Below are 46406 nucleotides of genomic sequence, written 5' to 3' on the forward strand. Positions count from 1 at the left end.
GCCGCCCAGCGGCGGCCCGTCAGGAGGAGCAGGGCGAAGCGGCGGCGATCGCCGAGGCGGACGCCGACCCCATGGCGGACGCCGAACCTCTGGCCGGCGTGGCCGGCGCCCCGGCGGCCAACGCCGGCGGCCGGGTACGCCGACGGGCGGGCGGGCGCCCGCGGCCACCTCGGTCCGCCTCGAGCGAGCGGGGGCGGGCCCGGATCGCCGGCACGCTGACGCGCCTCGGCGCGCGCCCGAACGCTTCGGCCTCCCGCCAGGACTTCGCCGAGGATGGGGACAGGCTGCCGCCGAACCTCATTCCCGACGCGCTCGAGCTGCTGACCGGCGCAGCCGGCCGCCGGCCGGTCCCGCCGCGCTGGACGCCGTTGACCACGCTGCCCGCCGTGACCAGGCCGGCGCGGCCCGCCTCCACCGCCGGGCTCAGGCCCACCGCGCCCACCTCCTCGCCTGTCGCCGGCCAGGACTGGGGTTACGCGGTCAGGGAGGCCGCCCGCTCGGACTCTTCGTCCCCGTACGCCGCATACGCGGAGCCGGTGAGTGCCCGGCCCGGAAACGTCGGGCCGGCGGATGCCGTCGCCGGGGACGCGGGTTCCGAAGATGTCTCATCCGCGCCGGTGGGCGGTGGCTCCCCACCCGTCGGCGGGCCGCTGGCGGACGGCGCGCACGTTGGCGGTCCGCCGGCGGTGGACATGTCGCCCTTGGTGGACACGTCGCCCTCGGCGCAGACCAGGGCGGCCGCCGTGTCGGCCTCGGACCTGACCGCGCCCGTCGAACCGCCCGCGCCCGTCGAACCGCCCGCGCCTGCCGAGCCGGTGGTCCAGGTGCCGCGCGACCCCGTGGCCGAGGCGGCGGGGCAGGTGGTCGTCACCCTGGCCAGCGCGATGCGTTGTGAACCGGACGCCTTCGCCGACTGCGTGGGGCCGCTCACCGACATCCTCAACGAAGGCGGCTGGTCGGCGCCCACGCTCGCCACGCACCTCGTCCACCTGGTGGTCGGCGGGGTGAAGGTCGGCTCCGACAGTCCCGCCGACGGCCTCACCTGGCGGCTCAAGCATCTGCCGAGAACCAGCGTCGAGTGCCCGTGCGGCGCCTGCCGGTCCTGGCGCGCGGTGACACCCGCGCCGCGGGCCACCTCCGACCGGTCGGAACCCGGCGGGGACGGGGCGGCGTCCGCGCTGCCCGACCTGGCCGAGATCGAGCGGGCCGCCGCCGTCGGCGCCGAGCAGGCGGCCCTGCTCGCCCGGGCACGCGCCTCCTGACTCTCCCGGTCGGCTCGTCTGCCGGCCGCCGGCCCGGGCGACATGATGGAGCCATGGGCAACGCCAGCTCAGGTCTCGAACCTGACGAAACCGGCGGTTTCGATGTGGATGTCCTGGTCGTCGGGAGCGGGTTCGGCGGCAGCGTGACCGCGCTGCGCCTGGCCGAGAAGGGCTACCGCGTGACGGTCGTCGAGGCCGGCCGCCGCTACACGGCGCCTCCAAAGGCCTCCGGCGCCACCAGCGAAAGGCATTCTGGTGGCGCCTTCGGCCAGGCGCCGCCAAAGGCCTCCGGCGCCACCAGCGAAGAGCACCCTGACGGTGGCAGCGGCGTTGGCCAGGGGCCCGCGGCTGGTGGCGATGCGCCGGAGAAGCGGCGTTCTCGTGGCGACGTGGTCGCCCCGCTGCCCCGGACCAGCATGGACATCCGGCGCTACCTCTGGCTGCCGCGGCTCGGCTGCCACGGTATCCAGAAGATCACCCTGCTCGGCCGGGTGCTGGTGCTCTCGGGCGCCGCGGTCGGCGGCGGCTCGGTGGTCTACGCGAACACGCTGTACCGCCCGCTGGAGCCGTTCTACGCCGATCCGCAGTGGGCGGGCCTGACCGACTGGCGGGCCGAGCTGGCGCCGTACTACGACCAGGCCGAGCGGATGCTCGGCGTCGTCCGTAACCCGACGACCACCTACGCCGACCAGGTGTTCCAGACGGTCGCCGAGGAGATGGGCGTCGGCGACACCTTCCAGCTGGCCGACGTGGGCGTGTACTTCGGCCCGGACGGGCGGCCGGCACCGGGCGAGCCCGCCGACGACCCGTACTTTGGCGGTGTCGGCCCGCGGCGAGTGGGCTGCCTGCAGTGCGGCGAGTGCATGAGCGGCTGCCGGCACAACGCCAAGAACACCCTCGACCGCAACTACCTGTACCTGGCGGAGCGACTTGGCGTCACGATCGTCGCCGACACCACCGTCAGTTCGGTGACGCCGCTGCCGGGCGGCGGCTACGAGGTGGTCGGCGAGCCGACCGGTGCCTGGCCGACGGTCACGGCCTGGGGCCGGGCGAAGGCTCGGCGGCGGCAGCGCCGCTGGCGAGCCGGGCAGGTGGTGTTCGCGGCCGGCGCGCTCGGCACCCAGCGGCTGCTGCACGCGATGCGCGACGGCGGCCAGCTACCAGGCCTGTCGGACCGCCTCGGTCACCTGACCAGGACGAACTCGGAGGCCATCCTCGGCGCGATGAGGCTGCGGCCGGACGAGCGGATCACGCGTGGTGTCGCGATCACGTCCAGCTTCTACCCGAACCCGTACACCCACGTCGAACCAGTCCGCTACGGCCGCGGGAGCAACGTGCTGGCGCCGCTGGGCGCCCCGATGACCGACGGCGGCGGGCGGCTGCCGCGGTGGGCACGGTTCCTCGGCGCCTGCCTGCGCCGGCCGCACCTGGCCGTCGCGGCCGGGCTGCCGTGGCGGTGGTCGGAGCGGACGATGATCGTTCTGGTGATGCAGTCCCAGGACAACTCGCTGGTCGTGCGCCGCCGCCGCGGCCCGCTGCGGACCAGCTGGCTGACCAGCCGCCAGGGCCACGGCCAGCCGAACCCGACCTGGATCCCCGCGGGCAACGAGGCGACCAGGCGGGTCGCCGCCAGGATCGGCGGCCACCCGGCCGGCTCGATAACCGAGATCGCGAACATCCCGCTGACGGCGCACATCCTGGGCGGAGCGCCCATCGGGGACAGCCCCGAGCGCGGGGTCGTCGACGCTTACCAGCGGGTGTTCGGGCACCCCGGGCTGCACATCGCGGACGGTGCCGCCGTCTGCGCGAACCTGGGGGTGAACCCGTCGCTGACGATCACCGCACAGGCGGAGCGCGCCATGTCGCTGTGGCCGAACAAGGGTGACTCCGACCCACGTCCCCCGCTGGGCGCGCCGTATCGCCAGATCGACCCGGTGGCGCCGCGTCATCCCGTCGTCCCGGCGGACGCCCCCGCCGCCTACCGGATTGGCGACCTGCCGGTGGTCGCGATCCCCAAGGTGCCCCAGAAGCACTGACCCCAGACGTACGGACGTAGTGGCCCCCGGCACCTGGCACACACGACAGAAGCGACCCTCGCGGCGGGAGCCGCGAGGGTCGCTTCCTGTCCAGTCCTCAGAGACTCCAGTTCTTCAGAGACTCCAGGTCCTCAGAAACGACGGGACGTCGACGGATCGCTCAGCGTGTCGACGCCGGGCATCTCCTCCATCCGACCGGAGGTGGCATCGCTCGCCATCCGCTCCGACAGCCGGTCGGTGCCGGGGAACCCGCCGGGAGTCGTCGGCATCGGCCGCTGGCCGGCCTGCTCCTCGCGCGGCATGGCCGGCTGGTTGACGCCCTGCTGCCCCAGGAATCGGCGGGCGGCCACGGCGGCGCCGGCTCCCGCGCCGGCCAGGAGCAGCAGTCCCAACCCACGCCGACGGCGCTGGTGCGACTGGGCCATCCGGCGCTCGGCGCGGACGAGGTGCTGCTCCAGCGCGCGCTGGGCACGGTCGGCCTGCGTCGTCGCCTTGTGCTCCGACCGGCGCGCCCGGCGCGAGTGGCCATGCCGCATGGCCCGTTCGCTCGCCTCATAGGCACGCTGGGTCAGGTCGTCGGCCGCGCCCTGGGCCTTCTCGATCCGCCGCTGCTGCCGCTTGGACACGCCGTGCACCCGGGCCTGCCCCCTGGTGAGCTCCTCCCAGGACAGCCCTTCCGGCAGTGCCCACCGGGGCGGCTCGCCGCCCTGCTCCCGCCAGGAACGGTCGCCGGCGCGCATCCGCTCGCCCTGCGCCACGCGCCGGCCCTGCTCCTCGCGCCGGCCCACGCCCCGCCCGCGCCCGCCGGGCTGCTCCCAGCGCTGCCCGCCATCGGCCGGAAGCCGCTCCCGGAGGCCATCCTGGTCCCACGGCTGGCCACGCGTCGGCATCCGGCGGGGCCGGTCCTCGACGCGCCCTGCCAGCTCCTCGCCGGGCATCATCAGCTCCCGCCGCCGACCCAGCCGGGCCGTCCGGCCCGTCCGGCCGCCGCCGGCCGGCTCGCTCCACGGCCGCTGGCCGGGCGTCTCCCAGGATGGCTGGTCGCGCGGCTCGTCCCAGGACCGCCCGCGCTCGCGCCTCGGCCGCTCGCCGAGCCGGCTTGCCGCCCAGTCCAGGTCGGCGTCGGAATGCTCCGACGCCCGCTCGGACCGCTCCGACATGCGGGTGGAGACGTCCGACATCCGGTGAGCCAGCGTGGTGCTGGCGTCCCGGGTCGCCGAGGCCGCCGACTGCCCGGCACGGGCGGCCATCCCGGCCGCGCCGGTGACCGCCGAGCCAGCCCGGCCCGCGGCGCCGCGGGCGGCCAGCTGGAGACCGGCCGATCGCTGCCCGTCCTCGCCGAAGGCGCCCCGGATCCCCGCCCTGCCGGGGGCACCCGAGCCGGCGCCGCCGAGCAGGTGCGACGCCCCGAGCAGGCCCGCCATGGGGCCGCCGCCCTCGTGGCCGCGGCCGGACCGCTGCTCGACCACGCTGTCGGGGCGCAGGCGGCGCATCAGGCCGCCCCGCTCCTGGCCGCGTGCGTCCCGGCCTCGCCTCGCGTCGCCCGGCGCCGCCTCGGTGACGCGTGAGAGCCGGTTCCGCATACTGCTACCCATCGGTCTCCCTCTCCTGGCGTTGCCTCTTGGCGTGGTGGGGCGACCTGGCTACCGCCCGCTCGCCGCCTGGCCTCCGCCGGTCGGTACCGGGGTTCCTGCCGGATCGGCGAAGCCGATCTGGAGGTCCGGCGCCGGGCGGGCCGGCGTCGTGGCGGGAGCCCGGGCCAGCGATGTCCGCCCCGGGGATGTCCCCTGACCACCGCCAAACATCACTTTCACGCTGCGTAGTGCTGGTAGCACTCTCGCGCCTCGGCCCGCTTCTGTCGCGCCCACCGCCCGGTCGGCCGGCTTCGCCGGACATCGGCGGCCAGGCATGCTGATCCCGACTCGGTCGGCGGCGGGTGCCGGCGCCGGCGCGGGCCGGGTGGCGGGCGGGGAGCGGCGCCCTGTGATCGGGCGCCGCGTCCGAGGTGGGCGAGCGGCACATACGATCGTCCTCGGCGCGGCCAGCTCGGGGCAGCCGTGCCGGGCTGGGCCGGCCGCGGTTCCCTGATCCGGGTCAGCCCGTTCGAGCCCGCGAACAACGCCCGCGGGCGAGCCCCGATGTCGAGCCTTGCGCTCGGCCGCGCCGAGCCGAGCCGACACCAGGGAGTCGCTGCCCCAGGGACAGCACGTCGTGCCTCGCGGGAACGTCGCGTGGCGCGCAGCCGTCTTCCGGTTGGGTATGCGGCCGGTGACGCCAATCCGGCGCGGGCCAGGCGGCCCGCGACATGAAGAGAAGAGAGACACATGGCCGAGGAGCTGTACGCGACGCTGCGGACGACTCAGGGCGACATCGAGATCCGGCTGTTCCCGGATCACGCTCCGAAGACCGTCCGCAACTTCGTCGGTCTCGCCACGGGTGAGCAGGAATGGACCGACCCGAGCACCGGCGAGAAGAAGACCGGCACCCCGCTCTACGACGGCACGATCTTCCACCGCGTCATCCCGAACTTCATGCTTCAGGGCGGCGACCCGCTCGGCAGCGGCCGCGGCGGCCCGGGCTACAAGTTCGCCGACGAGTTCCACCCGGACCTGTCGTTCGACCGGCCGTACCTGCTGGCCATGGCGAACGCCGGCCCCGGCACGAACGGCTCGCAGTTCTTCATCACCGTCGGCCCGACCGACTGGCTGAACCGCAAGCACACCATCTTCGGCGAGGTCACCCGCGGCACCGAGGTCGTCGACGCCATCAGCAAGACCCCGACCGGCCCGCAGGACCGGCCGCGCACCGACGTGGTGATCGAGAAGATCGCCATCGAGCGCCGCCCCGCCTAGCTCGCCGCACGGCCGGGGAGGTGGGCCATGACCACGGCCCACCTCCCCGGGGCAGACCTCGGCTGGGAGCTCGGCGGACGCGGCCGAGGCTCGCCCAGCGGCGCCGGGTGAGGCCTCGCGCGACCGGAGGCCCTGAACTGGACCACACTGGACAGGCCGAGAAGCTCGGACGGACAGGATCGCGGGCCGGCTGGCCCGGAGGGGGTGGCGCTGGTGACGGCGCAGGGCATCGAGCCCGAGCCGGCAGCCGGCTCTGGGCGGGCGGCATCAGGCACCGGCGACGCGGGTCCCGGCCACGGCGCGCCGACCGCGGGCGACGAGCGCTCCCCTTGGGCTCGTCCGACCGGTGCCGGGGAGCCGCCCGCCGAGTCCGCGCCGGCCGCGTCACCCGGGCAGCACGGGCATCCCGGCTGGGGGACGCCGCCCGGGCCGCCGCCCGCTCAGGTGTCCTGGGGCGCGCCGAGGGTTGATGGCGCCGCGCCAGACGGTCCCGCCCAGGGCGGTCCCGGCCAGGGCGCACGGCCGGGCGGTGGGGGTAACGCCGGGCAGGCTCCGGGCTCCGGGCCCTCCGGGCAGCAGACGCGCTGCTATCGCCATCCGGAGCGGGAGGCGTACGTCTTCTGCCAGCGCTGTGGCCGGCCGATCTGCCCCGACTGCATGCGCCCGGCCTCGGTCGGCTTCCACTGCCCGGAGGAGCAGGGCGCCTCGCCGAGGCCGCAGCGGCAGCCCCGCACCGCGCTCGGTGGCCGCGCCCAGGCCTCGTCGGGCCTGGTCACGAAGATCCTCATCGGCCTGTGCCTGGTCGCCTATGTGCTGCAGGGTGTGCCCGGGCTGACGGGCACCAGTCGGATCAACCAGTTCACCATCGACTACTCGCTGATCGGCGTCAAGATCGCCTTGGACGACGAGTACTGGCGACTGGTCACCGCCGCGTTCCTGCACGGCAGCGTCCTGCACATCCTGTTCAACATGTACGCGCTGTTCCTGCTCGGGACGCAGCTCGAGGCGGTCCTGGGCCGGGCGCGGTACCTCGCGCTGTTCTTCGCCTGCGCGATCGGCGGTAACACGCTCAGCTACCTGATGTCCGGCGAGCGGACGTTCTCCTACGGCGCGTCCACGGCGATCTTCGGGTTCTTCGCCGCCTATTACCTGATCGCGCGCCGGCTGCGGCTGAACACGAACCAGATCCTCATCGTGGTCGGCATCAACCTGGTGATCACGTTCACGATCTCTGGCATCGACAAGTGGGGCCACCTCGGCGGCCTCGGCACCGGGTTGCTGCTGGGCCTGCTCTACGCCTATGTGCCGTCGCGCCGCGTGGCCCTGCAGGCTCTGGGCACCGGCGCCGTCGTGGCGGTGCTACTGGTCGCCGCGGTGCTGAACTCCCAGAGCCTGACGTCCATGACCGGCGGCTGATCCTCAGCCGATCGCGACGGAGGCCAGGCGCGGTGAGGCCAGGCGCGGTGAGGTCGTCAGTGCCAGCCGATCGAGGCGTACACGGGAAGCCGGCCGAAGTGCGGGCGGGAACACTCGTCGGGCGCGTGCCACTCCTCGGCCGGGACCAGGCCCGGTTCGATCGGCTCCCAGGTGCTGACGACGTCGACGGCCTGCGCGTGCGGCCGGGGACTGCCGGGCAGTCCGGCCTGGGTGAGGACCCAGCGCAGACCGCGCGCGGAGCCTTCGTCGCAGAGCTGGGAGAAGATCAGCAAGCTGCCCCGGGCCGTCGCCTCCCGGTAGCCGAGCAGCACGGCGCGTAGGTCCTCGTGATCGGCGATGTGCGGCATCCCGGGCACGACCAGCAGGGCGATCGGGCGGGTGACGTCCAGCCGGGCGCGTACGCCCCGGTGCGCCAGCACCTCGGCCGGGCGGGTGGGGTCGGCTCGCACGACGGTGGCCAACTCCGCCGGGACGTTCGACGCGACGCGGGTCATTGTCTGCGAACGCGGCTCCACGTAGACCGTCCGGCTTTCCGGCGCGACGGCGCAGGCGATCTCGTGGACCGGGTCGGCGGCGTACGCGCCGCCGCTGAGGGCGAGGAACTGGCGCACGCCATTGCGGGCGGCGAACCTCACCGCCTGAACGAGGAACTCCTTGGACGCGTGGGCGGCGGCGGGCGCCTCCGGCCACTCCAGCAGGATCCGCAGCGCCCATTGCCGGTCCACCCGGCGGTGGGAGGTGCCGCCGAGCAGCGCGTCGTGGATTCCACCCGGGGTGGGGAGCTCGTTGAGGTCCCCCTCTGGGTGGAACTCGGTGGGGATCGGGACGGTGAGGCCGCCGTCCGGACCGGTCTGCTCGACCGGACGCCGTGGCCCGACGGGCCGCATCGACTCGTCCTGCCCGCCCTGCCAGAACGAGCCGGGCGAACCGATGAGGTTCGAGACCCACGCCGGGCCGGCCGGTCCGAGGGGTTCGGCCGTTCGCGACGGGCTGGCGGACCTGAGCAGGCTGACGGCCGGGAGGCCCGTCGGGCGTGCCGGCTGGGCGCCACGGACGGGGCCGTCGACGAGGCCTCGATCCCGGCCGTTGGAGCGGGCCGGGATCGTCACGGGTATGGGAATGCTGCCGCCGTGCCTTCTGGCGAGCATGGGCCCGGTGGACGTCATGTCATCACCTTTCAGTGTTTGCGCGTCGGTGGCCACCAGCCGGGGCGGCGGACACCGTGGTCGGAACACCCTGTTCGTCGACAGCGGGCGCGCGGGCCACGGGAAGGCCCCTGGACGCGGCCCGATGGCGGGACCGAACACGGGTCGGCGGCATCCGGGGCACGGATCCGAACGTCGCCGGGACAGCGGACGCACAGCCAGTGATGACCACGAGTGGGGCCGGCCGTGACGCCATGCCTGGGCAGGAATGAGTGCGATATAGGCATTCCTGCTACCTCGGCGGGTAGTCGACCCAATGGGTACGGCCGAGCATGCGGTCCCCTCACCGTGCGCGGGGTCAGATTAGCCGCGTGTCTCACCGCCGTGAATGAGGGCTTCCCCCCGATCGCGATGCCGGTTTTCTGCGCGAAGTCGCCCGGAATCGCCCGGGTCGGGAGGGAGCCGGCCGCGGCGACCGACGCATGATTACTATGCGCTCCCATCGTCGATACAATGAGCGATGGCTCGGGGTCGTGAGGTCCCGGTGGGCGGACGGGTCGCCGGGGCCCGTTCCGGACCAGGTAGCGGACGGGCCACGCGAGGCGCAGAGGGTTCTTCCCCGGTGCCACCGCGGGCCCCGGAAGGCGGGGGTCGCGGTGGCACACTCACCGACGCGTCGGCTCGGGGGCAGCCCGTTCCCGCCGATCGCCGAGTACGCGTTCCTGTCGGACTGCGAGACGTCGTGCCTGGTGGCGCCCAGCGGGAACGTCGAGTGGATGTGCGCGCCGCGCCCGGACGCCCCCAGCGTGTTCGGCTCGATCCTGGACCGCTCGGCCGGCGGGTTCCGGTTCGGTCCCGAACGAATCATGATCCCGGCTGGCCGGCGCTACCTGCCCGGCACCAACATCGTGGAGACGACCTGGCAGACGCCGAACGGCTGGTTGATCGTCACCGACTGCCTGGTCGTCGGCCGCTGGCACCGCACCGCGGCCCGGTCCAAGACCCTGCGGCGCACCCCGATGGACTGGGACGCCGAGCACGTGCTGCTGCGCACGGCGCGCTGCGAGCACGGTGAGGTCGACCTGAGCCTCGTCTGCGAGCCGAACTTCGACTACGGCCGCCAGCCCGAGTCCTGGGAGTACGAGGGCGAAGGCTACTCGTCCGGGGTCATCTCCAACGCCCGCACCGGCCTCACGCTGCGGCTGCGCACCGACCTGCGGCTCGGTTTCGACGGTCGCCGTGCCCTGGTGCGCACCACCCTCAAGGAGGGCGACGCGGCGTTCGTGGCGCTCACCTGGCGGGCGCACGAGCCGATGCTGCCCGCGACCTACGCGCAGGCCATGGCGGCTGTCGAGTCGACCACCGAGTTCTGGCGGCAGTGGCTCTCGCGCGGGATGTTCCCCGACCATCCCTGGCGGCGGCACCTGCAGCGCAGCGCGCTCGCCCTCAAGGGCCTGACCTACGCCCCGACCGGCGCGCTGCTCGCCGCCGCGACCACCTCGCTGCCGGAGACCCCCCAGGGCCAGCGCAACTGGGACTACCGGTACAGCTGGATCCGCGACTCGACGTTCGCGCTGTGGGGCCTGTACACGCTCGGGCTGGACTACGAGGCGAACGACTTCTTCTCCTTCATCGCCGACGTCTGCGAGGAGAACGGCGACATCCAGGTGATGTACCGGGTTGGCGGCGAGTCCGACCTGCAGGAACGGGTGCTCGGGCACCTGTCCGGCTATGACGGGGCCATCCCGGTGCGCGTCGGGAACGACGCCTACAAGCAGCGTCAGCACGACGTGTGGGGCACCGTGCTCGACTCGGTCTATTTGCACACCAAGTCGCGGGACTACCTCTCCGAGCGGCTGTGGCCGGTGCTCGTCCGGCTGGTCGAGTCCGCGGCCACCCACTGGCGGGAGCCGGACCGCGGCATCTGGGAGGTGCGCGGCGAACCCAGGCACTTCACCACGTCGAAGGTGATGTGCTGGGTCGCGCTCGACCGGGGCCGCCGGCTCGCGCAGATGCGCGGCGACCTGAAGTCCGCGGCCCGCTGGAAGACCATCGCCGAGGAGATCCACGCCGACGTCTGCGCGCACGGCGTCGACGAACGAGGCGTCTTCACCCAGTACTACGGGTCGAAGTCGCTCGACGCGTCCGCCCTGCTCGTGCCGCTGCTCGGCTTCCTGCCCGCCTCCGACGACCGGGTCAAGGCCACCGTGCTGGCGATCTCCGACGAGCTGACCGTCGACGGGCTCGTGCTGCGCTACCGCACGGACGAGACCGACGACGGCGTGGGCGGCGAGGAGGGCGCCTTCATGATCTGCTCGTTCTGGCTGGTGTCCGCGCTGGTGGAGATCGGCGAGCTGCACCGCGGCCGGCAGCTGTGCGAGCGCCTGCTGTCCATGGCGAGCCCGCTGGACCTGTTCGCCGAGGAGGTCGACCCGGCGACCGGGCGTCACCTGGGCAACTTCCCGCAGGCCTTCACCCACCTGGCGCTGATCACCGCGGTGATGTACGTCATCCGCGCCGAGGACGCCGAGGCCTACGCCCGGCCGTCCCCCTCGACCTAGTTGCCTGGCCCGCTCCGTGCGGGCTGTATTGCCTGGTTCGCTCCGTGCGGGCACGGCGCTCTGTTTCTGGTTCGCTCCGTGCGGGCACGGCGCTCCGGCCCCGTGCTCGCTTCGCTCCCACGGGACCTCCGCGCCGTGTCCTCCTCCGCTCACGTGCGCTGCGGCGACCTCCGCTGCGGCACCCCTACCTCGCTGCGCTCGTAGGGATGCCTCCGCGGAGGCGCGCCTCCGCGCCAGCTCGGTTGCGTGCCGCTGTGCCGTCACCAACCGAAACCACAGCGCTCGTATGGCACCTCGCTGCGCTCGTGGCGGTCTTCGCCACTGTTCAGCCACCTCACGAGCGCAGCGAAGTGGCCTTACGGACGAGCCTGCTCCGGGTGCGTGACGTTCAGCGGTAGGTGACCGTGCGGCGCGGAGGCGCGCCTCCGCGGAGGCCCGGCCACGGAGCGAAGCGAACGTGGTTGGGCCGCAGCGGAGGTCGCCGGAGCGCCCGTGAGCGGAGGAGGACGGCGCGCGGAGGTCCCGTGGGAGCGAAGCGAGTACGGGGCCGGAGCGCGCCGCCCGGACGGAGCGAACCAGAAACACAGCTTCTAGCATGGGGGCGTGGCGAAGGTGGAGGTCGCGGGCGGGCGGGTCGAGGTCGTTCTCAGCCAGAAGGAGCGGCTCGCGGCGCTGCGCGGGGATGTGTCGGCGGCGCTCGACGAGATCGCCGCCGTGCGTGTCTCGCCGCACCCGTTCGGCGAGCTGCGCGGCATCCGCGCCCCTGGGACGGGGGTGCCGGGGGTGATCGCGATCGGTACCTGGCGACACCGCGGCGGCAAGGACTTCGTCGCCATCTATCGCAGACGGCCGGCGGTCGTCGTCGAGCTCGCCGCCGGCAGCGAGTTCGAGCGTTTCATCGTCGGCGTCGAGGACCCGGATGAGACGGTGGCCAGGATCCAGGCCCGTCACATCAGGTAACCAAGTCGATACTTTGTGCTCCGTTGTTCTGGTGGACCTCTATCCACACATGTGGACAACGGTTGTGGATAAATCTCGGCCGTGCAACTTCACCGGCGCCACGACCTGTGGGGTCGTGGCGCCGGACGTTTACCGACTTCGGGCGGATGGCACGGCTAGTGCCACTGAGTGGCCACGCCCAGGCCAATTACCACAAAACCAAATCCAATCAGGATGTTCCAGCCGCCCAACGACTCCATCCCCAGAACGCCACCGTTGGAGAAGTAGTACGTCAGCAGGTAGGCGATCCCGATCAGAAAGAACGCAAGGATCATCCCGCCGAACCAGCGCGGCGACGGCGCCCTGCGCTTCGCGGCGACGGTCGTGCTGGGACGGGCCGAGGTGGACTTCTTCGGCTTGCGACGTCGCGACTCGGGCACGGAAGGTTCTCCTCGTCGGGGGCTACACAAACACTGCGAGAAGGCTACCCTCCCACCCCCGCCGACTGGCTATGTGAGGGCTTGGCCCTTATCGACGTGTTCCAGGTCCGTCCGGTCGGGCGGCCAGTCCGCCGGTGCCGGCGGGCAAGGTGGACGCGGCTGTCCCGACCGTAGGAGGGTGGCGCGTGTGGGATGGACGGGGCGGCGGGCGCGGCGGCCGCGCCCGCCGGGTGCCCGCTCACGGCGCGCGCTGGCGGGGATGCTCGGCGCCGTGCTCGCCGGCCTGGTCGTCGCGCTCGCCGCAGGGAGCAGGGACGAGGCCGGCGACAGGAGCGCGTCCGCGACCAGCGGTCTGAGCGCCTACGGGAGCGGCCTCGCGGCCGTCGCCGCCGCCGACCAGGCTGGCGTGGACCGAGCGCGCGGCCGGCTCACCCAGCTACGCGCGAACGGCCCGGACGCGTCGCCCACCGCCGCCGGCCCGACCGGCGCCGCACCCGCGTCGCCAGCCGGCGCGCTGGAACGCGCGGGCCTGACCGAGGCCCACGGACCCGCGGTGACGGTGACGCTGGACGACACCCCGCGGGAGCGGCGCGCCGGGCCGTGGGACCCCCGGTTCCGGCCGCCGGTCGCGGACGACCTCGTCGTGCACCAGCAGGACGTGCAGGCGGTGGTCAACGCGCTCTGGGCCGGCGGGGCGCGAGCCATGACGATCATGGGGATACGGGTGACCGCGCGCACCGCCGTCCGGTGCGTCGGGAACACGCTGCGGCTGGAGGGTGGCGTCTACGCCCCGCCGTTCGCGATCTCAGCGATCGGCGACCAGGACCGCCTCGTCGCGGCTCTCGAGGACGACCCCGACGTGGTCCTGTATCGCCAGTACGTCGCCGCCTATGACCTCGGCTACCGCATGGAGAGGGTCGGGAACGCCACGTTCCCCGCCGCGGACCTGCCCAGCGCCCACTACGCCACCCCGCTGCCCGGCTAGCCAGGCAGCGGGGTGGCGCGGGCTCAGGCGAAGGCGGCCTCGCGGAGGGTCTCCACCTCGGTGGACAGGGCCGGCGCCAGCCGCAGCGCGGCACCGCCGTCACCGCAGGAGTCCAGCCAGCGGGCGAGCATCAGGTGGCCGCCCTGGGTGAGCACCGACTCGGGGTGGAACTGGACCCCCTCGATCGGCAGCGTCCGGTGCCGCATGGCCATCACCACGCCGCTGTCCGTCCGCGCGGTGACCTCGATCTCCGCGGGCAGCGTGGACTCCTCCACCGCGAGCGAGTGGTAGCGGGTCGCGATGAACGGGTTCGGCAGGTCCGCGAGCACCCCGGCGCCGTCATGGTGGACGACCGAGGTCTTGCCGTGCAGCAGCTCGGGCGCGCGGTCGACGGTCGCGCCGAACGCGACGCCGATCGCCTGGTGCCCCAGGCAGACGCCGAACACGGGCAGGCCGGCCGACGCGGCGGCCGTCACCATCGGGATGGTGACGCCGGCCGCCTCCGGCGTGCCGGGACCGGGGGAGAGCAGCACGCCGTCCACCCCGAGCTCGCCGACGAGCACCGGGTCCACCTCGTCGTTGCGGCGGACCAGGCACTCCGCCTCGAGCTGCCCGAGGTACTGGACGAGGTTGAACACGAACGAGTCGTAGTTGTCGACGACCAGGATGCGCACGTCGCTACCCGTTCCCGCCGGCGCCGGTGGTGGGCGCCCCGGTGCCGCCGTCGGGCGTGGTGGGCGGCGGCGTGGTCGGTGGCTCGCTGGTGGGCGGCTTGGTGGTCGGCTTCACCGTCGGCGAGGCCGTCTCGGTGGGGGCGGTCTGCGCCGCGACGAACAGGGTGATCGTGTCGCCGCGGTTGACGGTCGCGTTCTTCGGGCTCTGGTCGAGGACGGTGCCCGCCGGCTGGTCGGCGAGGGCTCGCTCGGTGATCGTGACCCTGAGGCCGAGCTTCTCCAGCTCCGACTGGGCGGTGCCCGCCTGCTGGCCCGTGTAGTCACCGATGTTGATCTTCGAGCTGACTACGTAGATCGTGATCTTGCTGCCCTGGGGGGCCGCCTGGCCGCCGGGCGGGTCGGTCTTCTCCACCGTGCCCGCCTTGTGGGTGGCCTGGCCGATGAAGTCCTGGACATCGGGTTGGAAGCCCGCCTGCGTCAGGATGTTCACCGCGTCGTTCCTGCCCTTGCCGGTCACGTCCGGGATGTCGACCGAGTCCGTCGGGATCGCGACCGTCAGGGTGATCTTCGCGGTCTTGTCGATCGTGCTGCCCTCGGCCGGGTCGACCTTGGCGACGGGGTTGCTCCCGTCCTTCGGAGCGTCGGCCGTCTTGTTCTGCTCGATCGTGATGTTGGTGAAGCCCAGCTCGTTCAGCCGGGCCTCCACCACCTTCTGCGGCTGGCCCTGCAGGCCCTGTGGGATCGTCGCCTGGCCGGTGCTCGCCGTGTCGCCGTCGTTGCCCTTCTTGTCGCCGAGCAGCGACGTGGCTACCAGCGACACGACGACGAAGGTGAGCACGACCGCGAGCCCGGCGAGGACCCACTTCCACGCGTTGGAGCCGCGGCTGGGCTCCGGCCCGGCCGGACCGCCCCCCGCGCCGTAGCGGCCGGGGCCGCTGGGGGCGCCGGCCCGGTCGAACTCGTCGTCGTAGCGGCCGGGGTAGCCGCCGATCCGCGTGTGCTGGTCGTCGTCGTAGCCGCCGCCGTAGCCCCCGGTCGGGTAGGGACCGGTCTGGTCGTCGTAGCCGGTGTCGCGGTAGCCCGTCTCGCGGTACCCGGTGTCGCGGTACCCGGTGTCGCCGTAGCGGGGGCCGGTGCCGCCGCGGTAGTCGTCGCCGTAGCCGCCCGGGGCCAGCTGGGTGGCCGCCGCGGCGCCGGTCCCGCCGCCGGCCGGCCGCGGCGACGGCAGCTGCGCGAAGACCCGCCGGCCGGACAGCGCGCGCTCGAGGTCGTCACGCATCTCGCCGGCGCTTCCGTACCGGTCGTCCGGCTCCTTCTCCAGCGCCTTGAGCGTCACCGCGTCCGCCGTGGCGGACAGCTGCGGGTTGCGCCGCGACGGCGGGTCGGGCAGCTCCCGGACGTGCTGGTAGGCGACGGCGACCGGGTTGTCGCCGCGGAACGGCGGCTCGCCGGTGAGCAGCTCGTAGAGCAGCACGCCGGTCGAGTAGACGTCGCTGCGCGCGTCGACCTTGGCGCCGCGGGCCTGTTCGGGGGAGAGGTACTGCGCGGTGCCGATGACGGCCTGCGTGGCCGTCATCGTCGACGAGGTCGCGTTGTTGGCCTTGGCGATGCCGAAGTCCATCACCTTGATCGAGCCGTCCGGGCTGAGCATCACGTTCGCCGGCTTGATGTCCCGGTGGATGATGCCCAGACGGTGGCTGTAGTCGAGCGCGGCGCAGATGTCGGAGGTGATCTCCATCGCCCGGCGCTCGGGGAACGGCCCCTCCTGCTGGAGCACCTCGCGCAGCGTGCGTCCCTCGATGAACTCCATCACGATGTACGGCAGATGGACGCCGTTGATGACGTCCTCGCCTGTGTCGTAGGTCGACACGATCGCCGGGTGGTTGAGACCGGCGGCGGACTGCGCCTCCCGCTGGAAGCGCTTGAGGAAGTTCGGGTCGCGCGCGAGGTCCGAGCGCAGCACCTTGACGGCCACGTCCCGGCCCAGCCGGATGTCGCGGCCGCGGTAGACCTCCGCCATGCCGCCGTAGCCGATGCCGGCGCCCAGCTCGTACCGGCCGCCGATCATGCGTGGGTCCGTTCCGTACATCTCCGTCACATCAGACACCAGCGATTCCCTCCCCGACGACGATCCCACCACCACTGGGACCGGTCGTCACCGCCTGTGTGACGGAGGCCGCTGCGTGCGAAGAACCGCCCGAGCCGGCGAGGGAGCGGGTGATGAGCGCGGTGACAGCCACTGTGAGCAACAGCAGCACGATCAGCACCGGCAGGGTCAGCCGGCGCCGGCGCCTGCCCGCCGCGCCGGCCCGGCGGTTGGCCGCCCGGCCGCCCGCTGCCCGGCCGCCCGGCTGCCAGCCGCCCGGCTCGGCGTCCTCGGCGTCGGCCGCGGGATGCGCCGCGGCGAGCCCGGTCTCGGCGAGCTGATCGTCGGCTTCGCCCGGCGGCCAGGAGCCGCCGGCGGTCGGCTGGTAAGCCGTCGGGGACGGCTGGTAGGCGGAGTGTCCTGGCTGCTCCTGCTGGTAGCCGGCCGGCGCGGCGGCGGGCTGGTAGCCGCTGGCGCCCTGCTGATAGCCGGTCCCGCCGCGCTGGTAGCCGCCGCCCGGCTGATAGGCCGTCGCGCCCGGCTGGCCGGCGGCGGCACCCGGCTGATAACCCGTCGCACCTGGCTGGTAACCCGTCGCGCCCGGCTGGTAGGCGGTGGCCCCCGGCTGGGGTGCCCCCGCCGGGCTGGGGGTGCCTCGCCCGGTGCCACCCGCACCGGCGTAGCCGGGCCGTGCGCCAGGGTAGGCCGCTCCCGGGCCTCCGGCGGGGCCGTCGGCGACCCAGGAGGGCGCCCTGTTCCGGCCGCGCGGCGGCGGTCCGGAGGGGGCGGGGTGCCGCGCCGTCAGGTCGGGGCTCACGCCGGCGCCGGAGGCCCAGCGCGGCTCGGAGGCGAACAGCTCGCGGCGGATGCCGGCGGCGCTGCGCGCGAACGCGCCGGCCGACGACGGCCGGCGGGCCGGGTTCTTCGCCATCGCCTGCTCGACCAGCGAGCGCACCTGGTACGGCACGTCCGCCGGCAGCGGCGGCGGGGTGTCCTGCTGGTGCGCCATGACGACGACGATCGGGTTGCGGTCGTCGAACGGCCGGCGCCCGGCCAGGCACTCGTAGGCGACGACGCCCAGCGAGTACACGTCGCTGGCCGGGGTGACCGGGCGCCCGGACGCCTGCTCGGGCGAGACGTAGTACGCCGTGCCCATCATGATCCCGGTCGCGGTCAGCGGGGCCGCGTCGACGGCCCGCGCGATGCCGAAGTCGGTGACCTTGACCACGCCGTCGGGGCGGATCAGCAGGTTGCCCGGCTTGATGTCCCGGTGCACGATGTTGAGCGCGTGCGCGGCCTCCAGCGCGTCCGCCGACTGGCCGAGGACGTCGAGCATCCGCTCGGGCGAGAGCCGTTTCTCCCGGTGCAGCACCGCCGACAGCGGCTCGCCCTCGACGAGCTCCATCACCAGGTAGGCCGTCGGGTGGTCGTCGACCGTCGCCACCTCGCCGTAGTCGTAGACGGAGGCGATGCCCGGATGCGAGAGCCGGGCGGCATGGCGGGCCTCGCCGCGGAAGCGGACGAGGAAGGACTCGTCGCTGGCGTACTCCGGGCGCAGCAGCTTGACCGCGACCGGGCGGCCGAGGGTCTGGTCGACGCCCCGCCACACCTCGCCCATGCCGCCGGTGGCGATCCGGCCGTCGAGGCGGTAGCGGTTGTCGAGAACGGTGTTCGGCGGAACGGCTCCGGCGAACGGCTGGGCTGGCTGGTGGGCGGGCTGACCCGACGGGTTGTTCATCCTCGAACGTCCAATGCGGTCTGCATGACCTTCTGCGCGATCGGGGCAGCGATGGCGCCGCCGGTCCCGACTTCCCCGCCGCCGTCCTCGACGACGACCGCGATGGCGATGGTGGGGTTTTCGGCTGGGGCGAAGCCAACGAACCACGCGTGTGGCGGCTCGTTCGCCCCATGTTCGGCTGTACCGGTCTTGCCTGCGACCGACACGCCGCTGATCTGTGCTTTCCGGCCAGTGCCTGACGTGACCACGGACTGCATCATGGTAGTCAGCTGGTCGGCCACCTGAGAGCTGATGGGCTGGCCGAGTTCCTTCGGTTTGGTTTGGGCAATCCGCTTGAGGTCTGGCCCCTGAAGCTCCTGGACGACATACGGCTTCATCATCCGCCCGTCGTTCGCGATCGCCGCGACCACCTGTGCCATCTGCAGCGGGGTGACCCGCACGTTGAACTGGCCGATCGCGGACTGCGCGGTCTCCGGCTTGTCCAGGGAGTCCGGGAAGACGCTCTTGGCCTGCGGCAGCTCGAACCCGTCGATCGTGGTGTCGAAGCCGAACGCGTCGGCCTGCTCCCGCAGCTTGTCGCCCCCGAGGTCCATGCCGAGCTGCGCGAACGCGGTGTTGCAGGAGATCGTCAGGGCGTGGATCAGGGTGTCGGTCTGGCCGTTGCCACACCGCTCACCGCCGAAGTTCGGCAGCTCGACGGTGCTCTGCGGCAGCGGTAGCCGGTCCGGCGCCGGGATGACCGAGTCCGGGGAGTAGTTGCCGGTCGAGAGCGCCGCGGCGGAAGTGATGATCTTGAAGGTGGAGCCGGGCGGGTAGGTCTGCTGCGCGGCCCGGTTCAGCAGCGGATCGTCGTCGTCGCCGCTGAGGGTGTTGTACTGCTGCTGGACGGCGTTCACATCGTGGCCGGCGAGCGAGTTCGGGTCGTACGTCGGCGCCGTCACCATGGCGAGGACCGCGCCGGTGCGCGGGTCGATCGCGACCACCGCGCCCTTGCGGCCCGCAAGCGCCTGCGAGGCGGCCTGCTGGATCGCCGGGTCGATCGTGGTGATCACCGAACCGCCCTTGCGGTCCGAGCCGGAGAACAACGAGCTCACCCGGCTGGCCAGCAGCCGGTCGTCGTCACCGCTGAGGAAAAGGTTCTCCGACTGCTCCAGGCCGGTCGCACTGTAGAGCGTGTAGTAGCCGGTCAGCGGCGCGTAGAGCGAGCCGTCCGCGTACTGACGCAGGTACTTGAACTCGTCGTCCACGGGCTTGGACGACGCGATCGTGGTGGAGCCGGCGAGGATCATCCCGCGCTGGCGGTCCAGGCGGGCGGCGATCTCACGGCTGTTCGTCGGCTCCTGCTTGAGACTGTGCTGCTCGCCGACCTGTACCCAGTTCGCGTTGACGAGCAGGCCGGCGAACAGCGCGCCGCAGACCAGCATGACCCGTCGGATCGGCCGGTTCATGTGGGCGGCGCGCTGGTCCGGGCCGGACCGCCGGGCGTCGCCCGGACTACTCGGCTGGCTCATGGGTCTCCTGGGTCTCCGGAACCTCCTGGATCGCTTGGACCTCCTGGACGTCGACCCTGCGGACGATCTCGGTCTGCACGTTCGCGATCTGGTCGGGCTCGACCTCCAGGACGTCCTGCGCCTCCGCCTGGCGGCGGCGGACCGTATCGCTGATCCGCAGCAGCAGGGCGATGATCGCTGCGTTCGCGACCAGGGACGACCCACCGTAGGAGACGAAGGGCAGCGTCACACCGGTCAGCGGGATCAGCCGCATCACGCCACCGACCTGCACGAAGACCTGGATGCCCAGCGTCGCGGCCAGCGCGGTGGCGAGCAGCTTCCCGAACGGGTCCGGGGTGGTCAGCGCGATCCGCATCCCGCGCACGACGATCAGCAGGTACATCACCAGGATCGCCATGACCCCGGTGAGCCCCAGCTCCTCGCCGAGGCTGGCCATGATGAAGTCGGTGTTCGCGAACGGCACCTTGTTCGGATGGCCCCGGCCGAGGCCGGTACCGGTGATCCCGCCCGCGGCGAAGCCGTAGAGGCCCTGGACCAGCTGGTAGGACTTGTTGCTCGGGTTCGTCCCGTCGAACGCGTGCAGCCAGATGTCCACCCGCACCTGCACATGGCTGAACAGGTGGTAGGCGGCGAGGGCCGCGGCGATGAACAGGCTGAGGCCCACGACGACGAACCGGGCCCGCTCGCTGGCCACGTAGAGGACGACCAGGAACATCCCGAAGAACAGCAGCGATGAACCCAGGTCACGCTCGATGACCAGGACGCCGAGCCCGGCGACCCAGGTGAGGATCGCCGGCACGTAGAAGCGCGGCCCCTTCGACCACACCCGGCTGATGACGCCGGTGTATGTGCCGCTCGAGTCACTGACGCCGGCCGGCGCCGCCTGCTCGCCCGGTCCGTGTGCCCCCGGCCGCAGCCGCCTGATCGCGCCGGTGAGGGCGGCGGCGGCGTTGCCGGCCGAGCGCCTGCGCGCCTTCGTCACCACGTGCGCCGACATCAGCGCGCCGAAGGTCCGCAGGTAGCCGGCGAAGAAGATGGCCAGCAGGATCTTCGAGATCTCGCTCGGCTGGAAGGAGAACGGGCCGACCTGCAGCCACAGCCTGGCCCCGTTGATCGTCGCACCGATGCCAGGCAGCACCGGCAGCAGCAGGAACACCAGGCCGGCCAGGCCCGCGGTGAAGGTGTAGCGGGCGAGCGTGCTGTGGTTGCGCACCAGCGCCAGCACCACCACGAACACGATGGCCGTCAGCGCGGTCCAGATGACCTGGGTGTGCGCCGCGCTGGGGGGGATGGCGCGTCCGGCCTGCTTCGCGGCGTCGGACCTGGCCAGGTCCAGCCGGTAGATCATGACGAGGCCGAGCCCGTTGAGCGCCGCGCACAGCGGCATCAGCAGCGGATCGGCGGCCGGCGCGAACCGGCGCATCGCCAGGTGGACAAAGCCCCACAAGACGTAGAACCCGAGCGCGTACGTGGCGATGTGGTAGGTCAGATGGCCGTCATGCGCCAGCGTCAGCGCGGAGAGCGCCGCGGTCGTCAGAATGCCCGCGGCCACCAGCAGAACCAGCTCGCTCCGCCGGTAAGGGGGTAGCTCTACCCCCTGTGGCGACGGGACGCGGGCGAAGGCTGCCGTGAGGTTCGCGGACCATTGCCGGCGAGGCGGCAAACTCATCGGGACGAAGCGGACGCGTTCAGGCAGTTGACGGGGTCGGCGGCGCACGCGGACGCGGTGGCCGCCGCCGCGTTCGGGTCCACGACGCCCGGACCTGTCACCGACGCGCTCGGTGTCGGGGTCGGGGACGCCGACGAGTTCGGTTCCTTGGTGTCGGTGCTCGGGTTCTTCGGCAGGTCACGGACCTTGGCCTCTGCGTCGGCGAGGCTGTCCACGCGCACACCGGACTGCACGGCGCTGCGTTGCGGCTCCGCGATCTCGGAGATCGGGCCGAAGGTGGTCTTGACGTTGGCTAGCGCGCCGAGGCTCGGGACGCCCTGAAAGATCGCGACCTTGCCCTCGTGGACGCCGACGTAGTACTGGTCGCGCATCCACGCCAGGCCCGCCACGGCGGTGACGACCAGCAGCACGACGACCGTCGCGCCGATGACGATGAGGCGCCGCTTGCCGCGGCCCCGCCCGGTCCCTTCGGCGAAGTCCTCGGCCGACAGGCCGCCGCGCTGGGCGCCTCGCCCGATCCGCGCGGCCTTGGCGGCCGCGGAGTCGGTGTCCGGGTTACGGGGGTTCGGGCCGACCCGCGCGGCGGTCGCGCCGGGGACCGTGCCCTTCTCGGCGGCGGCGCCGGCGACCAGCGCGCCCTCGATCGGCTCGTCGTCGTCGACGACGTCCGCGACGACGACCGTGATGTTGTCCGGACCGCCGCCCTTCAGCGCCAGCTCGACCAGACGGTCCACGGCGTCCCGCGGGGTCGTCCCGAGCAGGGCCTCGAGGATCGTCTCGCCGCTGACGACGCCGGACAGGCCGTCGCTGCACAGCAGATAGCGGTCACCGACCCGGATCTGGCGCACCGTGAGGTCCGGTTCGACCTCCCGGCCGTCGAGCGCGCGCATGAGCAGCGAACGCTGCGGATGGGTGTTCGCCTGCTCCGGGGTTATCCGGCCCTGGTCGACGAGGTCCTGTACCAGCGTGTGGTCATGGGTGACCTGGCTCAGTACCTCGTCGCGCAGGAGGTAGCAGCGCGAGTCGCCGACATGCAGCACGCCGAGCTGGTCGCCGGAGGCGAGCAGCGCGGTGACCGTGGTGCCCATCCCGTCGAGCGTCCCGTCCCGGGCGGACATCGCGCGCAGCTGCGCGTTCGCGTCGTGCATGGCGGCGACGAGGGCCTCGAGGAGGTCGTCGGCGTCGATCTCGGTATCCAGGTCGGCGAGCGCCGACACGACCGTCGAGCTCGCCACCTCACCGGCGGCGTGACCACCCATGCCGTCGGCGACGGCAAGCAGGTAGGGACCGGCGTAGGCCGAGTCCTCGTTTCCCTCTCGGACGTGGCCGACGTCCGAGCGGATCGCGTAGTGAAGCCGAAGGCTCACCGGCGGAACTCCAGGACCGTCTTGCCGATCCTGACCGGCGCGCCGAGGGATACCGGCATGGGCGTGGTCACTTTCGTGTGTTCGAGAAACGTTCCATTGGTCGAGTTGAGATCTTCGACGAACCATCGGCCGTCGTGATGGACGAGTCTCGCATGTCGACCGGACGCGAAGTCATCGTCGAGAACCAGCGTCGAGTCTGGCGCGCGTCCGATGGTGATCGGTTCGCCGGTTAGTGGGATCACGGTGCCCGCGAGGGGACCCTTTGTGACCACAAGCTTGCTTGGCGGGTATGCATTGGGCGCGTTCAGTGGTGGCGGGACCTGGACGCCCCCCCGTGGCTGAGCCGGCCGCGGCCTCGCCGGCCCTCGCGGGGCGGGGCCGCGACCGCCCGCTCCGTCGAGAGCGCCACGACGCGCCTGTCGGCGCGTCGGGCCGAGCAGGTCCGCCCGCACCGCGCGGACCGCCAGCAGGACGAACGCCCAGAGCAACGTCAGGTAACCGATTTTCACCAGCAGCAGGACGAGCTCGTTCGGCTGGGATGGATCCATCAGGCTTTACCAGCTCCGGTCGCTCGGAGGGGGTGGGCCCGGCCGACGTCGGTGGTCGTCGGGCCGAGGACGAGCAGGGGTCCGGCCGGGTAGTTCGGTCTCGGCATCGTAGATCTCGTTCTGAGCACGGTCGTCACGGCCACCGCGGCCGGGCCCCACCCGTTCGGCCGGAGGACCGTCGAAGCCGTTCGCTCCCCGCGGCGTACCTCGACGTTCAGCACCGGGACGGTCCGTACCTGGACGTTCAGCACCGGGACGTTCAGTGCTGGACCGGTCAGAACCATAGCGTTCGGATCCATAGCGTCCACGGGGGCGTCCGTCGGCACGGCGACCGGGGCCATATTCGTCCTCCCCGTCAGGGTACAGATCGGTGTCGACGCCCTGTCGGGAGCGGACATTTCGGGCATCGTGTCCGTCACGCGGGTCCCGGCCGCCGCCGTCCCGATACGGCTCGTTACGTGGGTTTGACGGGACTCTGTCGGCCTCCTCGCGATAGCGCTCGCCTCGGGGCGGACCGGAGCGGTCGACGAATGAGTCTGGCCGCCCTGGCCGCACTGGCCGTTCCGGCCGGGCCGCCGGGGGCGGTGGTACCGGCGGCGGCGCGTCCCGATACGGCTCGCCGCGGGGGTTGGAACGGTCGCGAGGCTGGTCGCCGCGCGGGTGGGGACGTTCCCGGTCCGCGTACGGGTCCGGTCGGCCAGGTGGCGGCGGTATGTCCCGGACGGGCTCGGGGCGGGGGGTAACGCGGTCCGCATAGGGCTCGGGGCGGGGGGTGACATGGTCCGCGTAGGGCGGCGGCTCGGGGCGCCGATCGCGATCCCGTTCACGGGGGCGATAAGGCTCCTGGCCACCGGGGCGGCGAGAATGCTCCGGTGGCGGCGGCGTCGACGTCCGAGCGGGCCGCGCGTCCTCGCGCACGAACGTGATCAGCGCGTTGCCGAGCTCGATGAGATCCCCGTTGACCAGCTTCACCTGCGTCGCCGGCCGACCGTTCACGATGCTGCCGTTCGTCGAACCGGCATCGACATAGAGAAAATTGCCGTCCGGCATGCGCCGGATCTCGCCATGCTGGCGCGACACCCCGGTGTCCGTAAGCCGGATGTCGCATTCCACGCTGCGGCCGATCAGCGTCGACTCGCCTGTCAGCGAGTACTCCCGCTCCGCCCCAGGTGGCGCGTCCTTGCTCGTGATCATCAGGTGGGGGGTGCCTGGCGTCGCGCGCGGCGCCGCGCCGCGCGGGCCGGCGACAACTCCCGGATCGGCCGAGGCCACGCTGCTGCGGATCCGGAACACACCGACGTCGAGGTCCTGCGCCTCCGACAGCTTCACGCTGACCGGCCCGACGAACGTGTACCGCTGCTCCGCCGCGTGCTCCCGGACCATCTCCGCCAGCTCGTCGCACAGCGCCCGGGCATAGGGCGCGAGCCGCGCATAGTCCCCGTTCGCCAGCTCCACCGCGAACTGGTTCGGCACCAGCACCCGGTTCGAGCTGATCGCCCGCCGGTCGTCGGTCTCCCGCGCCAGGGCGCCCGCGATCTCGACCGGTTCCACGCCGCCCTTGAAGACCTTCGCGAACGCGCCCTCCACGAGGCCGCCCAGGCGGCGTTCGAAGCGTTGCAGCACGCCCATGCCCGACCTCCCTTCGCCCGGTCTGTGGATCGTATGACGAGGACGCGCGCCGCCCCCGTCATCGGGCGCCGGCAGCGCCCGGCGGGACTGGTTACGAGTCAGTGTGTATGGCGGGACCAGCCGGGGTCGGCGGCGGGGGACGCTGGTTGGCGGGGGACGCTGGTTGGCAGGGGACGCTATCTGACAGGGCGCTGGCCGCCACCGTCTTCGGGTGCTTCGCGTAGGTCGTCTTACCGATACCCCGTCAAGCCCGATGTCATAGGTCCACCCCGGGCCGGATCGCGCGCCCGTCCGCCCGTCCACCGGCCCGGCCGGAGACCAGCCGCGCGCCGCCATACCGCCTGACCCGCAACCAGTCCCGCCGTGCACCGCCGATGTCCGATGGCGAGGCCGCCCCGCGTCACCGCCCCACGCGGACGTGGTACGGTAGCTCCGGTCACGAGATAAGACCACTCGGGCGAGTGGCGGAATGGCAGACGCGCACGGTTCAGGTCCGTGTGTCCGAAAGGACGTGGGGGTTCAACTCCCCCCTCGCCCACGCGATCGGCTCAATCTTGTTCGTAAATCCCTTTCGGGATTTACTCCTGGGCTCCCGCGTTATGTTGCTCCGGGGCCGAGCCCCGGTCCCCGCGCCAGGGAGGGCTTCGCCCCCTGGAACCCCCATTCGGTTGGTTTCCAGCTTTTGCGTGCTGTTGGTGGGGCTTCGGATCGCTTTAGCGATGTTGCTGCGGTGTTTTTTGGGGCCGTATGGGATTGGCTCTTTCGCTGGGCCTCGGATAGCCGGTGCCGCGGCGAGACTGGTGGCTGGGGGTGCGGTATTCCGGGAGCTCTTCTTTTGTCGGGCGGTCCCGGCTCTTGTGTTGGCTGACGCGGGCTCTGGCGGGGAGTCGGGGCGTCGAGCTGGGGATTCGCCTCCTGGTCCCTCCTGATCGGGGTTGGTGGAGGGGGCGGGGAGGAGACCGGGGACGGCTGGACGACGCTTTCGTCGTGGCTGTATCGGCCTTGGTCGGGGCATGTGGTCGAGGTTGGTTGAAGTTGTGCGGTGGATCTGTTCCTGGCTTGGGTGGGCGGCAGGCTGGGTCTCGTCTTCTCGTCGGCGTCGGTGGCGCTGGATCGAAAGGGCGTTCGAGGCCGTGACGGGGTGGATGAGGTGAACTCCGGCGGGTGGGTGAGGTGACCGAACCTCGGACCCGTCGTCGCGGTGCCACTGATCCGAACGGGACGCGGCCGGGTGTCGATATGTTCCCCGGCGATTCTTTCCGGCTACCTTTCCGAGTTTTGGTACCCATTCGCGAGCAGGGGCACATTGGTAAATCTTTTGAAAACTGCCGGATTGGGAAATACTGGTAGGTGTGAGCGGAAGTGGCGGGGTTGCCGTGTCCGTCGCGGCTACTGGCGCCCGCTCGCTACGCCGGCGTCACCGGTGGCGATCTGGACTCCTTGGTCCGGATCGCCACCGGCGTGGTGGCACGGGCCCGCCGTCCCCACGAGCCCGCCGTTCCGCGGGCCGCCCTAGGACATCTCATGGCCTCGGCTGTCTGGCGACGAGGCGGGACGCGAGGTTCCCGGTCGTCCGGGATCGCGACCCGACCACCGCTGGCGACGCGAGGCCGGGGTCCCTGCTGGGGCGCGAAGCGTCCGGCCGCGGGACCGCCCTACTCGCCCAGTTCGGGCTGGGAGGGGCAGGTGGACAGGACGCCGCGCATGGCATCGGCCTCGGCCTGGGTGACCCAAAGGTGGTAGCGGGCCTTCAGGCCGACCTGACGGGCGACGTAGCTGCACTGGTAGCCCTTGGCGGGCGGGAGCCACTCGCTCGCGTCCTGGTCGCTCTTGTCGATGTTCGTTGGGCCGTCGACGGCGAGCAGGTTCTGCGGGTCGTTGGCGAAGGCCTCCCGCACGTCGTCGGTCCAGGCGTACGCGCCGGTACGCCAGGCGTCGGCGAGCGCGACGACGTGATCGATCTGCACCGCCGAGGAGTCCCGGCCCCGGTTGAAGCGGATGATCCGGTTGGTGTACGGGTCGCTCAGCTCGCCCGAGAGCACGATGCAGTCGTCGTTCTTGCCGACCGTGACCGAACGCAGGTCGCGGTGCAGGATGTCGTTGCGGGTGTCACAGCTGTTGTGGTCGACGTCCTTCCAGGCGGTGCCGAACTCGTCGCGGTCGTACTTCTTCTCGGTGCTCAGCGGCTGCACCTGCAGGGTGGCCAGCACCGCCAGCGCCGAGCCATCCCCGGCCGCGCCGCCCGTCGCCGGGCCCGCCGCCGGCGTGGGTGTTGGGCTCGAGAGACTGTCGACGGCCTGCTGGACCCCATCGCACGAGGTCAACAGCATCGCGGCGACCACACTGGTCACCAATGCCGCGGCCGCCACGCTCATTCGTCGCGACACCAACTTGCTCATCTACGCCCGCCTGTCCTTTGTCCGCTGTCCGCCGCCGCCGCTGCGACCGCCGCCCGATCGTCCGTGGGCAGTCTGCCTCGTCGGCCCAATCTTCCGGGTAGTCGACGAGAAGCGCGATCCGCCCCCCATCCTGCACTTTGGCACCTCCGGCGCCGGTTGCGACCCACGAATTCGGGTGTGTGATCGAATGGGCCGATCCCGCTGGCTTGGGGCCCTTACAGTGGCCGCATGCACCCGGGGGGCTCGCAGGTGGTCAAGGTAGTCAAGGTGGTTGGGCCGGGTCGGCCCTTGCGTCGCGACGCGGAGCGGAACCGGGAGCGCATCCTACGGGCGGCCCGCGAACTGTTCATCGAGCAGGGCCTGAGCGTGGGCGTGGACGAGATAGCCCGGCGCGCCGGCGTCGGCATGGGCACGCTGTACCGCCGGTTCCCCAACAAGGACGCGCTCGTGGAGGAGACCCTCGTGACCGCGGTCGGGCGGGTGCGTGAGCTCGCGGTCGTCGCCATCGAGGCACAGCCGCCCGGGCGGGCGCTGCGCGAGTTCCTGGTGACCGGACTGAGCGACGACGCCTGCCGGTGGGCATTCGTCTCCCGCCGGCTTTGGACCGGACGCACCCGAGCGGCCGTGTTCGACGAGGTGGTGCCGCTGATCGGGACGATGTTCGCCGATGCTCAGCGGGCCGGCCTGTTGCGCGCGGACGTGGTGCTCGCGGACCTGATCGTGCTGCTACGTGCGTTGCGGGTGATCCTCGAGCTCACCGACGCGCCGACCGGGGGCACCTGGCGCCGCTATGTCGACCTGATGCTCGACGGACTGCGCCCCAGCGACCACAACAGTCGCCTCGAGGACCCACCGGTCTCGCTCGCCCTGCTGGCCGGCGCGCCCGTGACCATCGCCGAGCTCAGGTAGGCCACCCGACGCGGGACAGCGCGGGCAACCGCCGCCAGGGAACGCCCTCGCGGGAACGCCTTCGCGGCGGGCCGGCCCGCCGCTACAGGACGAAGGGCGGGACTGACGTGTCGGCCGTCATCGGGCGGGCGGCCGAGGCCCAGGCCATCATGCCGCCCTCGAGGTTGTAGGCGTCCCAGCCGCCGTCGACCAGGAAGGCGGTGACCCTGCCCGAGCGGTGGCCGGAGCGGCAGACCGCCACCACCCTCGCCGAGCGCGGGACCTCGTCGAGACGGCCGGTGAGCTCCCCCATCGGAATATGGACCGCTCCGTCGATGTGACCGGCCGTCCACTCCTCCGGCTCGCGCACGTCGAGCAGGAACAATCCGGCCGAGGTCCCTCTTGGATCGGCGGCGCCGAGGTCGGAGGAATGGTTCGGCGGGATGTCAGCGACCGTGACGGTCGGCAGTTGGTCAGCTCCCACCACGCCATCCTCGCATTCCGAGACGGCGATCCGGCGACTGGGGCCCGCCGTCGGCGCGGTGGCCGGCCTGGCCCCGGGACCCGGAAGTGCCTCCGGCCGGCACCGGGAAGTGCCTCCGATCATGGCCAGAGGTGGCTCCGGCCCGCGGCTACTTGAGCAGGCGGGACAGGCGGCGGTCAGCGAGGATCCGGCCGCCCGTCTGGCAGGTGGGGCAGTACTGCAGGCTCCGGTCCGCGAAGGCGACCTGACGCACGGTGTCGCCGCAGCGCGGGCAGGCCTGTCCGGTGCGGCCGTGGACAGCCAGGTTCGCCTTCTTCTCCGCCTTCAGGTCCGCGGCGCCCAGGCCGCCGGCCGCGTCGACGGCGGCGCGCAGCACCCCGACCACCGCGGCATGCAGCGCCGCGACCTGCTCGGCGCCGAGACCGCTCGCGGGCGCGAACGGCGAGAGCCTCGCCGCCCACAGCGTCTCGTCGGAATATGCGTTACCCACCCCGGCGAGCACCGACTGGTCGGTGAGCACCCCCTTTATCTGGGCCCGCCCGGCGGCCGCGAGCAGCCCCGCGAGCGCCTCGACGGTGAACGCGTCGTCGAAGGGGTCGATCCCGAGCCTCGCGACGCCTGGCACCTCGGCCGGGTCGCGCACCAGGTAGACGGCTAGCCGTTTCTGGGTGCCCGCCTCCGTCAGGTCGAAGCCGGACCCGTCGGTGAACACCAGCCGGAACGCGAGCCCCCCTCGGCCGGCGCGTCCCGGCGCGGCCGGCTGGCTGTCCTTCCAGCGCAGCCAGCCGGCTCTGGACAGATGGGTGACCAGGTCGAGCCGCTCGCCGCCCGCCGCGGCGAAGACCAGGTCCAGGAACTTCCCGTGCCGGGTGGCGTCGACCAATGCCGCGTCCACCAGGTCACCGGGCCCCGGAGAGACGGTGCGCAGCGCGTTGATCGCGACCGGCTCCGCCCGCGCGACCACCTTGCCGACCGCGCGCTCTCTCAGGACCGACGCAAGCGCTTCCATCTCCGGTAGCTCCGGCATGTGCCCAGTGTCTCCTACCGCATGCGATCGTGGAGGCATGACAACTGGCGGTTCTGTCCACGACGGCCAGACCGACGGCCCGTGGCTGACCTGCCCCTGGTGTTCCGGGATCGTCCCGCTGGCTCACCTCGTTCCCTCCGACGAGGAGCCGGGAGCCGCGGTCGCCGTCTGCGACGACTGCGGTCGCCGTGTCTCGTTCCTCCCCCCCGACGACCCCGACAGGTCGTCGCCCGGGGTGTCGGCTAGCTGAACGCGGGGGGCGGGGAACCGGGGTGATGGGGCAGACTGCGGCTGGTGGGTCGCGCCAGGTCGCGCGGTGCTCACTGGCTGGCGGCATGGCGGGACGGAAGCGAGAGCGGGCGGGACAACGGCGAGGGTGACCGGGGTCATCGGGCCAGGAGACCGGGGGCGCGGGTGACGGAGGACGTGGCGGGCGCGGCGCGACGCCCGGCCTCCGGTGTGCCAGGCGAGCCGCTCGCCGCGCACGACCCCCGCCGGATCGGTCCGTACGCCCTGCTCAGCCGGCTCGGAACCGGCGGGATGGGAACGGTCTACCTCGGGCGGGGGCCAGCCGGCCGGCTGGTCGCCGTGAAGGTCATCCGGCCCGACCTGGCCGCGGACGAGGAGTTCCGCCGCCGCTTCCGCCAGGAGGTGGCCGCCGCCCGCCGGGTCGCCCCGTTCTGCACCGCCGAGGTGCTCGACGCCGACCCCGACGCGTCCGCGCCATACCTGGTGACCGAGTTCATCGACGGCCTGCGCCTGGACCAGGCGATCGCCAGAGGTGGCCCGCTCACGTCGTCGACGCTGACCGGTCTCGCGGTCGGGGTGGCCACCGCGCTCACCGCGATCCACCGGGCCGGGCTGATCCACCGTGACCTCAAGCCGAGCAACGTGCTGCTCTCGCTGTCCGGGCCCCGGGTCATCGACTTCGGCATCGCCCAGGCCGTGGCCGCGGACAGCAAGGCCAAACCGACGTCCTGGGGGTTCGGCTCCGCCGGCTGGATGGCGCCCGAACAGATCAACGGGCAGCCGATCGGGCCGGCCGCGGACGTGTTCACCTGGGGCATCCTCATGGCCTACGCCGGTACCGGCCGGCACCCCTTCGGTGAGGGGCAGGACATCGACCTCGCCTACCGGACCGTCTCGGCCGAGCCCGACCTGATCGGCCTCGCGCCGCCGCTGTACGGCCTGGTCGCCGCGGCGCTCACGAAGGACCCCGACGGCCGGCCCAGCGCTCGCGACCTGCTGCTCGCCCTGGTCGAGACGGGCCCGAGCGGCGGCGCGGGCCTCGCCCCGGGGGAGGAGCTGCTCGGGCTCGCCGCGGATCGGGCGGACGTGATGGCCGGCCCCGTCGTGGCGGCGCTGACCGGCCCCGACCAGCACGGCCCAGGCCAGCAAGGACCGGACCAGGGCGGCGTGGGCCGGGCCGGAGGGCTGCCCAGGACGAGGGTCGCGCCGCCCGGCTACGGCGCCGCCGGTCACGGTCCTGCGGGTCAGCGCCCACCGGGGGCCCGGGAAGCGGGGCAGGGGCAGGCCGCACCCAACCGAGGCCAGGCCGCCGCCTACCCCGGAGCTTCCGGGGGGATCGTGTCGCCGCGGCGGCCGTCGACCCCCGTCGGGGGCGAACGGCACTGGCCCGGGGGCGGCCCACCAGGCGGAGGGCCGGGCGGTCCGCCGCCTGCCCGGCGTCGCGGGCCGGGCAACCGCGGCAGCCGCGTCGGGCTCTGGCTCACCGTCCTGCTGCTCGTCCTGGGAGCGGCGGCGATCGCCGCGATCGCGCTGAACCCGGGCACGTCCAGCGACGTCGGCTCCGGTTCGTCCGGGACGTCGGCGACGCCGGCGACGCCGACGCCCACCGAGCGGGTCTACCGCGACGGTTCGCTGGAGTTCACCATCAAGGACGTGCGCTGCGGCGTGACCGAGATCGGTGTGATCATCAAGAAGCATCCGGACGGGCAGTACTGCCTGGTCAAGGTGAGCGTCCACAACGCCGGGAACACCGCGCGTGGCCTGGTCGCCAACCAGCAGTTCATGTTCGACCAGAACGGCGGCAAGCACGAGGCCTACTCCAGCTCCCGCTGGTACTTCCCGTTGGAGAGCCTCTGGAACTCGGTCAAGCCGGACGGAGAAGTCAGCGGCACGCTCGTGTTCGACATCCCGTCGGTGGCCCATCCGTCACGTCTCGAGCTGCACGACGGACTCCTCGGCGACGGCGTGACCATCCAGCTCTGACGCCGATCCGGTCGGCGCCGGCCGGCGAGCGAGCGCGGTCGTTAGGCTCAGGGAGTGTCAGATGGTGCGCCTGCTTCTTCGCTGGTTGTCGGGTTCGACCTGGACCTGACGCTGTTGGACGCGCGCCGCGGCATCGCGGCGACATACGTGGAGCTCTCGGCGCGTACCGGCGTCCCGGTCGACAGCGCGCTGGCCGTCAGCCGGCTGGGCCCGCCGCTGGAGGAGGAGCTCGCGAACTGGTTCCCGCCCGGCGAGATCGCGGCGGTCGCCGCGCTGTACCGCGAGCTGTACGCGGTGCACGCGATCCCGGTGTCCGAGCGGATGCCCGGCGCCGTGGAGGCCATCGAGGCGGTGCGCCGCGAGGGTGGCCGGGTGGTCGTGGTCACCGCGAAGAACGAGCCGCAGGCCCGTGCCAGCCTCGCGGCGATCGGCATCGAGCCGGACGTCGTCGTCGGCAACCGTTACGCCAGCACCAAGGGTGACGCGATCCGCGAACTCGGCGTCGAGATCTTCGTCGGCGACCACGAGGGCGACATGATCGGGGCCCGTGCCGGTGGCGCCCTCGCCGTCGGGCTGACCACCGGGCCGCACGACGCGGCGGCCCTCGCCGCCGCGGGCGCCGACGTGGTCCTGGGCGCGCTCGCCGCGTTTCCCGACTGGCTGGCCGACACCGTGCTCGACCGGCGGGGCGCGGCCCTGTCCGCGAGGCTGACCGACCTCGGCTCGGTGCTCGTCGCCTTCTCCGGCGGCGCCGACTCCGCCTTCCTGCTCGCGTGGGCGGTGCGCACGCTCGGTCCGGACGCCGTCGTCGCGGCGACAGCCGTCTCGCCGTCGCTGCCGGCGGCGGAGCTCGCCGGGGCGCGCGCGCTCGCCGGCGACCTGGGCGTGCGCCACGTGCTGCCCGCGACCGACGAGCAGTCCCGGCCCGGCTACCGGGCGAACGGCGCCGACCGGTGCTACTTCTGCAAGGCGGAGCTCACCGAGACTCTCCTGCCGTTCGCGGCCGAGCTGGGCCTCGCGCACGTCGTCACCGGGACCAACGCCGACGACGCCGTCGCCGGGTTCCGTCCCGGCATCCGGGCGGCGGCCGAGCGCGGGGCCGCCACCCCGCTGCTCGACGCCGGCCTCACGAAGCGCCAGGTGCGGGCCGCCTCGCGCCGGCTGGGCCTCGTCACCGCCGACAAGCCGGCCGCCGCCTGCCTCGCCAGCCGGATCGCCTACGGCATCGAGGTGACCCCCAGCCGGCTCGCCCGCGTCGAGCAGGCGGAGGGGGCGCTTCGGCTCGCGCTGGCGGGAGCCGGGCTGGACTACAGCGACCTGCGGGTGCGGGACCTGGGTGACCGGGCGCGCATCGAGGTGGACGCCGGGCTGGTGACGACCCTCGCCGACCGGCCGGACCTGGTCGCCGTCGTGGAGGGCTTCCCCGCCGTCGAGGTCGACCCGCGTGGCTTCCGCTCCGGCTCCATGAACGAGCTGCTGTCCTGACCGCTGACTTTCGGCTGTCGGCTGTCGACCGCTGACTGGCGCGGATGAATTCCTGCGCCTGACGGGCGCGCGCCCTATAGCCTGATGACCGTCGTTGGCTGGTCGAGCCGCCCCGGTCGCCCGGGGCGAAGGCCGGCGAAGGCGCGGCCGGGTACAGGTGGCCGCGCCTTCTTTGGCCCTGTTCCATCCCGTCGTGTCACAGAACGAGGTCGCCCGTGCCCACCGGCAAGGTCAAGTGGTATGACGTCGACAAGGGATTTGGTTTCCTTAGCCGCGACGACGGCGGCGACGTGTTCGTCCACAAGGCGGCGCTTCCGCCCGGTGTCGAGAAGCTCCGCGCGGGCGACCGCGTCGAGTTCGGCGTCGCCGCCGGCCGCAAGGGCGACCAGGCCCTGTCCGTCCGGGTGCTCGCGGCGCCCCCGTCGGTGGCGAAGGCGGCGGCACAGGCCGCCCGGCGCAGCCCCGACGAGCTGCACAGCATGGTCGAAGACATGATCAAGATGCTCGACGAGGTCCAGCGGGACCTGCGACGCGGCCGCTACCCCGACCGCCGCGCCGCCCAGCGCGTCGCCAAGGTCGTCCACGCCGTCGCCAGCGAGCTCGAAGTCTAGGGCTGGCGTTCGAAGTCCAGGGCTGGCGGTTCAGCGCAGGGCGGTGGGAAGGCGGGGGACGAGGCCCTCGGCGGCGGCCCGTCCGAGGAGCTCCTCGACGGCGGCGTAGCCCTCGTCACCGAGATCGAGGCTGAAGTCGTTGACGTAGAGGTTGATGTGCGCCTGGACGACCTCGGGCGCCATCTCCTGGGAATGCGCCAGCACCCAGCCCGCGGACGCCGCCCGGTCGGTGAAGGCGGCCGCGACGCTGGTCCGCACGGCGACGCCGAGGTCGCCGACGGCGGCGGGCAGATCCCGGCGGGCGAGGATCGCGCCGAGCGGGATCGGCAGGCCGGTGGCTCCCTCCCACCAGTCACCGAGGTCGGCCACCGACACCAGCCCGTAGGACGGGTAGGTGAACCGGGACTCGTGGATCACCAGGCCCGCGTCGTAGCGGCCGTCGCGGACCGCGGGCATGATCTGGTCGAACGGGAGCACGTCGACCGAGGCCACGTCGACGCCGGCGGCCCAGAGCCGGAACAGCAGATACGCCGTGGTGCGGGTGCCGGGGATGGCCACCCTGGCGCCGCGCAGGACTCCCGGGCCGGCCGTGCCCGTCGCCCGCTCATCCACCTGGGCGGCGTCAGGGCCGCCGCCGGGCGCGCGGCCGGCGGCCATCAGGACCAGCGGGCCGCAGCCGCGGCCGAGCGCGCCGCCTGACGGCAGGAGCCGGTAGCCGTCGAGCAGCCACGGCAGCGCGGCGTAGGACACCTTCACCAGGTCGTCCAGGCCCTCGGCCGCCCGCGCGTTGAGCACGTCGATGTCGGCGAACGTCACCGACACCGGCGGCATCCCCGCCACCAGGCCATGCGCCAGCGCATGGAACGCGAAGGTGTCGTTCGGGCACGGCGAGATAGCCAGACTCAGCGGCGCCACACCCCCGGGCGCGGCGGTCGGCCTGGGCTGGGTCAGCTCGGTTGCCATGCTGTGTATTTTGGTTCGCTCCGTGCGGGCGGCGCGCTCCGGCCCCTTCCTTGCTTCGCTGCGGAAGGGACCTCCGCGCGCCGTCCTCCTCCGCTCACGTGCGCTGCGGCGACCTCCGCTGCGGCCCAACCACTTCGCTTCGCTCGTGGTCGGGCCTCCGCGGAGGCGCGCCTCCGCGCCGTACGGTCACCCGCCGTTGATCGTCACCAACCCGAAACGGCTGTGCTCCCAGGGCCACGTCGCTTCGCTCGTGGGTCGGGTCTCCGCGGAGGCGCGCCTCCGCGCCGCACGGTCACCCGCCGTTGATCGTCACCAACCCGAACGGCTGTGCTCCCAGGGCCACGTTCGCTTCGCTCGTGGGTGGCTCCCGCAAGGATCTGCTCCAGATCGGGCCCCGATCTTGGACTAGCGCCGGTCAAGCGGGTCGCAACCGAGCTGGCGCGGAGGCGCGCCTCGCGGAGGCCCGACCCACGAGCGAAGCGAAGTGGGCCGGGCCGCAGCGAGGTCGCCGGAGCGCACGTTCGCGGAGGAGGACACGGCGCGGAGGTCCCGTGGGAGCGAAGCGAGTACGGGGCCGGAGCGCCGTGCCCGCACGGAGCGAACCAATGTCAGAGCGTCTGGAGCAGGCCGTCAGGGTGGGCGACCAGGGCGCCCGCCGCGGTGCGCAGGCTCGCGAGCGCGGACGGCATGTTCCAGCTGCCCCGGTCGCGCCGGCCCACCTGGTTGCTGATCGCGCGGATCTCGCCGACGGGCACCCCGAAGGCCGCGGCGGCGATGCCGACCGCGTAGCCCTCCATGCCCTCCGCGACCGGGTCGAAGCGGGCGGTGAGAGTCGCCGCGCGAAGTTCGGTGCCGGTGACGGTGGCGACGCTGAGCACCGGGCCGGCGGCCACTCGGCGGCCGGTCAGCCCGAGCACGGTGCGCAGCCGTTCGACGAGCTCGGGGTCCGGGACGATCGTGGACGAGCCGAGACCCAGGTCGTCCAGGGTGAGGAACTTGCCGTCGACGGACGAGCTGGTGGTGCGTGGCAGCGGCGGCGCGCCGGTGCTGTGGAAGCCGAGGCTGCGATCCATCTCGTGGATCTGGCCCTGCGGCTCGCGCAGGTCGTCGAGGCCCGACTCGGCGCCCAGGTCGGCGGCGATCAGCCGCCCCGCCACCGCGAGGTCGCCTATCTCGGCCCAGCCGCGAAACCCGCCCGCGACCCCCATGGACAGCACGAGGGTGAAGGGGTCGCCCGCCGCCTGCGCGACCGCGAGCGCCACCGCGGTGCCGGCCGAGGCCGCCGGCCCGCCAGTGCCGGCGGCGAGCACCGTCACGGGGCCGCGGCGGCGCCCGACGTAGGGGCCGAGGGTGGACGTGGTCAGCAACTGCCGGTCCCAGTCGGGCGAGACGGGCGCGCTCGGCGCCTCGGCGGAACGTCCGCGGGAACGCGACCAGCTACCCATCAGGCCCGCGCACACCGCGTCCGCCTCCGCCTGCACGGCGGTGACGATCAGGGTGCGGCTCATCGGCGTGTCCGAGGCATGGTTCCTGGCTTTCGTGTCGCTGTTACGTTGCGTCGCACTATTGTCACGCCTGAGGCGCGTGGTCGGTCCTGCCGGTCACGTTCCTTCGGGGTCCGGGGTCGGCCTGGCGGCCCTGGGTCGGTTCCGTGCGCCATCGAAGGAATCAACATGCCCACCGGAAGCGCCACCGTGTCGGATGGCGCGGTAACAGCACGGGGTTTCCAAGACGGGCAAACAGGACTTTGTTGACGGACCTTAGCATCGCCGTCGACGGTGCGTGGTGCCCCGCATCTCCATGTCCGGCTCGGTGGCGACTCGACCCGGATCGGCACGTCCGGCTCGTGCGCCACCGCCGCGGACCCCGGGCATCCCGCGGGCATGCCGGGGGCGGCGGGGACGCCGGCGGCCTGGCGGCCCCGGGGGCCTCCGCCGAGCGGTGTCGATGCCCCACCGGGGGGCCGGTTGGGCCGCCCGGCGGAGCGCGCGCTTCAAAGGCGGTCCACGCGCGGTTCAGACCGGTTCAGGCGTGACCGTATGGCTCCGGGCGGCCGGCGTGGCTGATGCCGGAAGCGTCCCCGCCAGCGCCGCCCGCCGTCGCGCCGACCAGCTCGACGTCCGTCGGCGTCAGATCGGATGGATCCTCGTCGAAGGGCACTGACTCGGGATGCGCCGACGGCGCGACCAGCGCCTCGGAATGGGCGCCGCAGCCGTGGTCGATGGAGGTCACCCGTGCATCGTCCGGCGCCAGCTCGTTGGCGCACGCGCCGAACAGGCGGCCAAGCGCGCCGGCCAGCCGCACGTGGAAGCCGCAGGTGAGGCAGGTGGCCGGGGCGACCTTCGCCACATGCGCGTCCGGGCCGGGCTCCCCGGCGTACCAGCGCGCGCTGGCCTCCTCGCGGCCGATCGCCGACAGCACCCGCGGCCGGCCGAGGCCGAGCTCCAGGAAGTCGTCGGTGTCGACGAGCTCGTCGACGTCGCTACGGCGCAGCGCGAGCCTGGGGTCGTCGACGGCGGTCGGCAGCAGATCGCCGACGCCGACGTCGCCCGGGCGCAGCCGCTGCGACCACGGCACCCAGGGCGGCGCGAGCAGCGCGCCCTCGCCCGGCATCAGCACCACGTCGTCGACGGTCACCCGGCGAACCCGTGGCGCCCGCGCGGTGATGACGGCCCACACCCAGCCCCGGTAGGCGGGTGTGCGGCAGGCGAACCGGTGCAGCACCAGTCGCTCACCCTCGGCCTCGACGCTGAGGTGCTCGCCGACCGCGTCCGCGTCGCCGGCCTCCTCGACGGCGGCCTCGCGGGCGACGTCGACCGCGGCCGCACAGACCGGGTCGGGGGCCCGGACGGCCCGCCCCGCGCGACCACGGCCCCCCTCGTCGACCGTCTCGTCCTCGTCCGCCGCGCCCTGGATCTCGGCGACAGCCGGCTCGGGCTCGGGTGGCGTGACTGCTTCGGGTTCCTCGGAGGCCTCGGCGGTCGGCACCGTCTCGGGCTCGGCTTCGGGTGGCGTGACTGCTTCGGGTTCCTCGGAGGCCTCGGCGGTCGGCACCGTCACCGTCTCGGCAGTGGGCTGCTCCCCGGAGAGTGTCTCAACGGTCGGTGTCTCGGCGGCCGGCGTATCGGGAACCGGGGGGTTACTCGTCGGGGCCTCGGCCGAAACGGCAACCGGCTCGGCGGCCTGGCCGGCGAGCGCTTCCGGTGCCTCCTCGCTGGTCACGGGGTCTGGCGTCCCGGCCGCGATCGACGTATCCGGCTGCGCGGCCACAGGCGTAGCTGAGGCCGCGGCCGGCGTCGCCGGGGTTGCGCTCACGGCGTCGTCAGCGCCTGTCACATCGTCCACGAATACATTCTCGCCCAACCGTGACCGGTACGCCCGGCGTGGTCGTGGCCCAGCGGCTGTTTCGCGAGCACACTCGGCAGGGTGGGTACTGGCGGGATCGGCCGAACGGTGGGAAAGGCCCGCGCCGGGATGGGCACGGGCCTGACTCGGGTGCGCGCGTCGACGAGACGGGATGGCGCGGACCGATCAGGGCTCGCGGCCCTGCTCGACCTGTCCGTGATCAATGCCGCCGGCGACGCGTTGGTCACCGTGGTGCTGGCTGGATCGCTGTTCTTTTCCGTCCCGACGGGTGAGGCGCGCTCCAAAGTCGCCCTTTATCTGTTGATCACGATGGTGCCGTTCGTGCTGCTCGCGCCCGTGATCGGACCGGTCCTCGACCGGTTTCCCTACGGGCGGCGCTCGGCCCTCGCCGCGCTCTGCCTTGGCCGCGGCATGCTTGCCTGGCAGCTGGCCGCCTCGCTGACCGGGCTCGCGGTCTACCCGCTTGCGCTCGGCCTGCTCATGCTCTCGCGGGCGTTCGGGGTCGCGCGCAGCGCGGTCATCCCGCGGGTGGCTCCGCCGGAGCTGACCCTCGTCAAGGTCAACTCGCGAATGTCGATGGTCAACATCGTTGCCGGCACCATCGCCGCCCCGGTCGGCCTCGGCGTCGCGCACATCCCCTACGTCGGTTACCCGTGGGTGCTGCGGATCTGCGCGGTGCTCTACCTGGCCGGCGTGCCGTACGCGTTCAAGCTGCCGAAGCGGGTCGACTCGAACGAGGGAGAGCGCCGGCTGCGGGACGTGGTCGCCTCCGCGACCGGCCCGCGGGCTCCCCTGGTCGCCGGGGAGAAGAAGCAGAGGAACCAGAGCCGGCCGGCCCGGGCGCGCGCCGCCGTGCGGGCGGTGCTCGGCGGGTCACCGGCGGCGCTGCGCTCGACCCTGGTGCTGCGCACGATTGTGGGATTCCTGACCTTCTACCTGGCCTTCCTGCTGCGCGCCGAGGGCGGAACCTCGCTGTGGCTCGGCGTGCTGGCCGCGGCGGCGGCTGTCGGCAGTGGTCTGGGCGTCCTCATCGGCGGGCGGCTCGGCCGGCGTCGCCCCGAACGTCTCCTGACCCTCGCGCTGCTGCTGACGACGGGCAGCTGCGCGCTCGCGGCGGTCACCTACGCGAAGCTCACGGCGTTGCTCGCCGCGCTGTTGGCGATGCTGGCCGCCTCGATGGCCAAGCTCGCCCTGGACGCGATCATCCAGCGGGACACCGCCGACGACGTGCGCAACTCGGCGTTCGCCCGCTCGGAGACCGTCCTGCAGCTCGGCTGGGTCGGCGGTGGCGCCGTCGGGCTGATAGAGATGCCCGGCCCGCTGGGCTTCGTCCTCGCGGCCGCGGCGGCCGGCGCGACGGTGTTCGGGCAGGCGCGGGAGCTTCGGCGGATCCGCGCGGCGCGCCGCGCCGAGGCCGACGCACCGGAGACGGCGGGCGACTGGCCGACCGGCGAGCCCTGGTCGGGCGGTGAGACCTGGTCGGCCGGGCGAGAGGTTCTTCCGGCGATGATGCCGCCGCCCGGGGACCAGTCGCCGCCCGCTGGCTGGCCAGCGGCCGCCACGGTTCCCAGGGACCAGCCGAAGCCCACCCGCAGATGGGGAAGCCGCACGCGGCCGCAGGCAGCTCCGCGACCACCGTCGACCTCGGACTGGCCCCAGTCTTCGTGGTCCGGGGACCCGTCGCAGACGGATGGGCCGGGCTGGGGAGAAGGCGACGACTGGCCGCCCGCCGCCGCGGCGGCGGGCGGCCCGGTGCCAGCCGTAGACGCGGAGGTGACCCTGCCGGCCCGCCGGCGCCGGTGGGGGCCGCGCGCGAGCGCGCGGCCGATCGAACCCGACCCGGACACGACCCGCCCCCTCGACCAGGAACGGCGGCACCCGCAGGTGCCGCCGCCCAGGGCCGATCTTCCTACCGACTAGCGTCCGCGGCCCGGTCGAGACCGGGCCGGCTTCGGACTGCTAGGCGAGCAGGTTCTTGCTCTTCAGGTATTCCTCGGCGACGTCGGAGGTCTTCTCCCGGTCGGAGTCGACCTTCTTGTTCAGCTCGGCGAGGTCGGCGGTGGTCAGCACGGGCGCCAGCGCGTTCAGCGCCGCGCTGATCTCGGGCGTGAGTGACTTCGTGTTGACGATCGGAACCAGGTTGTCAGCGTTCTGCAGCTTCTTGTCGTCGTCGAGCACGACCAGGTCGTAGTCGTCGACCGTGGCGTCCGTGGTCAGGACCAGCCCGAGCTGGGCGGTGTTGTCCTTGACCGCGGACTTCGTCTGCGCGGTGTCGACGCCGGTCTCGACGATCCCGGTGACCTTGATGCCGTAGGTCTTCTCGAGGCCCGGCTGGCAGAACGGCCGGGTCGCGCACTCGGGACCCGCGGCGATCTTCACCTCGAGGCCCTTGGCGCCCAGGTCGGACAGCGTCTTGAGGCCGTTCTTGGACGCGAAGTCCTTGCTGACGGCGAACGCGTTCTGGTCGACGGCGTCCGCCGGGTCCAGCGCGGTGAGGCCCTTGCCGGTGGCGAGCTTGCGCAGCGCCGCCAGCGACGCGTCCAGGTCCGACGACGAGACCGACGCCGCGTCCTTGCCGTTGACCAGCGAGTTGAGCAGGTCGGCGTAGGTGGCGACGTACTGCGGCATGACGTCGATCTGGCCGCTCTCCAGTGAGGACTGGGCGATCTCGGTGCTCTGCACCGAGGTCCGGTCCACCTCGAAGCCGGCCTTGGTGAGCAGCTGGCCGTACATGTCGGCCAGGATCTTGCTCTCGGTGAACCCGGCGTCGGCGATGGTCAGGTGCCCCTTGGCGGCGCTGGTGGTACCGCTGGCGGCAGGCTGCCCGGAGTCGTCGTCGGAGCCGCCACAGGCGGCCGCGCCCAGGGTGACTGCCAGCACGGCCGCGACGCCGACCACGCGTGGCCCGACGCCGCGGCCGAACAGCCGGCCGAGGTGTGGGCGGCCGCGGCGGCGTGGCCGCGGATCGGGATCGTCGGCGAACGGTGTCGTTTCTGCCACAGGTACCTCTCCTGAGTGTGGGCGCCCTGCGCCCTGCCCCGTGCACCGGCGGCTGGCCGGGCCTCGTCGTGTGGAAGTGGGCTGGGCAACGGTCCGCAACACGTTGTCCGGCCGATCGAGGCAACGCAACCAGATACTGCCTATTCCCGGTGGAAAACCACAGAACTGTAATCCTCGTGTCATACAAACGAGCCCGGCTGCGGAGCGTGGATGAGCAGCCGTAGCGAGTAGCCGCGGGACGAGGGACGCCGTCGGCCACATCCGCGGCCACATCCGCGCCGGCCCCCGGCTGCCGGCGGGCGAACGTACGATCGGGCGCCGAACAGACGGCGGCGGAGCGGCGGCGGAGGTGAGACTGGCACCGATGGACACCGAACAGCTGCGCGCGCTGTTGACCGAGGTGGCCGCCGGTCGGGTCGACACGGACGAGGCGATGGCTCGGCTCGCGGCCGGGCCGCTCGGCGACGGCGCCGGTTTCGTGGACCTCGGGTACGCGCGGGTCGACACCCACCGCGGCGTGCGCACCGGGGACCCGGAGGTCGTCTACGCGGCTGGCAAGACGGCGACCGAGACCGTCGGCATCGTGACCGCGCTGCGCGCGGCGAGCGGTGACGGCCGGCCCACCCTGGTCACCAGGGCCGGCAGGGAGACGGTCGACGCTCTGCTCGCCCACTGGCCGGACGCCATGGTGACCGACCGAGCCCGCCCGCTGGCCACCGTCGCCGTCGGCCAGCTCCCGCCGGCCCGCGGCCGGGTCGTCGTCGTCTGCGCGGGGACCTCAGACACGCCGGTCGCCGACGAGGCGGCCCTCACGGTCGCGGCCAGCGGCGCGGGTGTCGAGGTGCTGTGCGACGTCGGCGTGGCCGGGCTGCACCGGCTGCTCGCGGTGCGCGACGTGCTCGCGGGCGCCGACTGCCTCGTGGTGGTCGCCGGGATGGAAGGCGCCCTGCCCAGCGTGATCGGCGGCCTGGTCGGAGTGCCGCTCGTCGCCGTGCCCACCAGCGTCGGATACGGCGCCGCGTTCGGCGGGCTCGCGGCGCTGCTCGGGATGCTCACGGCATGTGCGCCCGGGATTGCCGTTTGCAACATCGACAACGGCTTCGGCGCCGGCCTGTTCGCCGCGCGGGTCGCCCGCGCCACCGCCGGCGCCCGCGGCACGACGGCCGTCACACCCGACGTCACCGAAGCGGGCGTCGACGACGGCCGCGACGGCCGCGGGCCGCGGGCCCCGGTCGCGGCCGTCCCGAGGCCGGTGGGGCCGGCCGAACCGGCCGAACCGGTGGGGCCGGTCGGGCCGCGATGACGCGACGGGTTGGCTGGCTGGACCTGTCCTGCGGAGCGAGCGGCGACATGCTGCTGGGCGCCCTGGTTGGTGCCGGGGTGCCGCTCGGCGCCATCGCCGGCGCCGTCGACGCGCTGGGGCTGCCCATCAGGCTCGAGGCGAGCCAGGTACGGCGCGCCGGCCTCGCCGCGACCAAGGTCGACGTCGTCGTGCCCGCTGACGACACCGTCCGCACCTGGGGTGACGTCCGCGGGCTGCTCGCCGGCGCGCCCTTGGCCGAGCCGGTCAGGGTCCGCGCGGCGGCCACCTTCGCCGCGCTCGCGGCGGCCGAGGCACGGGTGCACGGGATCGCGCCGGATGAGGTCCACTTCCACGAGGTCGGCGCGCTGGACGCCATCGCCGACGTGGTGGGCGTGAGCGCCGGCCTCGCCTATCTCGGGCTGGACGAGCTGGTGGCCACCGCGGTCGCGCTCGGCGGTGGGCGGGCCAGGACGGCTCACGGCGTGTTGCCGGTTCCCGTGCCCGCCGTGCTGGAGCTGCTGCGGGCGGCGGGCGCGCCGGCCAGCGGAGGCCCGGCGCAGGTCGAGCTGTGCACGCCGACCGGCGCCGCGATCGTCGTCACGTCGGTGGCCGGCTACGGCCAGCTGCCGCCGCTGCGGGTGACCGCCGTCGGCGCGGGCGCCGGCACCCGGGACCTGCCCGGCCGTCCCAACGTCGTGCGCCTCGTCCTCGGCGACGCGCTGGAGGAAGCGCTCGGCGGTAGTGGCTGGCGGGGCGGCGGCCACTCGCGCCATGACCACTCGCACCGCGGTCACTCGCGCGGTGACCATTCACATGACGGTGACGGCGCCGTCGCCGTCGCCGTCGCTCTCCCGCCCGACCCGGCAGAGCAGGCCGACGAGGCGGAGCAGGCTGACCAGGCTGACCAGGCCGACGAAACCCGAGACCGCGGCGGGTCCGGAGGGCGAGGCGAGCTGGGTGGTCTCGTCACCACCGACGAACTGGTGCTGGAGGCCAACGTCGACGACCTCGACCCGCGAGTGTGGCCGTCGGTGCTCGCGGCGCTGCTCGCCGCGGGCGCGGTGGATGCCTGGCTGACGCCGATCCTGATGAAGAAGGGCCGCCCGGCGCACACGCTGCGCGCGCTGGTGCCACTCGTGGCCGCGCCGGGCGTGCGGGCGGCCGTCTTCGCGCACACCTCGACCCTGGGGCTGCGCGAGACGGCGGTGCGCAAACATGCGCTGGCCCGCGGCGTGCGCGTCGTCGAGGTCGCCGGCCACGCGATCCGGGTCAAGGTCTCGCCGGGTCTCGCCGGCGCCCACGTCGACGACAGCGGTGCCGGCGACCGGAACGCCGGCGGCCACGTCGGCGACCTTGGAGGTGGTGATCGGGGTTCCGCTGGCGGCGTGGCCCAGCCCGAGTGGGAGGACGTGGCGCTGGTCGCGGACCGGCTCGGCTGGCCGGCGCGCCGGGTGCTCGCGGCCGCGAACGCGCTCGCGCACGCCGGCGACTGGTCGGACGTACCCCTGCCCGCCGAGGGCGGCCCCGCCGCGATCTGATCCGCGCCGCCCGCGCTGATCCGCGCCGCTCGCGCTTGACCCCGCGCCACCTGTGCTGATCCGTGCTGACCCGCGTGGCCCGTGCTGATCCGCGCGGCCCGCGAGCCGGCCGCTGACCATGCACGGGCGGCGCCGTGGTTCCACACTGCTCTGGAGTGAACGGGTGACGACCTCCGTCGTGGGTAACCGTGGGGTGAGTGGTCAGAAGGCGCATGGCACCCACCAGGGCAAAGTCCCCACCGGACCGGGCGAAGCCCCTCGGATAGGCCCGCCAGAGGGTGGCATGGGACTATGGGGTGGGTGCTTATAGTGATCTTTGGCCATTTCCGCGCCATGGGCTAGTCCATCGGTGTTCTAGTCACCGGTGGATCCAGCCCCCGACGGAAGGGTTTCCTGTGGACGGAGCGGGCGCCAGGCCGGATCGTGAGTGCCCCGCCCATGGCGGGGCGGACCGGGCGGGATCATGAGGAGCGACGCGGACATCGATGCCGGTGACGGGTATCCGCCCTCGCGGTACGCCGGTCAGCCGCGGGTGGACGTCGCCAGGGCGCCCGCGGGAACGGGCCGTCTCGACCCCACCGCGCTGCCCTTCGCGGCTGGATACCTGGGCCGCGCCGCCGCCGGCGAGCCCATCGGCGAGCAGGGTGCCGACTTCGGCGGCGCGTACGGTGCCGACGGCCCTCCGAGAACGCCGGGAGTCGGACGCCTGCCGGGCGTGGGCGCGCACGGCCAGCTCCCCCCACCCCCACCGCCCCCACCGGTTCCGCCGCCTGGCGGAGAGAACCCGAGGTACGGCGCGTCGGCTGGTCCCGGCTCGGCCGCCCCCGGCGGCGCTCCGGACGGCCGGCGCCCGCCAGGGCCCGCCGCCTCCAGGCAGGCGCCGGGCGCTCTAGCCGGACCGGGTCGGCCAGGCGGGCCGGGCGGGTACGGCGCCTCGAATGCTTACGGCGCCCCGAGTGCCTACGGAGACCCGAGTGCCTACGGAGACCCGAACGGATTCGACTCATCGCACGGTCGTGGCGCACCTGACGGTCGTGGCGCGCCTGACGGTCGTGGCGTTCCCAACGGTCGTGGCGTTCCCGACGGGTACGGCGCCCCGAACGACCAGGCCTTCGATCCGCGCGGCTTCGGTGCTCCGGGCGGCTTCGGCGGTTCACCCGGACCCGCGGCGCCGAACGGATTTGGTCGCGCCGAGGTGGCCGACTGGCGATCGGAGGTCGACCTAGACGGGCGCGCGCACCCCCGCGGCCCGCGGCCCGGTTCGGCGGCCGCTCCGCCGCCCGCGCCGGGCCCCATCGACTTCGATCCGGGCGACCGGATGCCGGCCCGCCCGCCCGTCTCGCCACCGGGCTCCAACGGTTGGCGCCCCGACCCCTGGGCTCCGGCCCACGCGCAGGCCGGCCCGAACGGGGCCGCGCGAGAGCGACGGCCCGATCCGCTCACCGATTTCACCGTCGACGCGTCCGCCTCGCCGGGCGGCCCACCGAGGCCAATGCCCGACGGGTGGTCGGTCGGGGCTCCGGACCATCCGTCCACCCACGCCGCCGCGCCGCCGCCGCCGCGTCCGGCCGCCCCGCCGCGTGCCGTGCCCGGCCCGCAGTCGCCCCCGCGGGGCGGGTCGGCGCCGGGTCCCGGCGGGCCATTCGCGACGGACGGGCGCGTCGAGGACTGGCAGGGGGGCTACCCGGCCCGTGCCCTTCCCGGCGCACCGGCGGATGGTCCCGCCGCGAGGCCAGCCGGCCCGGCCGAGCAGGCCGCCGGCCGGAACCCGCCGTCCGCCGACCCGTTCGGCGTCGTCGCGCGCGACCCGTTCGTGCTCGGCGGGCGAGGGCCCGCCAGACCTCCCGCCCCGCCCGCGGGTCCGGCCGCTGAGTTCTCCAACATCCTGGCCCCCGCCAGCGGCACCGCCCGTCAGCCCGCCGACCCGCGCGAGCCGGCGCGGGAGGGCCACGGTGTTCCTTACGCGCCAGGGCATCCGTCCTGGCCGACCGGCCTCGCCATGGAGAACCCCAACGCCCCATCCCGGCCACAGACCTCCCGGCAGCCTTCCCAGCCGGCCTCCTACGGTGGCTTCGCCGATCCGGCGGGGGGCCCGGCCGACCTGCCCGGGCCGCCGCGCGTCCCGGCGGCGAACGGGCGCGGACCCGTCGGCGCGCCGTACGGCCAGAACCAGGCCGGCGCCTTCTCGCCCGCCGGCCCACCGCCGCCGCCCGCACCGCCGGGCAGGCAGT

Annotated in this window: 33 protein-coding genes, 1 tRNA gene and 1 pseudogene; 17 read left to right on the forward strand and 18 right to left on the reverse strand. The window is 73.2% G+C overall.

Features of this window, described 5'->3' with window-relative positions; all coding sequences use genetic code 11:
* Both FRCN3DRAFT_RS42995 and FRCN3DRAFT_RS43000 read left to right on the forward strand, forming a co-directional pair.
* Positions 1–1262, forward strand: a 1262-nt coding sequence (locus FRCN3DRAFT_RS42995) for a hypothetical protein (protein WP_007519367.1), incomplete at its 5' end; no start/stop codon positions are given.
* Positions 1263–1315: 53 nt separating this feature from the next.
* On the forward strand, positions 1316–3298 hold the full coding sequence (locus FRCN3DRAFT_RS43000) for a GMC oxidoreductase (protein WP_051466162.1): 1983 nt from the start codon (positions 1316–1318) through the stop codon (positions 3296–3298).
* Between the two features lie 131 nt (positions 3299–3429).
* Here the strand turns inward: FRCN3DRAFT_RS43000 and FRCN3DRAFT_RS49245 are convergent, their stop codons facing one another.
* Positions 3430–4893, reverse strand: a complete 1464-nt coding sequence (locus tag FRCN3DRAFT_RS49245; protein WP_007519363.1) for a hypothetical protein — start codon at positions 4891–4893, stop codon at positions 3430–3432.
* Positions 4894–5622: 729 nt separating this feature from the next.
* Here FRCN3DRAFT_RS49245 and FRCN3DRAFT_RS0206625 point away from each other — a divergent pair.
* Both FRCN3DRAFT_RS0206625 and FRCN3DRAFT_RS51090 read left to right on the forward strand, forming a co-directional pair.
* On the forward strand, positions 5623–6150 hold the full coding sequence (locus FRCN3DRAFT_RS0206625) for a peptidylprolyl isomerase (RefSeq protein WP_007519362.1): 528 nt from the start codon (positions 5623–5625) through the stop codon (positions 6148–6150).
* Between the two features lie 213 nt (positions 6151–6363).
* The gene (locus FRCN3DRAFT_RS51090; RefSeq protein WP_007519360.1) at positions 6364–7566 is read left to right on the forward strand and encodes a rhomboid family intramembrane serine protease; all 1203 of its coding nucleotides are present in this window, start codon (positions 6364–6366) and stop codon (positions 7564–7566) included.
* 56 nt (positions 7567–7622) lie between these two features.
* Here FRCN3DRAFT_RS51090 and FRCN3DRAFT_RS0206635 read toward each other — a convergent pair whose 3' ends face one another.
* Positions 7623–8753, reverse strand: a complete 1131-nt coding sequence (locus tag FRCN3DRAFT_RS0206635) for an SAM-dependent methyltransferase (protein ID WP_007519357.1) — start codon at positions 8751–8753, stop codon at positions 7623–7625.
* 635 nt (positions 8754–9388) lie between these two features.
* Here FRCN3DRAFT_RS0206635 and FRCN3DRAFT_RS0206640 point away from each other — a divergent pair.
* Together FRCN3DRAFT_RS0206640 and FRCN3DRAFT_RS0206645 are read left to right on the forward strand one after the other, a co-directional pair.
* Entirely contained in the window at positions 9389–11293 is a 1905-nt protein-coding gene (locus FRCN3DRAFT_RS0206640) for a glycoside hydrolase family 15 protein (RefSeq protein ID WP_007519355.1), read from the forward strand.
* A gap of 603 nt (positions 11294–11896) precedes the next feature.
* Positions 11897–12253: a hypothetical protein gene (locus FRCN3DRAFT_RS0206645; RefSeq protein ID WP_027140320.1), complete on the forward strand. Its 357-nt coding sequence runs from the start codon at positions 11897–11899 to the stop codon at positions 12251–12253.
* Positions 12254–12408: 155 nt separating this feature from the next.
* Here the strand turns inward: FRCN3DRAFT_RS0206645 and FRCN3DRAFT_RS0206650 are convergent, their stop codons facing one another.
* Positions 12409–12672 carry a cell division protein CrgA gene (locus FRCN3DRAFT_RS0206650; protein ID WP_007519351.1) on the reverse strand — a complete coding sequence of 88 codons (264 nt, stop codon included), beginning with the start codon at positions 12670–12672 and terminating at the stop codon, positions 12409–12411.
* Between the two features lie 178 nt (positions 12673–12850).
* Between FRCN3DRAFT_RS0206650 and FRCN3DRAFT_RS0206655 the strand changes: the two genes are divergently transcribed.
* Positions 12851–13657, forward strand: coding sequence for a DUF881 domain-containing protein (locus FRCN3DRAFT_RS0206655; protein ID WP_232793947.1), 807 nt, complete (start codon positions 12851–12853; stop codon positions 13655–13657).
* Positions 13658–13680: 23 nt separating this feature from the next.
* Here the strand turns inward: FRCN3DRAFT_RS0206655 and FRCN3DRAFT_RS0206660 are convergent, their stop codons facing one another.
* Genes FRCN3DRAFT_RS0206660 through FRCN3DRAFT_RS0206695 form a run of 8 tightly spaced genes read right to left on the reverse strand, consistent with a single transcriptional unit; the run spans position 13681 to position 24879 of the window.
* Complete coding sequence (locus FRCN3DRAFT_RS0206660; protein ID WP_007519348.1) at positions 13681–14331, reverse strand: aminodeoxychorismate/anthranilate synthase component II; 651 nt, start codon at positions 14329–14331, stop codon at positions 13681–13683.
* A 4-nt stretch (positions 14332–14335) separates the two neighbouring features.
* Entirely contained in the window at positions 14336–16438 is a 2103-nt protein-coding gene (gene pknB / locus FRCN3DRAFT_RS0206665) for a Stk1 family PASTA domain-containing Ser/Thr kinase (protein ID WP_007519346.1), read from the reverse strand.
* Positions 16431–18155: a serine/threonine-protein kinase gene (locus FRCN3DRAFT_RS0206670; RefSeq protein WP_027140321.1), complete on the reverse strand. Its 1725-nt coding sequence runs from the start codon at positions 18153–18155 to the stop codon at positions 16431–16433. The genes pknB and FRCN3DRAFT_RS0206670 overlap by 8 nt, the downstream gene beginning before the upstream one ends.
* Positions 18152–19603, reverse strand: coding sequence for a peptidoglycan D,D-transpeptidase FtsI family protein (locus FRCN3DRAFT_RS0206675; RefSeq protein WP_027140322.1), 1452 nt, complete (start codon positions 19601–19603; stop codon positions 18152–18154). Before FRCN3DRAFT_RS0206675 ends, FRCN3DRAFT_RS0206670 begins: the two co-directional genes overlap by 4 nt.
* A 46-nt stretch (positions 19604–19649) precedes the next feature.
* Positions 19650–21335, reverse strand: a complete 1686-nt coding sequence (locus tag FRCN3DRAFT_RS55955; protein WP_007518073.1) for an FtsW/RodA/SpoVE family cell cycle protein — start codon at positions 21333–21335, stop codon at positions 19650–19652.
* Positions 21332–22702, reverse strand: coding sequence for a PP2C family protein-serine/threonine phosphatase (locus FRCN3DRAFT_RS0206685; RefSeq protein WP_007518071.1), 1371 nt, complete (start codon positions 22700–22702; stop codon positions 21332–21334). Before FRCN3DRAFT_RS0206685 ends, FRCN3DRAFT_RS55955 begins: the two co-directional genes overlap by 4 nt.
* Positions 22699–23250: an FHA domain-containing protein FhaB/FipA gene (locus FRCN3DRAFT_RS0206690; protein WP_007518069.1), complete on the reverse strand. Its 552-nt coding sequence runs from the start codon at positions 23248–23250 to the stop codon at positions 22699–22701. The genes FRCN3DRAFT_RS0206685 and FRCN3DRAFT_RS0206690 overlap by 4 nt, the downstream gene beginning before the upstream one ends.
* A gap of 6 nt (positions 23251–23256) precedes the next feature.
* A complete protein-coding gene (locus FRCN3DRAFT_RS0206695) occupies positions 23257–24879 on the reverse strand; it encodes an FhaA domain-containing protein (RefSeq protein WP_007518067.1) in 1623 nt (540 codons plus the stop codon).
* 455 nt (positions 24880–25334) lie between these two features.
* On the opposite strand from FRCN3DRAFT_RS0206695, the gene FRCN3DRAFT_RS0206700 reads away from it, so the two are divergent.
* Positions 25335–25417, forward strand: a tRNA-Leu gene (locus tag FRCN3DRAFT_RS0206700).
* A gap of 1117 nt (positions 25418–26534) precedes the next feature.
* Here FRCN3DRAFT_RS0206700 and FRCN3DRAFT_RS0206705 read toward each other — a convergent pair.
* Positions 26535–27278 (reverse strand): HNH endonuclease family protein, encoded by a 744-nt coding sequence (locus FRCN3DRAFT_RS0206705; protein WP_007518065.1) that lies wholly within the window; start codon positions 27276–27278, stop codon positions 26535–26537.
* A gap of 228 nt (positions 27279–27506) precedes the next feature.
* Here FRCN3DRAFT_RS0206705 and FRCN3DRAFT_RS0206710 point away from each other — a divergent pair, with 228 nt between their 5' ends.
* Entirely contained in the window at positions 27507–28187 is a 681-nt protein-coding gene (locus FRCN3DRAFT_RS0206710) for a TetR/AcrR family transcriptional regulator (RefSeq protein ID WP_027140323.1), read from the forward strand.
* An 82-nt stretch (positions 28188–28269) separates the two neighbouring features.
* Here the strand turns inward: FRCN3DRAFT_RS0206710 and FRCN3DRAFT_RS0206715 are convergent, their stop codons facing one another.
* Positions 28270–28650 carry a rhodanese-like domain-containing protein gene (locus FRCN3DRAFT_RS0206715; RefSeq protein WP_007518061.1) on the reverse strand — a complete coding sequence of 127 codons (381 nt, stop codon included), beginning with the start codon at positions 28648–28650 and terminating at the stop codon, positions 28270–28272.
* A gap of 148 nt (positions 28651–28798) precedes the next feature.
* A complete protein-coding gene (locus tag FRCN3DRAFT_RS0206720) occupies positions 28799–29677 on the reverse strand; it encodes an Fpg/Nei family DNA glycosylase (protein ID WP_007518059.1) in 879 nt (292 codons plus the stop codon).
* Positions 29678–29714: 37 nt separating this feature from the next.
* On the opposite strand from FRCN3DRAFT_RS0206720, the gene FRCN3DRAFT_RS54875 reads away from it, so the two are divergent.
* The 4 genes from FRCN3DRAFT_RS54875 to FRCN3DRAFT_RS0206740 all read left to right on the forward strand — a co-directional run bounded on the left by FRCN3DRAFT_RS54875 (position 29715) and on the right by FRCN3DRAFT_RS0206740 (position 34005).
* A complete protein-coding gene (locus FRCN3DRAFT_RS54875) occupies positions 29715–29927 on the forward strand; it encodes a hypothetical protein (RefSeq protein ID WP_027140324.1) in 213 nt (70 codons plus the stop codon).
* A gap of 164 nt (positions 29928–30091) precedes the next feature.
* Complete coding sequence (locus tag FRCN3DRAFT_RS0206730) at positions 30092–31909, forward strand: serine/threonine-protein kinase (RefSeq protein WP_007518058.1); 1818 nt, start codon at positions 30092–30094, stop codon at positions 31907–31909.
* A 54-nt stretch (positions 31910–31963) separates the two neighbouring features.
* The gene (gene larE / locus FRCN3DRAFT_RS0206735; RefSeq protein ID WP_007518056.1) at positions 31964–33394 is read left to right on the forward strand and encodes an ATP-dependent sacrificial sulfur transferase LarE; all 1431 of its coding nucleotides are present in this window, start codon (positions 31964–31966) and stop codon (positions 33392–33394) included.
* A 215-nt stretch (positions 33395–33609) separates the two neighbouring features.
* Positions 33610–34005: a cold-shock protein gene (locus FRCN3DRAFT_RS0206740; protein ID WP_007518054.1), complete on the forward strand. Its 396-nt coding sequence runs from the start codon at positions 33610–33612 to the stop codon at positions 34003–34005.
* A gap of 30 nt (positions 34006–34035) precedes the next feature.
* Here the strand turns inward: FRCN3DRAFT_RS0206740 and FRCN3DRAFT_RS0206745 are convergent, their stop codons facing one another.
* From FRCN3DRAFT_RS0206745 to FRCN3DRAFT_RS0206755, 3 genes are all read right to left on the reverse strand, one after another.
* Positions 34036–34968, reverse strand: a complete 933-nt coding sequence (locus tag FRCN3DRAFT_RS0206745) for a 1,4-dihydroxy-6-naphtoate synthase (RefSeq protein WP_007518052.1) — start codon at positions 34966–34968, stop codon at positions 34036–34038.
* Between the two features lie 608 nt (positions 34969–35576).
* The gene (gene mqnB / locus FRCN3DRAFT_RS0206750) at positions 35577–36476 is read right to left on the reverse strand and encodes a futalosine hydrolase (protein WP_007518051.1); all 900 of its coding nucleotides are present in this window, start codon (positions 36474–36476) and stop codon (positions 35577–35579) included.
* 517 nt (positions 36477–36993) lie between these two features.
* Positions 36994–38190, reverse strand: coding sequence for a DUF3027 domain-containing protein (locus tag FRCN3DRAFT_RS0206755; protein WP_232793948.1), 1197 nt, complete (start codon positions 38188–38190; stop codon positions 36994–36996).
* 252 nt (positions 38191–38442) lie between these two features.
* On the opposite strand from FRCN3DRAFT_RS0206755, the gene FRCN3DRAFT_RS0206760 reads away from it, so the two are divergent.
* Positions 38443–40254 (forward strand): MFS transporter, encoded by a 1812-nt coding sequence (locus FRCN3DRAFT_RS0206760; RefSeq protein ID WP_007518048.1) that lies wholly within the window; start codon positions 38443–38445, stop codon positions 40252–40254.
* A gap of 39 nt (positions 40255–40293) precedes the next feature.
* Here FRCN3DRAFT_RS0206760 and FRCN3DRAFT_RS0206765 read toward each other — a convergent pair whose 3' ends face one another.
* Entirely contained in the window at positions 40294–41334 is a 1041-nt protein-coding gene (locus FRCN3DRAFT_RS0206765) for an ABC transporter substrate-binding protein (protein ID WP_007518046.1), read from the reverse strand.
* Between the two features lie 364 nt (positions 41335–41698).
* Between FRCN3DRAFT_RS0206765 and larB the strand changes: the two genes are divergently transcribed.
* The 3 genes and pseudogenes from larB to FRCN3DRAFT_RS54880 form a co-directional block, all read left to right on the forward strand.
* Positions 41699–42637 carry a nickel pincer cofactor biosynthesis protein LarB gene (larB, locus tag FRCN3DRAFT_RS0206770; RefSeq protein WP_007518045.1) on the forward strand — a complete coding sequence of 313 codons (939 nt, stop codon included), beginning with the start codon at positions 41699–41701 and terminating at the stop codon, positions 42635–42637.
* A complete protein-coding gene (larC, locus tag FRCN3DRAFT_RS43015) occupies positions 42634–44175 on the forward strand; it encodes a nickel pincer cofactor biosynthesis protein LarC (protein ID WP_007518043.1) in 1542 nt (513 codons plus the stop codon). The genes larB and larC overlap by 4 nt, the downstream gene beginning before the upstream one ends.
* Before the next feature lie 1492 nt (positions 44176–45667).
* Positions 45668–46406, forward strand: a pseudogene (locus FRCN3DRAFT_RS54880) (hypothetical protein); the annotation flags it as partial.

The sequence above is a fragment of the Pseudofrankia saprophytica genome (genome assembly GCF_000235425.2).
In the GTDB taxonomy this organism is placed as follows: domain Bacteria; phylum Actinomycetota; class Actinomycetes; order Frankiales; family Frankiaceae; genus Pseudofrankia; species Pseudofrankia saprophytica.

What these genes read in the sequence shown, in the direction of transcription:
- FRCN3DRAFT_RS43000 (WP_051466162.1), top strand. Translation starts at nt 1,316, where the DNA reads ATGGGCAACGCCAGCTCAGGTCTCGAACCTGACGAAACCGGCGGTTTC.
- FRCN3DRAFT_RS49245 (WP_007519363.1), bottom strand. Translation starts at nt 4,893, where the DNA reads ATGGGTAGCAGTATGCGGAACCGGCTCTCACGCGTCACCGAGGCGGCG.
- FRCN3DRAFT_RS0206625 (WP_007519362.1), top strand. Translation starts at nt 5,623, where the DNA reads ATGGCCGAGGAGCTGTACGCGACGCTGCGGACGACTCAGGGCGACATC.
- FRCN3DRAFT_RS0206635 (WP_007519357.1), bottom strand. Translation starts at nt 8,753, where the DNA reads ATGACGTCCACCGGGCCCATGCTCGCCAGAAGGCACGGCGGCAGCATT.
- FRCN3DRAFT_RS0206670 (WP_027140321.1), bottom strand. Translation starts at nt 18,155, where the DNA reads ATGAACAACCCGTCGGGTCAGCCCGCCCACCAGCCAGCCCAGCCGTTC.
- FRCN3DRAFT_RS0206675 (WP_027140322.1), bottom strand. Translation starts at nt 19,603, where the DNA reads ATGAACCGGCCGATCCGACGGGTCATGCTGGTCTGCGGCGCGCTGTTC.
- FRCN3DRAFT_RS55955 (WP_007518073.1), bottom strand. Translation starts at nt 21,335, where the DNA reads ATGAGTTTGCCGCCTCGCCGGCAATGGTCCGCGAACCTCACGGCAGCC.
- FRCN3DRAFT_RS0206690 (WP_007518069.1), bottom strand. Translation starts at nt 23,250, where the DNA reads ATGGATCCATCCCAGCCGAACGAGCTCGTCCTGCTGCTGGTGAAAATC.
- FRCN3DRAFT_RS0206695 (WP_007518067.1), bottom strand. Translation starts at nt 24,879, where the DNA reads ATGGGCGTGCTGCAACGCTTCGAACGCCGCCTGGGCGGCCTCGTGGAG.
- FRCN3DRAFT_RS0206705 (WP_007518065.1), bottom strand. Translation starts at nt 27,278, where the DNA reads ATGAGCAAGTTGGTGTCGCGACGAATGAGCGTGGCGGCCGCGGCATTG.
- FRCN3DRAFT_RS0206710 (WP_027140323.1), top strand. Translation starts at nt 27,507, where the DNA reads ATGCACCCGGGGGGCTCGCAGGTGGTCAAGGTAGTCAAGGTGGTTGGG.
- FRCN3DRAFT_RS0206720 (WP_007518059.1), bottom strand. Translation starts at nt 29,677, where the DNA reads ATGCCGGAGCTACCGGAGATGGAAGCGCTTGCGTCGGTCCTGAGAGAG.
- FRCN3DRAFT_RS54875 (WP_027140324.1), top strand. Translation starts at nt 29,715, where the DNA reads ATGACAACTGGCGGTTCTGTCCACGACGGCCAGACCGACGGCCCGTGG.
- FRCN3DRAFT_RS0206745 (WP_007518052.1), bottom strand. Translation starts at nt 34,968, where the DNA reads ATGGCAACCGAGCTGACCCAGCCCAGGCCGACCGCCGCGCCCGGGGGT.
- mqnB (WP_007518051.1), bottom strand. Translation starts at nt 36,476, where the DNA reads ATGAGCCGCACCCTGATCGTCACCGCCGTGCAGGCGGAGGCGGACGCG.
- FRCN3DRAFT_RS0206760 (WP_007518048.1), top strand. Translation starts at nt 38,443, where the DNA reads ATGGGCACGGGCCTGACTCGGGTGCGCGCGTCGACGAGACGGGATGGC.
- larB (WP_007518045.1), top strand. Translation starts at nt 41,699, where the DNA reads ATGGACACCGAACAGCTGCGCGCGCTGTTGACCGAGGTGGCCGCCGGT.
- larC (WP_007518043.1), top strand. Translation starts at nt 42,634, where the DNA reads ATGACGCGACGGGTTGGCTGGCTGGACCTGTCCTGCGGAGCGAGCGGC.